The sequence below is a fragment of the Peribacillus sp. NPDC097197 genome, from assembly GCF_050278025.1.
Classification (GTDB): domain Bacteria; phylum Bacillota; class Bacilli; order Bacillales; family DSM-1321; genus Peribacillus.
Genome location: NZ_JBNNST010000009.1, coordinates 1 through 57,671, shown reverse-complemented (window position 1 = coordinate 57,671; position 57,671 = coordinate 1). Strand labels below are relative to the sequence as shown.

The window sequence follows — 57,671 nt, the reverse complement described above, 5'->3', positions numbered from 1 at the left end:
CATGTTTATTAAATCTCTTGTATAATGGCCGTAATATCCACATTTACTTTTTATAAAACAGTATAAGTAGAATCCCATAACTCCTAATTCAACTCTGGACATGCAATATATAAAGGTTTTTAATTCTATTTTAGTCGTATTGTCTACATCATAAAAATATCCATTTTCTATTTTTTCTTTTTGACATTCTTGATCATAATAGAATCCTTTAATAGGTAAGTTTATTTCTTGTTTGGTTGAAATTTCCTTGTATCCAGTTGGTAGTCCACCTCTATATTCAGAATAGCAAATAAATTCCAGGGTTGAGTAATCAATAGTATTTATATTTTTTTCAACAACGTATCTAATTGGAAAATCATTTACTTTTTTGATGTATCCTAATTTATCAAGTAGCCCGCCCTTTTTTGTTATATAGTTTATCCCTTTTTCGCCTCTACTATCTGGTGATGTATTTAAAATCATGTAAATTATTTTGTCATTAATGAAAAATTCGTTCCCCTCGTGATTTGAATAGAAAAAGTTGGCGTATCGATACAAATAAGAAATCAAATATAAATATGAAAAGGCAAATGCTATATGTTTAGCATTTGCCTTCTTTTCATGTGTGGTTACCTTGTCCGCATACCTATTTTTCGTTTTACTAATTTTATGTTTGAAGTCTTCAGATTCTATTAAGTCAGAAAAAAACTCATTAGGTATAAATATACTTTTGGAGTACTTATCATCACCTTGAATAAGCATTCTTTTTAGTTGATTCTCACTGTAATAAATTCCACTCTTTTTCTTCATATATATTTCCTCCTAAATATTCACTAATACTGTTATTAATTTCTGGTCTTATATTCTTTTAAAGCTAATGTAAGTTCCTCAGTTTTTTGGTATAGCCAAAAGGGGGCAAGTGTTTTGTCATTTAACGCATAACAGACAAAAGAAATACCCCTATCCATTTTTAAAAACTTGAACAAGGGTATCGAGTAACAAAAGAAGTATTCTTTTATATATATGCTTTTATTCATGTAGAAAAGCCTCCTTAACTTTTTATCATTCAACTCATGATACTTATACGATATTTTGCTTCTTTTTCCTTACTTAGATTGGTAAGTTCATTCTCGTACATTGATAGCATTGGAACAGATACTCCAACTTGGTTTGCTATCTGCCTTAACTTGTACTTTTTCCGTTTCCTTAATAGTTTCATCCGTTCTCTTGAGGTTAAGTTCATAATATCCATATTTCTACCTACTTTCATTTATTTAATAAAGAGGAAACTCTTCTAATTATTAAAGTCATAACTACTTAAATAGTTAACCCATTTTGACGGAAGTAAAAACAGCGCTGTTATTAATAGAACTCATTGCTAGTTTATTAATTATCAAGTTTGACGGAAAAGGTTAAAATGATCATGTGCGATTTACGAACTATATATAATAACTAAATATTCTAAATCTACTTTTAAAATATTCTAAATCTACTTTAATTGTATTTAATATAGTTCGTAAATCGTACATCATCACGAAAGAGTTTTTAGAGACGATTGCTTCTTATAGGATTCAAAAAAGAGGCTGGAGCAAAGAATCAGAGGTTTAAGTTTATGTGAGCTGCGGATAGGGAGAGTAAAAGAGGTAGAGAGAATTTTACACACTATTCTGTAAGTATTTTAATCTAACCCCTGTAAAGCTTTTAATATATATGATACATTACCAAGTATTTTTTTGAGAAAGCCACATTCTTTCTTAAGTTGTTTATTAACCAGACATAGTAAGTGAAAGGGATTGAAATTTTATTTTAATATAATGATAAGGATTATCAAACAGACTTCGTTTTATTTAAAACTACTTTATTTGGCACTTATTATAGAGCTTTATAATATATATTCCATTTTCATAATCAAAATTCCTTCTATTAATATAATTTTTTTTGAGTTAAAATAATTGTATAATATTGGAAGATAGGAGGGGTCGAAAGATAATGCCTAAAAGACTAACGCTAGAATCTGTAAAAGAAAAGCTAAAAAAAAAACCCTAATATTGTTATTGATAGTGCTGAGTACAGTAACAAAGAAACTTTACTGGAACTACGCTGTTTAAAAGGAGGCTGCAATCACAAATGGAAGAAGAAGGCTAAAATGTTAAATGCTAAGGTTATCTGCCCGAAATGTGAAAACTCCCGTTTACTGAGCATAAAAAAAATCAAATCATATGTAGAGGAAAAAGGTTTTAAATTTATAACGGCTACAAATGTAACTGATTCAAAAAAATGCAAGATTTCTATCGTTTGTCCAAATGGCCACGCACGTGAAACTAGTTGGTGTTCGTTTGCTTATCAAGACAGAAGATGTAACAAGGGCCTATGCAATGAAATAGGAAATAAGTTAAGAAAAGAATTGAAGGATGTAATATCAGAATTTGAACAAAATGGATATGTATTAGTCGAAGGCTTAGGAGACTATACTAATAATAAATCCCCTTTAACAATAAGATGTAAAAATAATCATTTGTGGCAAGTTTCATATAACCATTTTATGAAAGTACGTGAATGTCCTGATTGTAATGGGATTCAAAGACATTACAAATACAAAGAGGTAATAGAACTATTTGAAAACGAAGGATGTAGTTTACTTGAATTAGAGTATATCAATAGTAAAACTCCAATGAAATATCAATGTGTTTGTGGTAATGAGAATTGTAAAGTTCGATTAACGGATTTCTTAAGAGGAGTCAGATGTAAGAGATGTGCAAATAGAGAACCATACACAGTTGAAGCATTAATAAAGTTATTTGAAACACGAGGACATACTTTAATAGAAAGAGAATATAAGGGTGTTAAAGATCCTTATGAGTATATTTGTAAGTGTGGAAATAACAGTAAGATTACCATTTCAAATCTTCTCAATGGTAATCGGTGTATGAAGTGTTACCTAACAAGTAACAGAGGTGAGAACCATCCTAATTATAATCATGATTTAACTAAGGAGGAAAGGCAGACAAAAAGGAAATACCATGAGTATGAACACTGGAGATTAGACGTACTCAAACGAGATAACTATACTTGCCAATGTTGCGGCGATAATAGGGGAGGCAATCTTGTAGTACATCATTTAGATGGATATGATTGGTGTAAAGAGAAAAGGGTGAAAGTTGATAATGGAGTAACTCTTTGTGAAAGGTGTCATTTGGATTTTCATAAGGAATATAAATTTGGGGGTAATACAAAGGCTCAATACGATGAATGGCTACAATACAATAATAAAAGAATATAAATCAGCCTTAATATGTAAAAAAATGAAGAACCACGACCTGAAATACACAGTCGGTTTTTAAGGGTTATTATGAGGTGGTATTATCTATGAATGATAAGCGAGAGAAACTGCAAAAGATGATTGAACACTTAGAAGATAAAACATTACTGGAGGCCTGGAATTTTATTGAATTATTATTGACGAAAAATAGTGGATATACGCTAGAAGAGTTTAAAAAAATTAGTGAATCAAGAGAAAGTATAAGATTAGGTAATCATATCACCTTGGATGAGGCGCTGAAAAAAATAGAAAAAGAAGAAAATTAATAAGTAGTTACCATTTTATTCAAGAGGATAAGAGGCATTTTATGCACGAATGTTGAGTGTAGATTAAACACCGTAAAAGTAGAGTGAAAATTCATAATTTTAAATCTTGTATATGTGTCTAAAAAAATTTGAACGTACTATGGATTTTGAAATTATAAATGAATGAAATCCTAATTTTCTTGAGAAAAAGGCTGGAATATTAAGCCTGTTACAATCGAAGGGGGCGAGAATAAATGTTTATTGCATACACAGATGCTTCTGTAAAGGAAAACAGTGCATACTTAGCGTTTGTAATTGAATTTGAAGATCGGAGTATAATAAGTCGTAGAATCTTGATTAATGAATCTGATAATAATCTCGCCGAGGCTTTAGCTCTATTCGAATTAACAGCATTTCTCGAATACTATAATTTCAATAATGGAGTCATCCTCTTTGATTCAAGGGTAGTTAAACAAGCACTAAGTAATAAGGAAAGTAAGTATCACAAAAAAATATTATGGAAAGTTGTACATTCTTGGAGAAAGTTAGGAATCAAAACTCAACTTATTTCAAGGAAAGAAAACATAGCGCATAGTGTTAGCTACAAAGGTAAATATATATCCTCGCCTGGGATAACAACAATTGACCGACAAATTTTTAGTGGGATCGAAAGTTATCCAGACTATCACTTGTCACTCCCTGCTTATTTCTATCTTAAAAGAATAGACCAAAAAAGAACAAGTTTTAATGATGCAATAAGGCAACTTAACCGAAAAATATGGCTAGGTGAATTAATTAGTGAAACGAAAAAAAAGCGTGTGTACGCATATTATCATAAAAGGATAACAGTTTCTGAGGAATCTATCATTAAAATTAGTACAGTCAATTATGTGGAATTGAGACATCACTGGCAGGTAATCAGAAAAAAAAGACAATTAAAGAGGTATAGAAGAAGATTAAGAAAAGTAAAAATGGTTGCTAAGTAATTTTATGGAAATCCTTTACTTTCCATTATATATTTTATCATGGAGTGTCCTATACAGCTATTTGAATATATTGAAAATGGTGAAGATGCATAATTGCTATAACTATCTATAATACCAAAAATATCCTTTTATTATTAAGTAGATGAACGGGTTAATAGAGCTAACGGCTGAATAAAACCCCAATTTTATTCAGTTAAGCTTCAAAGATTTTAAGTGGGAACATATAAATGTAGTATAGGCTTCCGCTCCATATTTGAGCAGAAGCCTATTGTTGGGCTCTCATCAGAGGAATCTGGGTTTTCTTATCCATTGAGGTTTAAGGATGAATGTAACATAGGAATGTTACATTCACATACGCTTCAAATATAAATGAAATTTCATATAGGTTTCTTCATATTGAAGCGGAAGTATTGTGCGCCGTACTTTCAATATTAAAGTATCTTAAAAATCCCATTTAATATATTACTGGTCACTTTTCACATGCAATTCCATCAGTATCACGATCTAAATCAGAGTTTTTTTTAATCGCATTCTTATAAATCGTTGCGGAAATCTTTGTTCCTTTAGACAGCGCTTTGTACGTTACTTTTTTCGTTTTCTTGTTAACTACTTTATTCTTCGTACTTGAAGATTTCGCTACACCCTTAGAATACGTCTTGTTAAAGGTTGTGCAATTTTTATAAATGTCACTTTTCGCATCTGCTTGACTCGGTGTAAATGTGGCTATACCACCAACAATAAGGGTTGTAGCAGCTACTAAAGATATTATTTTTTTCAAACAAATCACTCCTTTGTATATAGATTATAACAAAATATCCATAAAAAGGAATTATTATTTCTGGCTTTTCGATATATACGCAAGAGTATTAAACCCCTGAACAAGTATATTTTTCGGCGGGGCACCTATTTGTGGTATGTCCTTAAAGGACTTGTCGCCACTATTTATTAGATACAAAGAGCTACCATTGTACTCTAGGAACATGTTTTAAGCATTCACTTATTGAAAAAAAGTAGAAATTCTTCTAAAATATAGTATAACCATTATTTAACAAAAAAGATCATTGGAAGGATCTCTATTATGTCATTGATTTATGAATCTAAAACACTTGTGAATGCCATGGAGATACGTGTTGAGCAATACAAGGACCTAAAAGAACAACTCACGGATTTAAAGAAAGAATTTAATGGCATCGTGAACCTAGATGACGAGTTCCAGGGCCAAGGTGCGTCTGCCATTAAGGGTTTTTACAAAGCTCAGGTGGATGTAGTAGAGGCCTGGATGGGATTGATTGACCGTCATATTGCCTTTTTTAACAGTATTCCAGGAGATATTATCGAGGCCGACCTTGATGAAAGTATTGTTACAGTTCCTTTTTTAGAAGAAGAGTTAGTAACGGCTAATCACAATGTTAAGGAAATGGTCCACGCTCAGAAATCGGACTTGAAAAAAATCTTAGAAGGGATTCATGATATCATCCAATTAGAGCCCTTTTCCGATGAAGGTTTTTTAGAAAATATGGAGAAGGCGGAAAAGAAAAGGACCAAAACGATTAATAAGGTTCATAAACTAGACCATAAATGGACGACTGAATATGCTGAATCTGAGGAGGATCTGGATGCAGTAGTGGCCCTCATGGAACAGTTGAAGGAATCTAGTACAAGGGGTGGGGAGACATCTCCTTTATATTTTAATTCATCCTCTTATAAAAATAGCGAAGTTTTTAAAAATTTTGAAGTGAGAAAAAAAGAGAATGAAGAATATCTGAAAGTAAAGAAAGAGGAAGCAGAAAAACGTCTGATGAAAGACTTGAAAGCACAGCTTGATTCCGTTACAGATCCAGATGAGTTTCTCAAAATCGCTAATAAGATTGGGTATGAAAACTTAGAACCTATCCATCAGCAATATGCTTTACAATTAGAAACAAATAGGCAAACGACAGAGATTGCAAAAGGAGTGGGAGTGGGCCTTTATGATGCAGGAAAAGATTTTGTAGTCGGAACGTGGGATTTTGTCACAAATCCTGAAGAGAGTCTTACAGGTATGGCTAATTCCATCATCCACCCTGTTCAAACCTATAAGTATATTTCTAAATCTATCAAAGACTCCTACGACCGAGATATGGTAAGTGGTAATGCTTATTCACGGGCTCACTGGGTATCCTATGCAATAGGAACAGTGGCCACTTCATTGGTAGGAACTAAAGGCGCAGGAGCTGTCACTAAAACTGGGGTAGCAACCACTAAAACGGCAGCGGTGAAAGGTACTGTAAAGTCGAAAGAATTATCTAGTTCTATTGCTAATCTTTTGCCATACAATCCTAGAAACCAATTAGAATTGGCAGGAGGCGTCCCTTATAATGCGGTTAATAGTGCTGGGTTAAAAGAACAGCTAATCTCAATGGCGAGAGTAGAAACTGAAATTAATGGTAAGGGTACGGGTAAATATCAAGTTGGAGCATATAAAGATATTAAAGGAGTAGAAGGATTAGATGCCCATCATGCTGGCCAGAAGGCAGTAATGAAGAAATTAGTGGATAATTATGATCCAAATACTGCTCCCGCAATAAATGTTCCAAAGGTCGGTCATACAATAAAAGGCCCTAATGGTATAGTTTCGAGAAGTACCAAAGGAATAGAGAATCCTAGACAGCTATTGGCAAGGGATATTATGGAACTAAGAAGAGTCTATGGTGACATACCAAATTCTGAATTAAAAAATCTTATTGAATTAAACAAAAAAATGTATCCAGAAATGAGGAAATAAAATGAATGAGACTTTTGTTAAATCACTTTATGAGTCAATAGTTAAAGAGAACCTTCAACTATACAAAAACTTGTATGAAACAACAAATGTTACTCCTAAAACAGATGATTATTGGAAAAAAGCTATTGGTTTTTACGATAGTTTAACAGACGAAAATAAAGATACATTAATGAAAATAATTGAACAAACCATGATGGATACTATTTCAAACATGCTAGGAGTAATTGATGGAAGTTCAACTTTAAAAGATTGTTCGTTCGAACCTAAATTACTGCTTGATTCTATTGATACAGAAGGAGAACTACAAGATTCGTTTTTAGAATTCATAGAAGAAAGAGATAGCAACAGCTAATTGTACTTTTTATTACAGTGTTTTTCAGATAGAACACAATTTAAATTGATGAATTCTATTACCTTGATTGGCTAAATGCCTTTCAAGTTTTTTTTACTTTAATTATAGGATGTTAAAGGTATGGGTTGATTTGCTATAAAACGTTTTTTTCATTTTTTTTCCACCTTTATGTATAGTATTAGGTCTTTACCTAGGTTCAAATGATGTTGTAGAAGTAAAAACAAAGTTTAAGACGTAGTAAAACGTACGGCGCTGAATAAAGGTTACAAAAGCGGCGTAACTCGTTCTTCTTTCGATAAAAATAAAAATGGAAATAATCCGCTCAACCTATACAAAAAAAGCCCTACTCAAATGAGAGGGCAATCGATTCATTGTTTAATCTTCAAAAAGTTCATCCATTAAGTTATCAATTTCTTTTCTTAACTTTTCTGTGCCTTCTTTAGAGATACTAATGTTATCTCCATCGATAATCAGCATATCCCCGACCTTGGCTCCTTTTGGAAGTGAACTTTTCGGGATATCCTTCATGTCCCCACCATCGATTTCCACGACGGCAATCTTTCCTTCAAAACGATCAATGATACCATCTACCATCTATTTCACCGTCTTTACAGTAAGTTTCGTACCCGTTGAGGTGTAGATGATGTTACCTGATTTGTCCGTACGATAGATTTTGGCTTTTACTGAATTTAATCGCTTTACTACAGTAGAAGTGGGGTGACCGTATCCATTTTTCCCTACACTGATTACAGCGTATTTAGGTTTGGCCTTTTTTATAAGTGCTGAACTTGTTGATGTTTTTGCACCGTGATGTCCTACTTTAAGAACATCAACACTAGGTATTAGTTTTTTAGCTAGCATATCTTTTTCGGATTTTTCTTCAGCGTCACCAGTGAATAAGAACGTCTTTTTATTGTGTTTAAGTAAAAGTACGGCACTCCAGTTATTTAAGTCTGACTTAGCGTAGTCCTTAACTGGTGCGATGAACTTTAATGAAGTGTTCTTTGCCTTTGTTGTAATTTCCACGCCCGTCTTTGCCTTTTTAATTGTTAGTTTTTTCTTCTTAACGGCTGTCAGAAAGTCTTTGTATGCTTGTGTAGTATGGGAAACTTTAGGTGCATAAACAGATTTTACTTTCATTGTGTTTATTACATAAGCTAATCCACCGACATGGTCAGCGTCAGGATGTGTGGACACTACTGCATTAAGAGTTTTAACTTTTTGTTTCTTTAAGTAGGCTACAACTTCATCGCCTTTACCTTTACCGCCAGCATCAATCAAAATATTTTCATTTGGTGTCTGAATCAAAATAGCATCACCTTGACCAACATTAATGTAGTGAACCTTAACACTAGAAGATGCTTCCGTTGTTGTAACCCCAGTTAGTAATGACAGGAATAGAACAACAACTAGTACAATATTCAATTTTTTCATAATTTCGCCCCCTAATAGTTACTGTATCACGATTCTCAAACTATTTGGGACTAAGGTTGTATATATTTTTGAATATATCTAGCTCTCTAATTCCACCTACGTCAGTTTTCTTCAAAAGGGCTAGGATATCCGATATCTTTAAAACCAAACTCCTCCAACAAATCATTTAAACAATAGCTCCGTGTTTCATTTATTTTGGCAAACGCCCTTTTATTGATGTTAGTGTAATCGGTAATCTCCTGTAAGAATATTGATTCTACATGTTCCATGTAAATAGTAAATTTAATTGTACTCACGCCTCCATCGGCACATCTCTTGAATTGACTTTCTAATAGATTAGCCGTCCTAGCTTTGAATAGGTACTCTTGTGTGAAACCATCTTTAAATGTTATATGAGCAATGAAATATTTCATTAAATTCCTCCCTTGAATTAAAGAGTTCTAGATATGAGTAATTAGTCCTTGTTACATTATTGTGAAAAGCCGAGGTATTGATTCACAATTTTGTAATAGAGTAGATGTATTCTTTGGGAGCCGGATACGGGGCGGTATATCTTTTTGTCTCTTCACTTGTAATATTTGTAAAGTTATACATTCCAAAAAGTGTATATAAGTAGTATTATTATCCTATTCGCATAATATAAAGGGGAATTGAAAATATGGGTAATATATTGAAAATTATGATTGTACCAATTATGTTATTATCATTTTTCTCTTATAATTCACTATCGGTCGAGGCAAATGCAAAAAAGACAGCATTTGTGAATGTTTCAAAAGGTAGTAGTCTGAATGTAAGAAGCGGCGCAAATAGTAAGTCGAAAAAAGTTGGATCATTAAAAGATGGATTAAAATTGGTTGTTTACTCAAAAACAAAAAATGGTTGGTCAGAAATAAGATATAAAAAGAAGAAAGGCTATGTATCAACGAAATATCTTATGTTTGCTAACTCTTATCTAAAAGATATATCAAAAGTATACTGGTATGAAACTAAAGGAAAGAAATCTAAAGAGGTATATATAGGGAAAAGTTATTATGGCGAGGATATATGGGAATCGGACTATGAGACATATGCAGTTCACGAAGATAAAAATGGATTATATATAGGGATTCCAGACTTTTATTATATTGTAGATATCGAGTATCCAGTAAAGGTAGGCCGAAAATGGCGTAAGGGTGAGCAGGGGGAAATAAAAGCTCAAATTTCAGCTGTAAATAAAACAGTGATAACACCTGCAGGTACATTTAAAAATTGCATTGAAGTGAAACATAATGGAAGAGATACTTATTATTACGCTCAAAATATAGGGTTAGTTAAATCATTGTTGAATGGAAAGCTATCTTCTCAACTTATTAGTCTGGAGTAAAATAAATAGGATAGTTTAGTGACCCAAGACAAATCTAAAGATTTGTTTCTTAACATCATTGATAGATACGTAGAAAAATGATGAAAAGTATCTATGCTTATGAATTTTCTTTAAGCTAAAAATAGTTTAACACTTGTATGAATAGTACATAGTTTTCTATAAAAATAGGAATAGAAACTATGTACTATTTCAAATAAAATAGAATGAGTGGATGGGAAAATGGAAGATTTTATATTAGTAGAAGATGTTACAGAAGTGAAAGACAACATAAGACAATTTAATAATGATATCAGCTCAGATGATGAATTAAGAAGACGTTTTCTGTCACGTTATCGACAATGGTATTATATTGCTGAGTTAGATATGTTCGCTCCTAGTAAATTTATCGGTTACAAGAACATGAATGCTTATAGATATAATAATAAGGATGGTAATGGCGCTGATGGGAGAGTAACCGAGGCGGTTTTAAAACAATGGTTTGAAAAAGTCGAGATACCAGAACTATTAGATAAATTACATTATCGTATGAGAAGATATGGAAACATAAAAAAGACCTCAGAAATACACATTTTGAAGAGTGAGCTTCCGTTCATCGAAAATTCGATTAAAAGAGAGCTGAAAAAAACAAGGGAAAAGGTTCCTGCAATCAGGATTTTGCCCATGTCAGAGAGTGACCCAGAGTTTACAGGAAAGCAAATTGAGGACGTACAGAATTGGTTTTTAAATGAATTACCTTTTAGAGGGTATAACTTCAAAAAAGGGATGAAGGCAGAGCCTGGAACTCTAGTTTTATTTCAATTTAAAGGACATATTATAGCCTCGGCTATTCTTGATGAAAAGTTGTTGTATAAACGTGAAATGAAAGGGGAGTATAAAGGCGCTTATATTTTTGATCCTACATCCATAGCTATTTTCGATCCTATAACTTCTTTAGAAATGCAAAGTATTTGGAAGAATTTTAAAGGATTTAATCAATCTCTACAAGAACTAGATGGAAGTTATTACAAGAATCTGTATGAAATTTTATTAAGGAAAAATTCAAGGTCCGTATATGATAATGACAATTTAGATGAGGAAACATTTCAAAAAGAAGTAGAGATGATATCAATCGATTATATTGAGAAAGTCGATGATAAACCAAGAGAAAAGCTAAATCATATTTATTTTCTTTCACAAAAACTCAAAAGGAATCCTCTTTATTCAAAAAGAGCGATTGAATCAGCTAAATATAGATGTGAATTAGACTCAATACATGAACTTTTTATTTCTTCTAGAACAGGAAAAAATTATGTAGAGGCACATCATTTAATTCCTATGGAATATCAAGATTTGTTCAAAAAAAGTATTGATGTTGAAGCGAATATTATATCGTTTTGTCCTTTGTGTCACAAAAAGATACATCATGCAATATTTGAAGAAATAAAGCCGATGCTTGAAAAGATGTACTTAAGTAGAATGGACAGGTTGAATCAAAGTGGAATTGATATAAAATTGCAAGAGCTATTTTCTTACTATAGCTAAAGACTTATGAAGGTTTATTTTAGGTTTTGAAAAGAGTTAGGTTATTATCTAATACTTAAATAAAGGGGAATAGTGATGCAAAGTAAAAACCAAGATGTGTTAAAAGGTGAATATTCTAACGATATGTTATGGATTCCTGATTTAGAGCCTGTTAAACGTTCTAGAGAATTTAATGCATCTAATCCAGCTGTTAGAAGCAGAGTTGTTTATGAGTATATTTTCAATTCAAAAACACATAGATGGATAGACGAGAATATCATTGGCCTGAACTCTACTGAGAGTCGCGGTTATCAAACGATGGGGATTTTACATTACATTGGACTTAAGGATAAGCACAAAGGAATATTTAAAGGGTACTCGATGAATGACGCCATTGGAGTATTACAAAAACAGCATAGCAATTTCGCGATGGTTATAGATTGTCTTGAGAGTCTTAATATAGAAGGTAAATCCATGAAGGATCTAAATGAATTTGATCAAAAGTTGTTTCAACAAGGATTACATAATAAGAAATATATTATTGGTAATAAAACGATATATTATATTATAACTGTTAAAATAGAGCCTGATGTTGTATCTCCTAATTTCTTATCTAAGTACCTAGTTTATTTACTAGAAGATGATAAAGTACTAAAACATGTTGATATTCAGAGTGGGGTAACGAAGCAATTATTAACGCTAGCAAAGAAAGAGGGCATCAAACTTTTACATCAACAAAATCCAATGGTGAAAATTGAAGATGTAACGATGATTCATTATAAACAAGGAAGAATTAATACAAATGATTGGCAAAAGGATTCTGTAGAAGTTATTACAGATTTGTTCGAAGAATTTCAAGAATCATTGAATAGCTCAATCTTAAAAACATCAATTAATGACATTGATTCTGAACACTCTGAAGAAGATGATTATTATAATGATGGTGCAACAATCTACTATTATGGTAGGCGGTATGAGCGAAATCCAAAGAACAGGGCGAAAACAATCGAGATTCATGGTTTTAATTGTGCAGGATGCGGCTTCAATTTTGAAAAAAGGTATGGCGAGCGGGGGAAAGACTTCATTGAGGTTCACCATATTAAACCACTGAGCACGATTCAAGAAGAAGTGGCTATAAATCCTGCGACTGATCTAGTGCCTGTTTGTTCTAACTGTCACCGAATGATACATAGAAAAAAAGATGAAGTGTTGACTATTGAAGAATTGAAGGAACTTATTAAAAAGCTAGAGAAATATTAGAACCAACTGTTTGGGTTTTAAATTACTTCAAAAATACGAACAAAAGGAGGATAGCGGAATATGACAAAGAACCTTAAAATCTCTGAAGATACTCAGATACATATGAATACTATTTATAGGAGAAATGGGAAAGGACAAAAAGCAAATATGAAGCGAAGATTTAGTCATGTTTTTAAGGGAATGTTGATTAGTTCTATTTTGATAGGTTCAGTTTTTACAAGCGGGATATATGCCCTTGCTAATTCGAATCAGGAAGTTATTCAACCGACATCAGCTGCTACTTCAGAAAAAGTAACCTATACCAATATCAAAACAGTTATTGAAGGTAAAACTAAATCTTTTAAGCAATCATCTATATACAGCGATGGGAAAGTATTAGTACCAATGTCTGATGTATTTAAAGAATTTGGAGCTAAAATTAAGACGGATAAGAAAGCAAAAACGATGACGGCGACTAAGGGGAAAACGGTTATTACAGTAACAGAAGGTAGCAAGGCGGCTAAGATTAATAGTAAGAGTTATAAAATGGCGGTTAAGGCTACTTCTATAAATGGTACGATGATGGTATCCACTTCTTTGATATCTAAGTTAACACCAGTTAAGTCTACGTATAACAAAACCAAGAAGACGGTAACTATCGTAAAAGTGAAACAAAAAGTGGTAAAGGGGATTTTGGTCAAGCATGGTAACCATACGTATGAGAGTAAAAATCAAAAAGAGTATGATATGGTTATGAGTGCAGTAAAATCTGCGTTGGATAAAGACTTCAATAAACAGTATCTCGGTGGGAGTAAAGAATCATCAATGTTTTATAACGAATATATACAAGGTGCAAGATGGGACGGAGACAGGTCAAACAGGTCGTCTAGAAATATAGATTTAAAGCAGGCTGAGGGGGATATTGGAGAGTTAGTTGAAAATAATGTAAGTGTTAAGGAAATAGAAAAGGCTTATAAGACTATGTCAGTAGCTCTTGATTTATCGTCCAATAAAAAAGACCCAGGTACTGGAGCACCACGCTCTGCTTATGATAACCTTTTTAGAGGGTTATCGGATTGTGATGCTTCAGCTCAGGTTATTATTGCAGTATTTGACCAAATGGGTTACGACACTACTATTGTTGGTGGAAACAATCACGCAGACCCATACATCAAAATTGGTGGGGATTGGTATGTAACTTCTGCTGGTTCATTTTTTAAAGTATTGAATTTCAACCTTAACAAATCAGGAACTTATGTTCTTGCAGCACCTACTTCAGGTAAGTTTTAAGTATCTAACACAAGAGAGTCCTCATTTGGACTCTTTTTTTGTCTAAATTAAATTCCGAGACTACATAAAAACTAACCCATAGGGATAGCAATAACCAGATATAAAATTATGTTAGTAGAGTAATTTAAATATTCAATAGACAGGTGGCTAATGATAAAAAGTATAGTATCAAAAACGAATGTTTATGATACATGTCACCGCTAGTCGAAATACTATTAATAAGTAAGTTGATACTTGTAACAAAACCCGTATCAAAAACAAAGAATCAATATTTACTATAATTATCCTTTTTGATACAATGTTGGTAACAAATGTTAAGTGGTGGTATCAGTGAAAATTGGATATGCAAGGGTAAGTACTCTTGACCAATCATTAGATTTACAATTAGATGCACTTGAGAAAGCGGGCTGTGAGAAAATATATCAAGAGAAAATGAGCGGAATGAAGGATAATCGACCACAGCTTAAAGAGTTGTTAGATTATGCTAGAGAAGGAGACATACTAGTAGTTTACAAGCTAGATCGTCTTGGCCGCTCAACTAAAAAGTTAATTGAGTGGTCTGAAGAGCTACAAGAGAATGGAATAGAGTTAGTCAGCATTAGAGATAGTATAGATACTACCACAGCAGTTGGTAAGGCAATGTTTAAAATGCTAGCAGTCTTAGCTGAAATGGAGCGGGATCTAATTTCAGAACGGACTAAGGCAGGTTTAGAAAGTGCAAGGGCCAGGGGGAGAAAAGGTGGTAGACCGAAAAAGGATAATAAACAAGTTCAGAAGGCGTTAAAGTTGTATGGATCTAGACAATACACCATTAAGGAAATTGAAGAAATGACATCTGTTTCAAAAGCAACATTATATAGAAAGATTAAAGTGAGAGAAAGAAAAATGGATTAGGCAAGCAGTATTGGTTTTGATAGGTGCGTTTAATTAGAGATGAGCTTACATCTTAACGGTTACTCTCAAATCTAAAAGGTAGTTTAGTGATTTTTAGTATTTTTCAATAAAATATTAGTAATTACACTTTTTTTGTAATATTTTACTTTTTATTCTTGTATTATGTATATAAAAAAGGAAAATCAAGAATGAAACTACTATAGGAAAAGAGGAAGAAAGATGGACAATTTAGAAGTTTTTAAGGAAGAAACGTTAAATGAAGTTAGACTAGCTATAGATGAAATTGTAGATATCTATCGAGACCATCAATACTTTTGGGGGAATGCGGCAGGATGGGCTCCAGAAGAAGCAGAAAAGATACTGACTCGTTCCCGATTAGATTGGTTGCATGCGTTATCAGAATCCTTATTCACATGGACTGAAGTCTACCGAACCTCTACAGACAGTGAGGGAAAACTAATACTCGCTTGGACGAACCTAGGAGCTGTATTAGAAGGTGGTATTAAGTTGTTTTTATCAGTTCATGTAAAACATTATCAAAATAGCCAACACCATTATCTGGATTCAAATGGTAAGTTAATAGAACCAGATGTCCTAACACTAGAAAAATTGAAAGTATTTTTACAAAAAGAAAAAATCTTTGCACCGAAATGGTACCCTTTTATTTTAATGGTACAACAACGGCGAAATGCGATTCACGCCTATAAGCACCGAGATATTGGAAATTGGACTGAATTTTATGAAAGCATAAAAAAGTTATCCGTATTTACTCAAGAGATTAAGAATCAACTTCCTTATCCAGAATGATAATTTCATTTAATTGGGGATGTATTTTAAAATAAGGAAGTGTTTTAGTTTTATGAATTTATTTAATTTTGAAGTTAAAGAACAAGTTTTTCATCCTAATTTTTCCAACTTATTGAAAGACAAGGATCTACAAGATGTAATTAATCAGTGGAGTTTTGGTTTTATAGACCGTGATAATAAATTTATAAAAGAATTTCAGACAACTTTTAACTCCTCTTTTTGGGAGTTGTATTTGCATGCTTGTTTTACTAATCTTGGCTATAAACTGGACTATACACATCATGCACCTGACTTCCTTTTAACCACACGAAAAGGGAAAAATAAGATATTAGTTGAAGCAGTCGCTACTAAAAATCCAAAAGATAGTGCACCAGAGCATGAGCTCAAACAAAAAATTAACCAAATATTTAAATTAGGAAGAAACCTAGATGGGGTTCATGATGAAATAGTTCAATTAGCATCTGAACGCATTAGTCAAAGTATCCAGAGTAAACATGAAATGTATCAAAAAAAGTATTCAAAGTTAGAACATGTAAAAGAAAAACCTTTTATTTTGGCCGTCGGGGCTTTCGAACAGCCTTTCTTCTTTCTTCAAGGAATAGGAGCGATTCAAAAAGTTTGTTACGGACTTACTAATGCTGAATATAAGGGTGGGCAACCGCATATGAAATATAACGACCACATGTTCAAGAAGAAAACAGGTGCTCCAATTTCTATTGGCCTTTTTAATAATGATAAGTATAAGGAAATTAGTGGGATTCTATTTAGCTCAGTTGCTAGTATAGGAAAAGTAAGAGCTCTATCGTTAAAAAAAAGTAAGGATATTTATTTTCATACCTCCAGCTATAATGATTATGATACAAAAGGGGATACAAAGGTAATAGTTCATACTAAATATCGAGAGTCTCTTTTGGACGGCTTAAGTCTCTATCTAAACCCTTTTGCGGAACACCCTATTGATCCTGATGATTTTGATAATCCAGATATAACCATTTATCGAGATAAAAATCATGCTACATTAAAGCATGGAACTTTATTCACGAGAATGGTGATTAATCAGAAAACTCAAGAAAATGATATTGCTGAGTTATAAATAGTATTTTCAAAGAAAGAGCGTGTCAGAGATACTCTTTGCTTCTCGCACTGTATGATAACCGTAACTAATTGTTCCCTTAGTCTACTCGGTTTTAGTCTATTATAGTATGAATTTGAGTTACGAGTCCTAGCGTAAGGGCTCCTTTTTTTGTTTTATATTGGAAGTTGGATGAAATCGGCCGTTTATTACTGTTTGAACTTGTTACAATCTATCTGAATAATTATATTATCTGCCAAATTTGTTTATTATTTGGATGTAAACCATGCAATCTGCTGCCCTGATAGGAGTGTTATTAATGGACTTGAAAATTATTATTGAACAAGAATTGTGGGAAGCTATAGAGAAAAATTACGAACATGAAAGTTACTCTAGTGCTATTTTAGATGCGATGCATTTATTAACAGATACCATTAGAAATAAAACTGGTTTAGAAGGTGATGGCTCAGGTTTAATAGGACAAGCTTTTGGGGGTGAAAATCCTAAGTTACAACTAAATAAATTACAAACAGAGTCAGAAAAGAATATCCAAAAAGGAACGCAGGAATTACTTAGAGGTTTGTATACTGCCATTAGAAATCCAAGAAGTCATGATAAGTATAACGACACTAAAGAAGAAGCGGATTCTATAATATGTTTTATTGGTTATATTTTGAAAATTATTGATAAGTCTAAAGTGAATTTTGAAGAATCAACATTCTTAAAAAGGGTATTCGAAAAATATTATGTTAAAACTGAAGAATACTCTGAATTATTAGTAAATGAAATTCCGAAACGTCAGAGAACAAATTTAGCTATAACAGTTATTTTGAAACGAAAGGAAGGAGATTTTGAAAATTTATACTATTTTTTAAAGGCTCTTTTTGATCAGTTAGAAGATAATAATATATCACAAGTATTTAAAGTTATTAGCGAAGAATTAAAATATACAAGTTCTGAGGAAGACATACGTACAATTTTAAATACAGTTCCAGCTAAATATTGGAGCAAACTAGATAAGGCAGTAAAGCTTAGAGTGGAAAATATATTGTTGGAGAATGTAAAGTCTGGTAAATATGATCTTTTAAATGAAAATTGTTTAAATGGTGCTCTAGGAACTTGGATTGAGACAGAACACTTGATGAATTTTGAAGATGTTAGTAACTGGAATTTAGAAGTTGTTAATAAGATAAAATACGGTGATGAAGAGGATAAAGCTTATATAGAAGAATTCTTTTGGAATAAAATTTGTGAAATAAATAGCCATGAAATAGATTATTGGTTAGAGGATTACATTAAGAGCGAATTAAAAAATAAAGATAGTGAAATAGTAAGAAAATTAGAAGCTATATTAAAATTTAATGGAAATCATTCCTGGTGGAAAATTTTCGAGGAGGAATTAAAAGATTTCCCTGAGATGTATTATGACGACGACTTGCCATTCTGAAAATGACAAGTACCTATTTAATATGTAAGAGGGGCTCTATTTTTAACCGCAAGTAGAGAGAGCACTATTTCCCAGTAATGACGTGCGCTTTATTTGGAGAGACATGATGATAGCTTATTTTCGCTGGATCAGATAACCTCGGTGAAATCTGACTTGATATCTCATCATCTTGCCCATAGAGGATTCATTAAAGTGAGAAAGTGCATTGAAAGATACTATCAAATAAAATAATCCTGTTATTATAGCCAATCTTGTTAAAAGCTATTATAAGTAATATATGACAATAAAAAGGCGTTCCATTTAGAAACGCCTTTTTATTAATTACTAATAGGGAATTTTATCTACAATCTTAGGAACCTCACATAATTGCTCACATAATTGCTCACATAATTGTGAGCATTTTCATTTAGCCTCAAACTCTATATAAAACCCCCTCAATACTCTCCAACACTCTTCTTACTAATCCGCTCCACAATCTCCATTAAATCATCTGGCCTATGGAATTCAATCGGTGAAACGCCTTTATCGAACTGAATCGTGTCGGCTTCTATCATTAATACATACTTCCCATTAATCTTGCCTAAATGAATGCTTTCCCCGAAATCGGCTAGAAGTCCTTTAACGGAGGTACTGCCAAGCTTCATGCGCAGTTCGGCTTCTGGTGTATGTTCTACAATTTGGGCAGTTGCTTCGACGACCTGGTGGGTTTCTAAGCGTTCCTGGATTTCTCGTTTTTCACTTGATTCCCAGATTTCGAGGTCTTGCTCGAATTTCTGCAGTTCGTCGCTGTTTTCTTCGAATTGTGCTGATACATGTTCATGGACCATATGGATGACCTGGTTTTTCATGATTTCTGGCATGGATTCCCCATATTCTACGAACTTAAGGAAATCTTCGAAGTAGCGGGCATGTGAAGCCTGATGGATTTTCAGTTCACCTTCTTCGACAATCCCTTCTTCGGGCATGAAGGGGTACTGAATCGATTTCATATTTTTTGTGGTAATGGCCATTTCCACATGTCGAATTAATGTTCGTTCGTCGGAAATGGAAGCGACTTTTGGCTCGAAATCACATTTCAATAGAAAGATGAAAGGTTCATCAAGATATTGCGTCAACTTAGCCGAAGCAATAAGGAAAACCCCGCCACGTACAGCACTTGTATCTATATAAGATTGGGCAAAAAGTTCATTTTCCTTTTGAAACTCTTCTTTTGATCGTGCATATCGGACTCGATTGAATGCATTGTAATTTGGGTTTGAGTCGAGCGCATGACCTTCTTCTACTATAAATGAACCGATTTTCGTCGGAATTTGTTCAGTTTTAGGATGACGGTCCACTTTTCGTTTGGAGATTTTCATCAATTCACCATCTAGAAAATCCTTTAAAGGACTATCTTCATATTCCTGGGTATCAAGTGTTTGAAAGTGTTTAAAACGTTTGTCCGCCTGATCGCCTTTTCCTTCGACTTGTATTAAATAAAAAGACAGATAGGTAATCGCAAAATCCATGAAAGTCACCTACTCCATTATATATATTTCCTCTTTTAAGACTTAATAAGTATAGAGATGCCAGTCTCATCCGTCAATATTAATCTAGTCACCTTGAACATGGTATTAGGACATTATGCTCCGAAGGTGAGCCCTGTAATGAAGTAAATTTATATACATATTACTAGTGAAAGTTACCTTATAATTAAGAAATATCAAATGTCTAATATTTTGTGAGTATATTAATAGTGTATATAAATCTTGTAAGCTTTAATGAAAATAAGGATAGTATTCTTTAAAAATTATACTATTACAATAATAAAACCATTGACGGGTAAAAGGGTAATGCGTATAATTTGAAAGTCTGATAATTCAGGATTTGTTGAGTTTTGTCGAAATTTATCTTAACTAAACAATATTTTTAGCCATTCTATTATTTACTTATTGAATGTTTTTTATTTTTTATGGAGGAGAAAAGATGAACATTTTTAGAAAGAAGTCCATCGAGGACTTATTGAACACAGGTTCCAATAACAATGGTTTGAAGAGGGAGCTAGGTGCTTGGGATTTAACGATGCTAGGTATAGGCGCCATTATTGGGACAGGCATTTTTGTATTGACGGGTACTGGAGCGGTCCACGCCGGGCCTGCACTATCCCTTTCATTTGTCATTGCAGGTCTAGCTTGTTTATTTGCCGCTCTTTCATATGCTGAATTTGCATCCTCCGTTCCAGTTTCGGGTTCGACTTACACTTATGCTTACGCAACACTTGGTGAATTCGCTGCTTGGATTATCGGGTGGGACCTAATTCTTGAATATCTCTTGGCAGTTAGCGCGGTATCCGCCGGTTGGTCTGGTTATTTCCAATCGTTCTTACATGGAATCGGGATTAACTTACCAGAAGGGATTACTGCAGCACCTGGTTCTATTGAAGGCACCACAACGTATATGAACCTTCCGGCATTTTTAATCGTCATAGCAATCACGTTATTAATTTCCCGAGGTACCAAAGAAACCAAACGAGTGAATAACATCATGGTCATCATTAAATTGATTGTTGTAGCATTGTTCATCATTTCATCTATTTTCTATGTGAAGCCAGAGAATTGGCAACCATTTATGCCATTTGGAATAAGTGGTGTGTTTTCAACTGCCGCATTGATGTTCTTTGCGTTTATCGGATTCGATGCAGTAGCTTCCGCAGCTGAAGAAACGAAAAATCCCGGAAAAAACTTACCCCGAGGAATCATTGGTTCATTGATCATCTGTGTTGCTTTATATATGGTTGTTAGTTTAATCATGACTGGTGTGGTACCGTATGCACAATTCGGAACTGCGTTGGATCATCCAATTTCTTTGGTTTTACAAGTTGTAGGACAAAATTGGATTGCAGGATTCATTGATGTTGGAGCCTTTATTGGAATGACGACGGTCATCCTGGTTATGTTATTTGGACAATCCCGTATCATGTTTGCGATGTCTCGTGACGGTTTAATGCCGAAGCCATTATCTAAACTGCACAAGAAATATAAAACACCCTATGCCGTTACTTGGATGTTCGGAATCATTGCCGCGTTGCTTGGTGCATTTATTCCATTGAGTGATTTAGCTGAGTTGGTCAATATAGGAACACTAACGGCGTTTACTATGATATCCGCTGCAGTCATCGTATTACGAAAAATCAAACCAGATTTGAAACGTGCTTTTTATTGCCCATGGGTGCCTCTCGTACCAGGATTAGCAATCGTTTTCTGTGTGTTTCTGATGTTCCAATTAGGGAGCCATACATGGATTCGTTTCTTGATTTGGATGGTCCTCGGTATTATCGTGTACTTTGTATATTCACGAAAACACTCCAATCTGAATCAATAAATCGTAAAAACACTCTTACGGAGTGTTTTTTTTTTAGGGCAATACCAAAAATAGTCCTAAAGTAATGTGAAAATATGTTCAAAAATGAGGAAATTTTCATCAAAATAGCTTAATATTAACATAGAATATGACTTACTATCATAAATCGAAAGCAGATATCCGGAGGCAAGTCTTAATGAAAATCATATGGAAAAATAACCTTACCAATGATATTGATTATATGAAGTATAAGGATCAAGTTGGTATACAAATTAAAAACCATTCAGGTGTGTTAACCCAAATAGACATGATTCATTTAACTACAAAGGATCTCTGTGTTATTCGTTCATTACAGGACAATGTGAAGGAACATATTATTAAAATTGTAGACAATTTCTACAGAAACTTAGAAAAGGAACCCTCTTTAATGCAGGTGATTAATAAGCACAGTTCTGTTGATCGGTTGAAGACGACGTTACACCATCATATGTTTGAAATGTTTAGTGGTTGTATCGATGATGAATATATTAAACAGCGTTATATCATTGCACATGTCCATGTAAGGATTGGCTTGCAGCCAAAATGGTATCTGAGTGCATTTCAGGATTTGCTTCAGTCAATCATTCTCCAAGTGATGACTCATATCAAGGACATAGAACTATACCAGGACACGATTTTGGCTGTCACAAAAATCATGAATTTAGAACAACAAATCGTTCTAGAAGCATATGATCTTGAAAATGAGAGAATTCGCCAACAAATCCAGGGTGATAAGGAAATGATTAAACAACAAGTCAATCGGAATGCAGAAGAATTGTCTGCCATCAGTCAACAGACTAGTTCCGCCACTCAATTAATGGCGGATAAAGTAATGGATATCCAAGTTGTTACCCAAAAGGGATCCGATACCGCCATCAGGACAGAAGAGCAATCCAAAGAAGGGGTTGAACTTTTAAAGGGGCTCGAAAAAAGGATGGTTAAAACCCAAGAGCAAATAATTATTATCTCAAAGGATATGGAGCAGCTATCCAATACATCCAAGGAAATTGAAAGAATTGTATCAATCATTACTTCAATCGCAGAACAGACGAATCTTTTAGCTTTGAATGCAGCAATTGAGGCAGCTAGAGCAGGTGAACATGGTAAAGGCTTTGCGGTGGTGGCTGGTGAGGTTAGAAAGCTATCGGAAAACACGAAAAAGTCCGTTACTGAAGTGGCAAAATTGGTAAACGGAATAGGGGACTTTACAAATGTGATGAATACATCCATTGCTGTCGTGAGTGATGAAATTATTCAAGGTACGCAACAAGGAAAGGAAACTGGATTATTTTTTACTGATATTGCGGAGGCCATGCTGTCTGTCAAAGAGCAAAACATTAAAGTCGCCAAAGAAATGAACGAGCTTAACGAAATATTCGATGGAATCAGTAAAGCGTTCGATCAAGTGGCGGTATCCTCTGAGGAATTAACAACAATGACAATGAATTTATAAGATCATGATAGAAAAGATACGGAATCTGCTAGATTCATTCCTTTTTGACCAATAGCGTGTAAAAGGGAGGGAGTGAATCATGAAATGTATACCCCTCTAAAACGCTTTTTTAGAAAAGTATTCTTAATTCCTTCTTTTTTTGGGAATGAGTGAGTATAGGTGCTACCTAGTAAGGGGACTAAATTAAGAATAGAAAAGTCTCAAACATTAACTTGTAATAATTTCAGATTAATGTTATATTAATAAAGCGATGAGCTAATTTGTGTAAGCCGTAGAACATGCTTTTAGCTAAACGTCGGGATGTGGCCTGACGGTTTTGCGCCACAAACGCATCAAGACGCCTGCTGCGTGCAGGCGTCTTTTTCTATGCACTTTTCTATTTAATGGACTCTTTTTTAGCAGCTTGTACGTCTTCTTTGAAATCGGCTTGTATATCATCGGTGATCCCTTTTGTGGCATCCTTGAACTCACGAAGCGAAGTGCCGACAGCACGTCCAATTTGAGGAAGTTTACTTGGGCCAAAGACCATTAAAGCTAATAGAAGGATTATAATTAAACCAGGTATTCCAATATTTGAAAACATAGATAGTCACCCCTAAAAATATTGATATCTAATATTATAGACTTCACACCGTCAATTGCAAAGGTTAATTACTATTAATTGTAAGCCTTGTTTGCTTATAATCTAAACATATTGCCTCCATATTATTCTCTGCTTGCAAGCTAAATTGTTTGATTGTTCGATTCCCTCATCATAACTTTACCTTCCTACCATATTTTGTGTTACCATTAAATTACATGATGGATAAAAATATTGGATTGGAGGTGTTTATGTGTCCAGTACACTTATTTTTACCCCGCTCAGTCATGTGGGCTGGGGGTCATTGAAACAACTTATTCCTCAAGTGAAGAGGTATGACATCTCCAGTATTCTGATCATCACGGACCCGGTGCTTATAAAAATAGGGGTGACGAATAAGATTACTCTCCCATTGGAAGAAGCAGGGTATCAAGTTCAATTATATACAGAAGTGATTCCTGAACCCCCTTTAGAATCAGGAGAAAAACTGGTTAGCTATATAAAGGAGCATCCATTCGATCTTATCATTGGTCTAGGTGGTGGCAGTGCTCTGGATTTAGCGAAACTGGCTGCGGTTCTTGCTGTTCATGAAGGATCTGTGGCAGATTACCTGAACCTAACGGGAACACGGAAGATTACTGCAAAAGGGATTCCCAAAATATTAATCCCAACCACAGCGGGAACGGGTTCTGAAGTAACCAATATTGCCGTGCTTTCTCTTGGAAACACCAAGGATGTTGTGACCCATGACTTTTTATTGGCGGACGCTGCCATAGTGGATCCAGAACTGACCGTATCCGTGCCACCACATATAACAGCTGCAACAGGTATCGATGCCCTAACTCATGCAGTAGAAGCTTATGTTTCCGTCAATAGCAGCCCTACGACTGAAGCCTTATCATTACACGCTGTCAGGCTCATTAGCAAATCTCTTCGTACTGCCGTTCAGGATGGGCAAAATCAACAAGCAAGGACAGACATGAGCCAGGGAAGTTATATGGCCGGCCTTGCCTTTTTTAATGCTGGCGTAGCGGGAGTACATGCACTTGCCTATCCACTAGGTGGCCAATTTCACCTATCACATGGTGACTCCAATGCCGTCCTGCTTCCGTATGTTATGGGCTATATTAGAAAAAGTAGTACGAAAAAGATGGCTGACTTATTAAATGCCATGGGTGGAAGCTCAGTTTATTTATCCGAAGAAGAGGCATCCCTTAGATGTGTTGAAGAAATTAAAAGATTGGTGCAAGATATAGGGATCCCAACTACATTAGGTGATTTCGATATTCCTAAAAATGCAATAGACAAGCTGGTGGAAGATGGAGAAAAGCAAAAAAGGCTTTTAGCGAGAAGCCCCTTGCCACTTGGAAAAGAAGATATTCTAACCATCTATCAATCCGCCTTTAATGGCCGTATTACTGAACCTTTATAAAATTTATTGCATGAAATGTAGTGGATGGAAATTTTTGACCTTGCAACTTAAGATAACATTAGGTATTATAAATACATAAGCTGCGTTGTTCGTAATGATAATTAAGTTTTAACCTTTAAGCTGTAATAGGGAGTTTTATATCAAGGTTGGAATGTTATGCCTCGTCACTGACTTGGAAAACAGGAAAATTTTTGCAAACACCCACTTTGAGGAGTGGTGGTTTAAAACTTTCTTACTGAAATACGGCAATGGCGGCTTTATAACTTTTACAATTTGAGGCCAGTCCCTTATGGGGGCTGGTCTTTTGTATTTGTACCATTTAATTGGGCGAAGGTTAATAAACAGAGGCAATGTTATATAATAAAAGATCTTAGAGGCGTTATTATAGGGCAGTATTCAAAGAGTTAATTTCTATGTAAAATCTCATAAATGCTTTAAGTAACTCTTTTTTCCTACATAATTCAAAAGTGCTTTTATATAAAGCGATAGTTGGAGGTAAACTTGCGGATCGTTTTGGTTCAAAAGTCGTACTCGTCTCCTTTTTAATCCTGGGGTTCCAGACACTCACGATGTTGAGCTTTAAACCAAGCATGTTCATGCTTTATTTGCTCCTAGCCATAGCAGGGGGAACGACAACAGGTACACAAATCATTACGAATGCCTATGTATCACAGTATTACCCATATGAAATTGTCCCTTCAGGTCAACTTCTTGGCCTTTGCCATTCCTTGTATTATCGCAGCGATAGCGATTTATGGTTCATACAAGAAAAATTCAGCAATGCAGCACTAAGTTCAGTAAAGAAAGTAAGCTAACAGAGTATTGTATGATTAGTATCACTTTAGAGTAAAACGTAATGATAAAATATCCGGTCAGTGTTATGATTAACTCTATCATTTCATTTGGAGGATAAAACATGAACATAATCGTATTTGGGGCTTCAGGTAAAACAGGAAAATTGGTTGTGGAGCAAGCACTAAATTTACAGCACGAAGTAACAGCCTTTGTAAGGAACCCAACTAAGCTGCAATTGAATCATCCGAACTTGCATATCATTCAAGGGGATGCTCTAGAAGAAGAGACGGTACAAAAGGCCATATCGGGCAAAGATGTGGTCATATCATGCCTAGGCTCAAGCAGTGGGTTGGGAAAGACGACCGTTCTACATGAAATGACGCAGAATATTGTCAATGGAATGAAAGTCAACAATGTTTCAAGAATCATTTATATGGCGTCAGCGGGTATTGAAAAAGAAATCCCAGGATTAATTGGGAAGTTGACAATGAAGATGTTGGGGAATGTATTGGAAGATCATCGTAATGCAGTGGATGTTATTAAAGCAAACAATTTGACATGGACCGTGGCAAGACCGATGGGGTTATCTGATAATCCGCCTACTGGTTCGTATCGGGAAGAGCATCAAGGTGTACCAAAAGGAAGCCGTAGCATTTCCCGTGCAGATGTTGCCGATTTCATAACACGAGCACTCACGGATGATAAATATTTAAATCAATCTGTTGCTTTAGGAAACTAAAGGGGTTATTAGCCCTTTAGTTTTTTTAGTTTCTTGGTGCCCATAGGATGATGGATGCCCCGATTACACAAATGATAGCGCCAATCCAATCATATAAATCAGGTGTTTTCTTATCTATTCCCCATCCCCATAAAACCGATAATACGATAAAAACGCCACCATATGCTGCATATACACGTCCAAAAGTAGGGAATGTTTGAAATGTGGCAATTATGCCATATAAAATAAGTGCAATTCCTCCGGCCAATCCAAAATAAATGGATTTTCCTTCTCGTAGCCACATCCAGATAAGATATCCGCCACCAATCTCGGCCAGACCAGCCATAAGAAATATAAGGATGGTCACAATCATATGTATCCCTCACTTTCCTCATTGAATTCTATCATAACTTGTATAACGTTGGCAGACTTTGCTACCTATGTTTTAGGAGCATCAACTCCATCTCCTTTTCTTCGATCCATAGGTCATTCACTGAATTCTACCCAATTAATATTCAAATGAATTATTGGATTGCATTTCAAGTACAAAGGGTACTAGAACTAAAATGGAATCATAGTATCCTAGTTAAGGAGATGCAACCATGAAAACCAAATCATATGCTTATATGCTAGCCATATTGCATGCCAGCATTGTTGGCTTATCCTTTTTGTTTACAAAGATGGCAATCGCCGAATCGAACCCACTTGATACGTTGGCGTTCCGTTTCAGCATTTCTTTCGCCGTTATATTAGTTCTGGTCGCACTAAAAGTAATTAAGGTGAGCTATACAATTGAGTCAATCAAAAAACTGCTTCCATTATCATTAATGTTTCCCACCCTTTTCTTTGTCTTTCAAACTTTCGGACTTAAATATTCCCAATCCACGGATGCCGGAATCTTATCGGCTATCACCCCAATCATTACAGTCATCATTGCGGGATACTTTCTAAAGGAAAGAACCTCTCTTTATCAAAACATCTCTATTGTTTTATCGGTAGTAGGGGTCATTTTCATTTTCCTTATGAAAGGAAGTACGATGAATGCCTCTGATTTGCTCGGTATGGGATTAATCCTTCTATCTTGTTTAGCGACAGCAGGATATACGACGATGACACGGTCCTTGGCAAAGGAATATACGCCTGGTGAAATGTCCTTTTTCATGATGGGAACAGGTTTCATCCTTTTTAACCTGGCTGCAATCATATCTCATATGAGCAAGGGAACGATGCCGGAATTCATTTCACCATGGTCAAGTATGGAATTTGTCGGTTCTATCTTATATTTAGGAATCTTGGCTTCGTTGGTCACGTCGATGCTTTCGAACACGATATTATCAAAAATCAAGGCTTCTCAAATGAGTGTCTTTGCAAATCTATCGACAGTGGTGACCATTATTGCAGGAGCATTCTTTCTTAATGAAAAAATTACGATTTTCGATATAGTGGGTTCAGTTTTAATTATCCTGGGCGTGTTCGGTACCAACTATTTTGGGGAGAGGAAAGATCACCCTATTAAAATGAAACTTCATTTTGATGAGAAAGAGCATAGTGTAAAATAAAAAAATCAGCTTATCCTCAATAAAGGGATAAGCTGATTTTATTTCCACCATATTGTGTCAGGGAATTCCATTCCGCCAATGTGAACAGGCTCGCCGATTTTTGGGGTGGCTACTTGTACGGTTTTTTCCTTGGCAGCTTTTGTCACCCTTTCAATGGGTTCTGTCCAATCATGAAGAGATAAAGTGAAGCCTGCCCAATGAATGGGAATCATTAGTTTTCCTTTTACGTCGATAGTTGCTTGGACCGTTTCTTCAGGCATCATATGAATGGTAGACCATCGTTCATCATACTGTCCGCATTCCATTAATGTAAGATCGAAGGGACCGTATTTTTCGCCGATTTCTCTAAAATGTGTGCCGTACCCGCTATCACCGCTGAAAAAGACCTTATCTTCTTTTCCGTATATCACCCATGAACACCAAAGTGTAGAATTTCTATCATTTAAACTTCTCCCGGAAAAGTGTCTTGCTGGCGTACAAACTAAATGGAGTCCGTCGTAGAATACTTCATCCCACCAGTTGTGTTCCTGTATCTTTTCCTTCGATACACCCCACTTCACCAAATGGTCTCCTACCCCTAGGGGAACAATGAATTGACCGACCTTATCTTTTAATTTCTTTATGGAATAGTAATCTAAATGATCATAGTGGTCATGCGAGAGAATGACAGCATCAATCGGTGGAAGGTTTTCCAAATCGATTGGCAAGTCACCGCTAAATCTCTTGTTTCCAAACACCGGAAAAGGAGTAGGGGCTTTACCAAACATTGGATCCACCAATAAAGTTTTACCGTCCAACTCAAGCATGAAGGCTGAATGTCCATACCAGGTGATTTTATTGGCGTCTTTGTATGATCGGACCGTCGAATCAATCAAAATGGGAACGGCAGGTCGTCTGTTTGGATTTCCTTTCATATACTCCCGAAGTATGGAGCCAGTATGTTTAAGGCTCATCATCTGACTCGCAGGAATTTGATTGATGAATTGCCCATTCTTAAAATTTTCTTTCGTACTGAAGTTTTTGATTCTTTTCTTTGATGCACGTCTTCCTAGTGGAGGATAAAGACTTATAAAAAGTATCCCGGTTAATAGGATGGACATGAAAATTCTTAACGTTTTCAGCATATATGTTCCTCCTGAATATTTAGGGATTTATTCTGAACTAATCATAACATAAAAATTGGTAATCACTCACTGAAGTGGTTCTGAATGAAACGCGTGAGGGTCGCTGTTCAAGTGCAAATGTAAACAGCAATCCCCACTTATACTTTCTCTTTGATTGCAGGGAAAAGAGGGAGACATCCTGAATATAATTTATATAAGAATTATAGAAGCTGAAAAAAGGGTAGGAGGATAAAAACAGTGTTGATGTTTTTCAGAGTCTTTGTATGGGCCGTATTTATTGCATTATTAGTTTATGTGGTTTTATCCTGGAGGTATAAAGATAAAATCAGCATGAAAATAGAAGCCATTCGAAAAACATGGTATGTCATTTTCATATTGGGGGCTTTAATATACTGGAGTTTTTATCCGACGAGCATTTTTGATGAGTGGAAGAATTTCCTCATTGTCGCCGTTCTGTTTGTACTGATAGATATGTTCGTATTTTTGAGCATGTATATATCAAAAATTGGCGATAATGAGCTCTCCTATGCAACTAAAGCGGTTGCGGAAAGCGATAAGTTATTATCGGATAATCGGGAAAAGGTCAAAAATATGTTTTACCTTTTGAAAAAAGAAGGGATTCCGGAGTTTTATCAGACGAATGAGGAATACCTGGCCTACTTGCATATCATGCTTCAGGCTTATGCAGCCAAGGAAGGGATGAATGTCAAAATTATTCCTTTTAAAACGGAACAAGACAAGAACTTGATGTTAAAAGCTTACCCGACCTTGTCTGGAAGTACGATCCGTGCTACATTGGAAAGAGAAGATACGTATTACAATGATGAAGAGAAAATGGCGCTTCAGCCCGTTAATGTTTTGACATTTCCTTATATTTTAGAGATAAGATCGGAAAGCTTCGTGTCAGAAGTGGATTGTTTATTAATAGCATTATTGATCATGATGTTCGATATGGTCATAAAACAAAATTAAGGGGAGTTGGTTGAATGAGCATTTATGATAAAGCTGGAAGCAATGTTTCCGTCGCTGTAATTAAACCCCAGGTCAAAATTCCCGATGTGGCTTTAAGTCCACATACAAAAAAGGTGATGAAACAAAATGAACGTGTTATCCTGAACCATAAAGAAAAGACAACACGTTTGAACAAATTGAGGGATGTCCTCTAGAAAGAAGGAGGCTTGGGATTGATGATATTTTAAGGGCACCTGCATATACTATTTTATAATGATAAATAGGAAGGGTCCTTTAGATATGAACAAGAAACCTGTGAGAGTAGACATCCCAGCCCCTTCAGCATCGCCATCCGAAAACAGGATACATAAAAAAAATGCTGAATTGTTGAATGTTTTGCGTAAGTTGAAAACGAAACGTTGGTTTTTTATACGGTAATTCAAAAAAGTGTGGATGATTACAATCATCCACACTTTTTTGAATTACGAATCAAGTAGGATAATATTCAATATGTTTTTTGCCTTCTTTAGCAAGATACATAGAATGGTCCGCTTTTTTCAGTAACGTAACCATGTCGTCCCCATGGACCGGGTAAACGCTTATCCCCATACTTGCAGAAATCAAATGTTCTTTCCCACCGACTTGAATAGGCATGGAAGATAATTGTTTTAAAAGGAGTTCGGCTGTCTGTTTTGTGCTTTTTATTCTATCCTCAGTGCGTAATAAAATAACAAATTCATCCCCACCAATTCGAGCGACATAACTATTGTCAGGTGAAGATTTCAAAAGACACTCCGCGGTCCTTTTAATGACACTATCTCCAAAATCATGACCAAAAGTATCATTGAAATATTTAAAATTGTCGAGATCGATATAAAGGAGGGACATTTCGTTATAAATTTCATCCTTATTATATTCAAAATAGTTATAAATGTAGTTACGGTTATAGAGACCAGTCAAAGAATCCCTGATTATTCCATTCTCGATGTTGACCGTTTGACTGATCAGCGATGCCAAGGAGCTAAGTAGCACTACATCATACTCTTTAAATTCATAAGGTTTAATATCGAATGCACATAATGTTCCGATGATTTTATCCTCATTTTTAATAGGAGCACCCATGTAGCATCCATTTTTAATCCTATCCAATATGGGGTGATTACATGTCAGGGTACTATTTTTTATATCGTTAATAACTACGGGTTCCATTTTATTCTCGACAACCAGGTTACAAAGAACTTCATTAAAGGGTATGGTATCGCCGGTCTTGATTAGATTTGCTTTCCGATTGAAGGACTTGACGATAAAACTTTGGGATTGTTCGAAAACCGTGAGCACGAATGTATTGACTTTAATCGTATGAGCTAGTAATTCTAAGACTTCATTAGCGATGGAATCAAAATTCTTGTAGTAATTAATGTCGTGGTGAATCATTTTCTGAATCCCCTTTCCATAAGTCAGGTTGTTTGATGGGTTCTATATGGGTGATTTATCATGGGTTGAATCTATTTATATAAATGACGGTATGTTCGTCGCGTTAGCTCATTGCTAATTCGAGGTTACTATCACGAAAAATGGATACAGTTTTGCTTGAAATTTGTTAGTATTAGTTTAAACCATCATTATAAATGTAGAAGTTACATAGCTTATTGTAGACAGAGTCACCATTTACTGTACATGTAATGGAAGTAATACCATTAATCTATCATACATGTCATATTTTATCACTATTTGCATCATAGCACTTCCTTTGTGCTTTCTCACAGTTCCGATAAAATGGCTTATCGTGCTGATTTTTAAAAAAATTTTGGAAAGGATAATAAATAAGAAGATTCAAAAGGGGATTATCATGGGAAAATTAGAAAATATACACCCACTTTCAATTGAACAGACAAAGCAAAAATTACTCCAAGATATCGACCGCTATGGTGAAAATAAAGATGTAATGCCGACCTTTGAAACATACCTTTCAGATCGGATGTCTTATATCGAACAGATTTGGATGAATGTTTGGTTAAATAAAGCGTCCAATGACGTTCCGAGAAAAGAAAAGAAAGTATTTTTAAAAGGCAGGGGATTCGTTACAGAAGGGACAGATCATAAGCATATCAACCATTTGTTTCGAAATGAGTTAAGGACGTATCACCCTTTTGATACAATATCCTGGCTGGAGGAGACCTTTTCCGAAAACGATCAAGATTGGGAACAGAGATATGTGAACGCAAGGGAAGTCTTCTTTAAAAGGCAAGAGGAACAAAAGCTAGCACATAAGCGATGGCTGGTACAGGAAAAGCTTGAAAATGAAGCGTACACTTTTTTAGAAAATAACTCTCTGCTAGTTTATTTACATGTCCGTTATTATATATCAGGCAAAATTGCCACTGATCTTCTTAATAAGCCGAAATTTCAGTCTGTAGAACCGTATCTACTTGAAGAACGGTTGATTGAGGAGGGATCATTCGAATCTACCGATTACCTTATGGTGACTGATTTCTTCGATGAACTGACGGGGGATATTCATTCTACTTTTGATTGGGGTAAAAGTCGTTACGAGTATGAAAATTATTTCTATCGTTATGAACGGTTGGTATTAGACTTTATCTTTGAATATATACCTAAAAAGGTTCTTGAGAACTTGACTACAGAAGTGTTGAACGATTATTCAGAAACCTTAGGGGATATCGTCACCCCGGAGATCCTTAAAGAGTTACTTCAAGAGGATTTGACAGATTTGTCACAGGCTTGTTTCGACGAACTTCAAGAAGAATACCTATCTGACTTACTGAAGCTTGCCCAGATTCCCTTTGATGAATCTGTTCATCAAGAGATTTTTGAAAGGGACGAGGCAACCAGGGAACGAAAAAAAGCAGAAGCGCTGGCAGAAGCTGCTCGAAAGAAGGAAGAAGAGAAAAGAATCCTTGACGACATTTTTGGAAAGGCCTATACACCATCATTAGGACTAAAGGTCAAATACATTTTACACATTGGAGACACGAATACAGGAAAGACACACCAGGCCCTGGAGAAAATGAAAAAGGCCGAGAGCGGATTGTATCTTGCACCACTTAGGCTTCTTGCTCTGGAAGTGTTTGATAAGCTGAATGCAGACGGTGTGCTTTGCTCATTAAAAACGGGAGAAGAAGAAAAGCTGGTAAATGGGGCACAGCATATCTCTTGTACGGTTGAGATGTTTCATGAGAAGGACTACTATGATGTAATTGTCATTGATGAAGCTCAAATGATAGCGGACAAGGACCGTGGATTTTCTTGGTATAGAGCGATTACGAAAGCAAATGCAAAAGAAGTACACATTATAGGAAGTAGAAATATTCAAAAGATGTTGCTGAATTTACTTGATGAAACGGATTTGGAGATTTATGAATATAGTCGGGAAATACCGTTAGAAATAGAACCGAAAGAATTCGAATTGAAAAATACCAAGAAAGGGGACGCCCTTATTTGCTTTTCAAGAAGGCAAGTACTCGAAACGGCCTCACGTGTGCAAGCTAGTGGGCATAGGGTCAGCATGATTTATGGGAGTATGCCACCAGAAAACAGAAAAAGGCAAATTGAGCTTTTTAATCGGGGGGAGACATCCGTCGTTGTTTCAACTGACGCAATTGGGATGGGATTGAATTTACCGATTCGCCGCATCGTTTTTCTTGAAAATGAGAAATTTGACGGGACGAGAAGAAGAAGGCTGACTTCTCAAGAAGTAAAACAGATAGCAGGGCGTGCTGGAAGAAAAGGGATTTATGATACGGGTAAAGTAGCATTTACGGGCGACATAAAAATCATGAGGAAATTACTTGAACAGGTAGATGAGCCGGTTCAAACCTTTACGATTGCCCCGACCTCTGCGGTATTTGAACGGTTTCAGAAGTACTACAGGAATTTAGGGACATTCTTTGAGTTATGGGAAAAGTTCACTCCGCCAAATGGAACAAAAAAAGCATCACTTTCGGAAGAGCGGGAGCTTTATGAACTGATCCGTGAGACTGAAATCGAAGCTCGTTTTTCATTAATGGACCTATATGGTTTCCTGCATTTACCTTTTTCGGCAAAAGAACCTCGCCTTATTCGCCAATGGCTAGAAACCATAGAAGCAATTGCTGAGAGTAGCGAACTTCCCGATCCCTTTATAAGGACTAGGAACTTAGAGGAGTTGGAACTATCTTATAAAGCAATAGGTCTTCATCTTTTGTTTCTATATAGGATGGGTAAGAGAACCGAGGCTGTCTATTGGGAACGGGTGCGGGAAGAAATCAGTAATGGCGTTCATGATCAGTTGAAAGATGAAATAATCAATTATCAGAAAAAGTGTAAGCGCTGTGGAAAACAGCTTCCAGATACCTCGCGTTTTCAAATATGTGACGCTTGTTATCATAATGGCCATAGAAAAAATCGAAAATATTAAGGAAATAATAAAGAAAAACCCCGGATATGGTACACCTTTACATGGTGGCAGATATACGGGGTTTTTGAGTTGAATTCATTTTTTTCGATTGGACTTTGCAATCAAGGCAGCTTGATGCTTCATTCGATTATCCGCTTTTTTGTCATGAACAACCAAAATGGCATGAATTAGGCCTGGAACGTAGAAAAATAAGGTGAGAATCAAGTTAAGCAAGGCTTGAATTGGTTTACCGGCCAATAAGACGGCTAGAGGAGGAAAAAGAATGGCGATTAAATATAGAATATTGATCACTCTCCAAAATTAAAAGTAGATACCCCTAATATAACACTTAACCTATTTCGGTGCTATGAATGGGGTTGGGAATTTTCTATAGAGGTCCCACTGTCGCGTAAAGCCTTCGAATGAAAGTTCTTGATATGATTAGGGAATTGCCTGGGAAATGGGAAACCAAGATATTTGACCCATTAGAAAAAGATATGGACAACATATCCATAGGATAGGGATATATGAAACAGAGCCACTTGCGTTACTAGTTATTTCAATGAAGTGAGCAATCAGCCTCCATTCACTTTATTACGTATCTGTTCAAGGATTAATTCCAACTCTTCAACAGGAAGCTCTGCAAGGGAACTTTTAATTTTTTCTTCAACCCGTTTTCGGTCAAGCTCGCGGTATTGATCCCACCATTCCCTCAAACCATCCGTATTTTCCAATAAGTACTCGATGTCAATTTCTTCTTGCTCGTCGTCGGATAAATACCTCATGACGGCTCCTAATAATCGATTGAGTCGAGTTACCTCGTTTTCTTTCTCTTTCTTATCTATAGTTGATACTTTTTTCCCCTTATCGTTCTCACCGGAAACTTTTTGATTTGCCATGCACATTACCCTCCGGTTTTAAGACTAGTATTCCTAAAATAGCCAAGTTTAATAACTTTGAGGATGGAGGGATGCAAAGTATGAGAATTCAAGTGAAATGCCAACCAATAATTTTAGCATGAACCTCGGTAGAATATATTATTTGATCTTTCAACTCAAAGTATAGTTTAAATAAATTAACATCAATCATTAGGAAGAAAAAAACAAAATTATAAAGGGATAGAGCACCCTATCCCTTTATATGAAGTTATGCTGCAAGTTTCCTGCATTCTTCTGCACACGTTAAGCAAGCCTGGGCACATTTCTGACAATGTTCATGATCATGCTTTTTACATTCATTCCCGCAACTTTCACAAATCTTAGCACAGGTAGCTGCCAATTCAGAAACGAATGGTGTATTTCTTCCTAATGCTTGTTCCAAGTATGAACACATATCCGCGCATTCTCGATCCAAGCGGATGCACTCGGCCATCATCTTTACGTTCTCTTCTTTTAAGCAAGCATCAAAACAATGGTTGCATGCAGTCATGCATTCGTGCAAAGTTTGAATGACTGACTGATAATTTTCGTGTGACATAAGTAAGTTCCTCCTTAATGGTTATCTCATATTGTCTACATCTATTTCCTTAATAACAATTTTCAAAACATGAATAGCCAAACAGATAAAGTACAGACATAGTCGAACATAGCAAAAAATCCAGGTTGAGAAGAACAGGGCAAGCAAAATCTTTTAACGGAATGAATAGGGAAGCTAGTGCATAAATTTAAAGAAAAGGAGGTTGCTTGCATGTATATTAAATTAAGCGTGGCTAGTGTTTCCGGAGCTGTCGTCTATTTGATTTATAATTTAAACAAGACGCTTCGAAAAGGAATGGGTACGCTTGAGGAAACCAATAAAACCCTAGAAGAGGTAAGAAAGGCGGTTCATGGGTTAACAGATGAATCCAAACAATTAATCCATACCGCGAACCAAATTACCGTTGATGTAAAAGGGAAAATGAGTAATGTAGATCCGTTATTGGAATCGGCCCAAGATGTTGGCGAAATGATTCATAACGTCACCAGTACCATCAAAGAAGGAAGCAGGACCGATTCAGAAATTCCTTCAAATCCGACTGCTCCAAATAACCAGCCAGAGGGAGTACACATCAAAATCAAATAAAAGATTTCATATTAGGACCATGCACCCCGAGAATTACTAACATATACATCTAAACTACGGCAATATGCATGTAATGAATTTTTTGAGTTTAAGGGGGATTTTTTCATGGTTATGGAATATAGCGTCGCAGCAATCGCATTGGCTTTCATTTGGTTGGTTGTTTTCTTGATTGGTACATTACAAAAAGTGATGGTGACGTTAGGGGAGGCAAATAAAACATTGATTGATGTGAGAGGAGCGATACAGGACCTTTCATCCGAATCAAAACAACTTATTCATACAGCGAACGATATCACTGTGGATGTGAAAGGGAAGATCAAAACAGTGGAACCATTATTCGACTCGGCCCAAGACGTCGGGGAAGCCATTCATTCAGTGACGGATACGGTTAAAAAAGCTACAAATACCTATAATACAAAGCTTTCACCCAAAAAAAGCAATCCTACTAAACCCAAAAGTAATATTAGATAGCACAAAATCTTCTTCTTATTCTTTCTACATACATCTCATTTACCTCATAGAACAAAAAAGACACTTCCAAATTGGGTAGTGTCTTTCCTTTATTAATCTCATTATTTAATTGTCCAATCTTCTTCTATGGATTTAATTGAATGAATAACCCGTATTAGAATCTGAGACAAGAAAGTTTATTTGTAGCCACTCGATTAAGTGGATTAATTATTTCTCGCTTTTACTACTCGAATCGTTACCATTGGCTTTGGAATCATTGCCATGTTTGACGCCCTTACTTACGTACGGCTTGGCACTCTTTTTCTTATTGGCTCCCGTTTTCCAACGATTCCAACCCTTCTTGCCCGTACCTGTTCCTGTTCCCTTACCTGTTCCACTCTTAGCTTTAGCCTTGCTCATGAAATCACTCCATTAATAGTCTATGCTTAGTTTAAACCACATTGCTTGATTAATACCCAAGTATGTTGAAATATACATCAAATAGCGACATAAGTACAGGAAAAGGGACAAATATTTTTCAAAATCCTTATAGATCAGTTTCTGGAAATAGGTTACGTGTACAAGCATTAAGCAAGATGGTTGGGATTTTGAATGACCAAATTGTCCAAACAATCCATTATTAATAAACGTTTTGTTTGGATTTCGTCAACCAGAGGCTTATCCCGATTTTTTTACAGATGGTTAAGTAATGCATTAATGTAATTAAAACAGCACCTGTATTCATACCCAAGATAACGCCTTCCATATTAAGGACAGCTTGAGATCCAAGAATATACATTAGGGTAAAGGAAACAATATGAGCCCACACGGTATGGATGAATGCATCTTTGACGAGACCTAATCCAATGAGGTAGGCTTGCATCGGTATGATGAAAAAGTGGAAAAGGAAATAAGGACAAAGCATTTTCAAATAAAGAGAAGCTGTTGTGGAAGAAAAGAAGAGTGCTGTCAGAGGTTCCGCAAATAAATAGATAATGAGTACGGCTGGGACTCCATACATAACCGTAAACCACATTGATTTTTGTAACAGGACTCTAAGCTTTTCTTTATCCTGATTTTTGTGAGCTTCCGATACAGTCGGAATAAGCATGATCATTAGAGAATGAGCAATAAATGCCGGAAAGAAACCTATAGTCATCGCGACACCCGTTAACATCCCAAAGTGCTCGGTTGCAAGAACGGCACCAAACCCTGCTGAAAGAAGCGCAGCATGAATAAGAAAGGGTTGAATGGCATTAGTGATTGCATGAAAGATTCTAAGTCCCATAGTTGGGAGGGATACCTCCAAAAGCTTTTGTCGGGCATGTTTACCTGTGGTCCTTAAATTCGTACCACGGCCCATGATCCGAACTTGAAGGATCAGTATGCTGATCAAGTATAAGAATACAAGAAATTCACTTCCTACCAATACGAAAAAGGCCATTAGCAAAGACTTTTCCTGGTTAAATTGAAACAAGTTAAAGATGACGAGCAACAGGCCGAACTGAAAAATCTTCTTTAAAAAGTTTGAGATTGCAATTTTGCTCATTTGTTGTACACCCATAAAATAACCTCTTGCAATCGAGGAAAATGCGACGATAGGTATCAAACCGATCAGCATCCATTTTATATATGGGTGAAACCCGTCCATTATTGAAGAAAATGAAAGGATAAAAGGAAGGATGATACACATGATCAGCACGACCACAGTTGCCAATTTGAAGGCATGAAGCAGTAAATTATAATGTAATGCAGGTTTGTTTTCAGCGACAAACTTGGCAATCGAAACATGCAATTCAAAACTGGCAATTACATATATCAGAAAGAATACAGGCAAAATGGACATGTAAAGCCCCATGCCTTCCTCTTGTAGTTCCCTGGCGAGAATCATGTTTACAAAAAACTCGATACATTCACCAAAAAACGCTGCGACTATCAAGATGAGCGTTCCTTTATAAAAAGATTGCATGCTGTCACACTCCTCAAAAGGTGTTTGTATAAATATATGAGACAGGCACCGGAATATTCATATTGAAGGATGACATGACATGGCATGCTATCCATACAGTTCAAAATGACAGCATGTAGCCATGGTGATGATAAAGTGTGTAAAAGTAACTATGTTATGTCCTTTGTAATCTAACTAATATTTTGCTATCCTGTATTCAGAGGAGATGTTAAAAATGAAATTTTCAGCGATTGACCATTCGAACCTAGACGAATTATGTATTGCATTTGAAAGCTGTTTGACCCAAAATCATATTTCATTCAAATATGTTGACATGACTGAAGAAAATGGAATTATCTCGTTCATATTCTGTAACAATCCCGAGTATGCCCGATCTGTTGAATTGGACGGAAAACAGTTTATCGGTTTAGAAACGGATTACATAGCAAATGAAATATTGGTGCCTATTTTACCTAGATTAAAAGAATTCTCACAAGAATGAACTCCTCTAAATTGAGGAGTTTTTATTTTGATCCGTTTTCTTATATAAGCAATCAGGCAAGAAAATTTTAATTACTCTAGTTCAAAAGAAGGGTAAAGTTAATGCTTATTGAATATATGTAATAGGATGGCTATTACCTGCTCTTTCATTAACTCCATGTTATACATCTCATTTTTTTTATATCTTAATAGTAAATCTTGAGCGGTTACGTATTTCAATGGGGAGGTATTCATGCAAAAAAATATAGATGGTAAGCAAAACGAAACAAAAAGACCAAATAGCCAGTCGAGTGGTAACATGCCAACTCTTCCCTGGTCAAACAAAATAAATAACTTTTTGGTGCTTTGCATCTATGAATCAAACAACCAATATAATGATTTTCATAAAATGTATCACATTCATAAGGCTAAAGGCCGGACAGGTTTTCAAACATTTAAAGAAGGTTTTAGTACATCTTTTGTTATTTGGGAAGAGGCATACAAAAAAAATGAAGAGTTGTTTTTTAAACTAAGGATTACAGCACGAAATGAAACCGTTTCACAAATAGCACAGAATGTTGTGTTTTACCTTATAAGCAGATATGAAAAGATGTCTTCAAAAAGCGAGGCTGTTTTTAATGATAAACAATTAATTGAAGATTCCATTTATCAAATGGAAAACAAATTAAAAACAGATACCTTTTTGGCTAAGGAGACTGTTTGGGTCAATTTTTATAGTTGGTTTAGGAATCAGATAAAAGATTGGATTATTGAGGAAATTGTCGATTTGTTAGGCAATAATCATTTGGCAAGACTGGATAATGATGAACTGAATAAATTATTCTATCAACAACTTACGAATAAATTCGCTAAGGACGCCGATTTTGTATTGAAATTAATTGATATCGTAAATGGCTATGTACAAGAATGGGTTAAATTAATCATCATTCATTTCAATCTGGAATCTTGTTCTGTAAAAAAAATAGAAGAGCTTCTTTGTATTAAGAAAGATGGTTTTCGAACACCCGATTTATTATTAACAAATATCAGGGATTTTTCTTCAAGCTTTACTATCCAAGACCATTTACTGGTAATGAATAGTGCTCCGTACCAATCTGTCAGAGACGCCATTTATAAAAAGAACTTTCAAAAAATCGGAAATGCTCCATGGCCATCAACACCTATTCTACGTGGAAACACAGAAGGATTTATACAAATTATCCCTATATTCAACCACTCTCTAAATGTGGAACAGAGTATAGCCGACGAAGCATGGAACAGAGTACAATCATTGTCGGATGCGGATGTGGATGTATTCGATGCCCTTTGCAGCCTGTTTTTATCCAAGGCGAGAAACAATGAAGAAATTATAGAAATTCACCTGAGTGATTTACTATCCATAAGAGGCTTAAAACCTAAACTTGGTGGAGATGGGCGAAGAGGGGGATATGAAGCGAAACAACGAGAACAAGTTTTGAAATCGCTTACAAATATTCAAAGCATATGGATTAATATCCAAAAAGCGATCGTCTACGAAAAAGGTAAACCAGTTCATACAAGGTTGCAAGGACGGACATTTATTTTTATCGACCGTAAGGGGGAAGAATACTCCATTTCGGAGGAAACATGTAAGAAAAAGATTACCTTTACAATTGATCGGGTTTTCGCGAAGTTCTTGAATGGATCTGGCAGGCAGGTTGCACTTCTTTCAATTAAAGCCCTGCAATATAACCCTTATAAACAACTGTGGGAGAAACGACTTACTAGATATTTAAGCTGGCGTTGGAGGACACAAGCAAGAAAAGGAACCTTTTTACAGCCAAATAAAACAAGTACGCTCTTGGAATCTATTGGGGAAGAGTTGAATATTCGAACTCCATCGCGTACAAGAGAACGTTTTGAAAAGGCTTTTGATAAGTTACTTGATGATGGAGTAATTGCATCATGGCATTATGAAAAGTGGGACGAGTCTATTGCGGATTTTAAAGGATGGGCGAATATTTGGTTGAATTCCATGATTTTAATAGAACCTCCGGAGATTATTATGGAACAATATCGTTCAATTGAGAAAAAAAAGACTATTGATGATTCGGAACAAAAACATTCTAACCAAAAGAATGTACAAATTGGTAAGCAAATAAGAAACACTAGAAAAATGCTCAATCTTACACTATATCAATTGGCAGAAGAACTAGAAATTTCTGCTCCTTACGTTAGTAATATTGAGAGGGGAATTAAAGTCCCATCAAAAAAAATTCGCATGAAAATGCTTAAATGGTTGGAAAAACATGAAACGGTTCATCATACATAGTGGTTAAAACGCCGAATTCCGCTCATTAAATTCCATTGAGCCAAAGAGTCCAATTCCTACACTACACTCTAATAAAAGGGAAGGAATTGGACTATAGCCCCCGAAGTAAGCAGGAGGGATTTGGCCCTAATGCAACTACTGTTTTCGGAGGGGTGAATGTTTCATATTGTCATATGTATTTAAACATATCGCTTCATTATTTATATTTGTATCCCTTATCATATCGTTACAACTAAACAATTATTTACTTATTGGTATATGGCTAATTACGTCTATTTTTATTTTTATAACCTTCGATAAATCCATGAAATCGTTTATTATCACAAGTATTCTATTTATTTGGAGTTGGATTTTCCGCTTATTTATATGCAATTACTCATTGGACGGTACAGTTTGAAACAAAGGAATTACGCATACTTTTCAGTAGAGTATCATTAATTCTAATTTTGGTCCCCTTATTCATTTTATCTTTCTTTTCCAAGTCTCCATTTATAGCATATTTGAAAAAACCACAATGGAATGAACTGATTTACTTTCCATTTATATGGTCCGGTTTTCACCGAACGAGTGTTAAGTTTTTTCTATTCATAGCATTAATCGTTAATACTATTGTCTTTACACCTTTCATTATTCAAAATGGTTGGTTCGCCATCAAAGAAATGTGGCTACTCACCATCATATTTTCAATAACAAATGCTGTATTAGAAGAACTTATTTGGAGAGGTAATCTGCTGAATCGGTTCTCAGAACTATTAGGTGAAAAATGGGCGGTCGTACTAACAAGTTTGGGTTTTGGATTGCAACATTATTCACTTGGAATTCCATGGGTTACTTGCATTGCCTTTTCAATTGGAGGAATGTTTTATGGAGGGATTACTATCAAAGGCAGAAGTGTGATTCCTTCGATTCTTTGGCACTTTATTTTTAATATTCTTATGGTTTTAAGTGGTTTCCTATTGAACTAAGAAAAGGTACGAATTCAAGTATCACCAAGGAACAGTAGAAAAAATTTAATAGAGTTTATATAGGAAATCCTTAAACGGGGTTTCCTTTTTTATTTCAAACTAAAAAGTTAAGCGTTTATCTTGTTCAGATGTCGGGGCTATCCCCACGCATAGTCGGGGTTATATAGAACGTAATTTTTTTAGTGTCTCCTTGTATCCCTTGCTGCATCAAGGTTAAATGAAAGGTTTTACATGAATTAACCTCCTAATGTTTATATGAATTTAGCGATAGTTAATTTTCTTATCTTTTTTTCTCTACATGTAAGATGAAAACAGAGAAATGATTTATACATTACGAGGTTGGGGGAGAATGTATGACAAATGAAAATCAAATAGATCTTTCAAATCAATCGCTTGATCCTTTATTTAATCCTAGGTCTGTAGCCATACTAGGTGCATCTGCGAATAAATATAAGATTGGTAATCTACAAGTGAAGACACTTTTGGATGGGGAATTTATCGGAGAGATTTATCCAATCAATCGCAAAGCGAAGGAGATTGAAGGATTAAAATGTTACCCTTCCTTATTGGATGTACCAAACGATATTGACTTGGCCATATTTTGTTTAAATGCCGAACAAGTACAGCAAGGGTTAGAAGAATGTGCAAAAAAGAATGTTAAAGCGGCCATCATTTTTTCTGCGGGCTTTTCTGAAACTGGACAGGAAGGCATTGAAAAGCAGAAGGTGCTCACAGAGATTGCCAAAAAGAATGGTATTCGAATAGTCGGTCCCAACTGCGTTGGGTTAGTTAATTTGTCTAATGGATTAATCGGGACGTTTTCACCTGCGATATTATCAGTTCCGTTGGATGGTCAACAAGGTGTGGGGTATGTCTCGCAAAGTGGGGCATTTGGTGTATTAACATACATGGCTGCTGCACAGAATGAACTAAGTTTTAACTACTTTGTGAGTGTCGGAAATGAAATGGAAACCGAGTTTGCAGATATCGTAGAATATATGATCCATGATCCAAAAATAAGCGTAATAAGTGGTTACTTGGAAGGATCTAAAAATCCAGAAAAGCTAAGAATTTTGGCTAAAGACGCACTGGACAAAAATAAACCAATTATTGTCATGAAAACAGGCAGAAGTATAGCAGGAAGTAGAGCTGCTGCTTCTCACACTGGTTCACTCGCTGGTTCGGATCATGTTTATGATGCATTCTTTACGCAATCCGGTATTGTCAGAGCTGATGATTATGAAGATATCATCTCTTTTTCAAAGTTATTTCTTTCCAATAAGTTGCCTAAAGGAAGAAATACAGTAATCATCACAAGTTCTGGAGGAAGAGGCATTAATGAAGCAGACCGTTGTGAAGCAAATGGTCTTACCATCATTCCTCTAAGTGAAAAAACAAAGGAAAAAATCATGCTTAATATTCCTACTTATGCAAGCGCTTCCAACCCAGTTGATTTAACAGCTGCTGCCTCTGTATCCAATCCAGAATTATTTATCGCTCCATTAAGGGCTCTTATTGAAGATCCTGAAGTAGATAATATTATTTTCACTGAGTTTCCTAATTATTGGGATGCTGATCATCCTTTGTTAAAAGAGTTTATAGGTCTTTGTAAAGCTTCCGACAAATTCATATTCATTACCTCTTTCCCACTGGTAGGCATGTCCATTCCTCAAGGCACAGCAGAGCTTGTTAAAAATGGAATTCCTGTTGTACCGGGTAATTTAAATCCAATCAGAGGATTTGCTAAATTAGTCGAATACAGTGAATATTATCGAAAAAATAAGGAGTTACATGCATTTGAACAACTTGAAATTCCTAAGTTGATAGAGAAGCAAGATATAGAAAAACTATTGCCTGCTGGCAAGACACTGAGTGAATCAGAAGCAAGCGCTATATTGGATCATTATCAAATTCCAACTACAAAGAGATCTTTAGCTACAACAGCTGAAGAAGCATCAAATTTTGCAACAAAAATGGGGTACCCAGTCGTTTTAAAAGTGGATTCCCCTGATATTCCACATAAAACAGAAGCAGATGCCATTCGATTGAATGTGAAAGACGAACAAGAAGTCGTAAAAGCTTTCACTGAAATAACCCGTAATGCACTGAAGTATAAACCAGACGCTATAATCAATGGAATTTCCGTACAGGAAATGCTCCCCGAAGGTGTGGAAGTAATTATAGGGGCTAATAATGATCCGGTTTTTGGACCTGTTATCATGTTTGGTCTGGGAGGGATATTTGTAGAGGTCTTCAAAGATGTGTCACTTAGGGTTGCGCCAATTTCGAGAAAAGATGCTCATGAAATGATTGAAGAGATCAAGGGAAAAGCCATCCTTAAAGGAACGCGGGGAAAAGATCCGGTTCATATCGAATCCATTATTGATGTGTTACTAAAGGTTTCAGCCTTGGTCACTGATTATAAAGATTCCATCAAAGAGCTGGATATAAATCCTCTAATTGTTTATCGAGATGGAATTAAAGCAGCGGATGCGATGCTTGTTATCGGTAACGAATCTGAAGTGAAAACAACGATTAGGGGGTAGCAAACTATGGAGTTGGATTATTTAAAGGGTTTAACTGGAAATCAATTTGTATTTGAAGTCGAAAAAAGGCATATACGGCAATTTGCAGAAGCAATCGGTGATTTTAATCTTTTATATATCGATGAAGAGTATGCTGCAAAAACAATATATGGAGGCATTATTGCTCCTCCCACTTTCCCTATAGCAATAGGGCAAGATAGTGGAGAAAACTTGGATCTAAAGCTCGATCAAAGAAGAATGCTGCATGGTGAGCAGGAATTCATCTATGAACGCCCAATTCGTCCGGGGGATACACTATATTGCCAGATGAAGGTCTCTGATGTGTATGAACGTGAAGGAAAAAAAGGGCCTATGCAGTTCGTGGTTCTCGATACGGAAATCAGAGATGAAACGGGTAAATTGGTTGTGATAAGCCGTACGAATATTATCTATAGGCCCTTAAAAGCTAAATCATCTACAGTTTAAGTAGGGAATAATTGCTTATAAATAGTCGATTGGAGCAAAAGGAAGACTTCCAATGAGAGGAGTAAAGGGAAATGTTGAATTATGAAGGCTTACAAGAAGGACAAAGACTCAAGTCACTTACCAAGCCAAGTGTAACAAAAGTTCAATTAGTCAAATATGCAGGTGCTTCAGGGGACTTCAATCCGCTCCATACAGATGATGACTTTGCCAAAAAAGTAGGAATGCAAGGGGTGATTGCTCACGGAATGCTGGTCATGGGCTTTCTAGGGGAATATGTAATGAAATTGGCTGGGGATACCGCTATGCCAACGAACTTTAAAATGAGATTCGGTGCTATCACTGTACCCGGAGACCAAATTACCTGTTCAGCATTTGTGAAAAATGTGTATGAAAAAGAGGGAAAACGCTTTGTCAAACTGGATCTTATTGCAGAAAAAGAACCAGAGCATGTTGTAGGATCAGGGCAAGTCGTCTTGCAATTTCAATAGGGGGTTGCTTTAGAAATCAAAAGGGAGGCTTTTTTATGGGAAGTATAAAAGATCGCTACGCCATTGTCGGAGTTGGGGAGAGTGAACGATCCAAGAATTCTGGAACAACGCCCCTTCATTTGGCATTGGATGCAGCACGGGCAGCATTGAATGATGCTGGTCTTCAAGCGAAAGATATTGATGGTTTCATGAGTTATTCCGAACATGATTCTTGCACTTCACATCAGTTAGCCACGTATTTAGGCGTTCGTCCGAAATATGTAAACGATATTATGGGTGGAGGAAGCAGCACGGAGATGTTAATTGCTGATGCTGTTGGTCTAATTGAAACAGGGCAATTAAATACGGTATTAATCTACCGCTCTATGAATGGGAGATCTGGCGTCCGAATGGGCGGGGGAGGTTGGGATGTGAATCTGCTCCAATCGGCCATTGAAGGTGGGAGCTTTATCATTCCTTACGGAGCGGGTAGCCCATCACAGTGGTTCGGACTTTTTGCGACTCGCCATATGCATGAAACCGGGTTGACCCAGGAGCATCTTGGACATGTCTGCACGAGCTTTTATGAGCATGCCCAAAGAAATCCAAAAGCATATTTTTACGGGAAACCGTTAACGATGGAAGAATATAAAAATACACCATATTTAAGTTATCCGTTTAATAAGCACGACTTCTGCATGGAATCAGATGAAGCAAATGCAATCATCGTCACTTCAGCAGAGCGAGCTGAAAATGGTAAATCTAAACCAGTCTACATCATGGGCTTATCTGCAAGGCAATGTGTGTCACATGCCCATTATTGGAACAATTTAGATGAAGTCGCTTCTGACTATGTTGCACCTGAAGTATATAAAATGGCAGGGGTTAAACCCGAAGATATTCAGGTTGCGTCCATTTATGACTGTTATAGCTGGGTGGTGCTACGTCAATTAGAGGCTTATGGATTCGCGCCACGAGGCGAAGTAGGGGATTTTGTAGCCGAAGGAAACTTACGGATGGGTGGGAAATTACCATCGAATACTGCTGGAGGAATGTTATCAGAAGGCTATACACATGGGATGAATAACGTATTGGAAATTGTTCGACAAGTCCGACATGAATATAAAGGGACAGATCGCCAGGTGGAAAATTGTGAAATAGGTATATGTACTGGCTGGGCTGGTCCTGATATCGCAGGAGCTATGATTCTTAGAAACTAGGAGGGAAAAAGATGGAATATCAAAAACCAATTCCGGTAAAAACCCAAGATAATACCCCATATTGGGATGGGGCAGATCGTCATGAACTGATTCTACAAAAGTGTAATAGCTGTCAGGAATATTCGCATCCTCCTGGACCAAGTTGTGCAAAATGCGGAAGTACGGAACTAAGTTGGGAAAGTCAAGGTAGTGACATAAACGGGAAAGTTTATTCGTATATCATTTCCTATCGTCCATTTCTGCCAGGATTCCAAGATGATTTACCACTCATCATTGCAATTGTCGAATTAGATAAATTGCCTGATGTCAAATTAATCGGGAATATTCAGCAGTGTCCTACCGATGATGTTCATATCGGAATGCAGGTCAAGATGACTTGGGAGAAAATGACGGAAGAACGTTCTTTGCCACAATGGATTCAAGTATAGATCATCAATTTAGACTGGTAAAAAAGGGGGAAAGAAACAATGGACTTTTCGTTTTCAGCAAAGGAAGAAGAATTCCGACATGAATTAAGAATGTGGCTTGAACAAAATTTACCTGAAGGTTGGTTAAATGGATCTAGCCAGGTTTCTAAGGATGAAGGTGAATATGCCGCTTTTTTAAGAGATTGGCAAAGGAAGTTATACGAAGGGGGCTGGGCGGGAATTGCTTGGCCGAAAAAGTATGGTGGCCGGGAAGCTACGTTGATGGAGGAAATTGTTTATCATCAGGAAATGGTTCGTGTTAAAGCACCTCCTTTGGTGAATTATGTTGGACTACATATGGTTGCACCAACACTTATGCAAATAGGTACGGAAGAACAAAAAACAAAGTATATTCAAAAAATCCTCACAGGTGAAGAAGTGTGGTGCCAAGGGTATTCCGAGCCTAACGCTGGATCAGATTTATCCGCCATCCAAACGAGTGCAGTAAAAGATGGAGACCGTTGGATCATTAATGGTCAAAAGGTATGGACAAGCTTTGGGCATCTAGCTGATCGATGCTTTTTACTAGCTAGAACAAATCGTTTTGATAAGAAACATAAAGGGATAACGGTGTTCCTCTTGGATATGAAACAACCAGGAGTGGAAACGCGACCTATCATTCAAATGGATGGGCAGCATGATTTTAATGAAGTGTATTTAAATGACGCGATTGCATATGATGCTGAAATTGTTGGAGAAGTGGATGAAGGATGGAAGGTTTCAATTGCGCTCCTTATGCATGAGAGAACGGGTATAGGAGCACAGGTTTTCACATTGGAACAGCAATTCAATGACCTCGTATCATTGACAAAAGAATGGAAAGAGGATGACAAGCCGTTAATGGCCGATCCACTTGTTAGAAAAACGATGATAGATTTATATACTCGTTCCCGTGGTTCTCTTTTAAATTATTATCGGAATTTAACGAAAACAATAAAAAATGGTTATCCAGGAGCCGAGGGTTCCATGGATAAGTTATTGGTAAGTGAACTTACCAAGGACTTGCTTTCTCAGTCCATTTCCTTACAAGGTCATCAAGGCCTTCTATGGAAAGAAGATGCCATTTCAGGTCAGTCATATTGGCAAGATAATTATCTCTATTCATTCGGCCAGACAATTGGCGGTGGGACGAGTGAAATACAAAAGAATACAATTGCTGAAAGAATTCTAGGCTTACCGAAGGATATGGGACGCTAAGTCTAAATAGGGGTGAGGAAAAATGGATTTTTCTTTAAGTCAAGAACAAGAGATGTTTCGGGGATATGTCCGAAAGTATTTAGATGATGCAGGTCAAACAAAGGCAGCTCGTGATTTTATCAAGGGTGATACAGAATCATTACTAGCCCTGCAAAGAGGAATGGCCGAATTAGGCTGTACTAGTATTAATATATCAGAAGAATATGAAGGAATGGGATTAGGACCTTTGGATTTAATACCTGTTCTTGAAGAATCCGGTCGTTCATTAGTACCAGGACTTTATTTAGAAACGAGTGCATTGGCTGTTCCCTTATTAGAAAAGTTCGGTACGGAAGAACAAAAAGAAAACTATCTACCCAATATAGCGAATGGGACTCAATCATTTTCTCTTGCATGGTTAGAGAGGGGCGGAAGTTATGGTCCTTCTGGAATTAATCTATCTGGAAAAGTAGAAAATGACCAAGTGATATTAAATGGGGTAAAATCGCTTGTTCCAGATGCCGAGTTAGCCGATCATTTTATCGTAACGGTCCGCACAGATATAGGAAAAGGTACAGAAGGGATTTCGTTAGTTATTGTCAATCGTACCGATCCCAATCTGACTATTCAAAACCAAAAAAACATGGATGAGACGCGCAGCTTAGGAAAGCTTACATTTAGTAACGTTAAAATTCCAAGAAATCAAATCCTCGGAACTCTTCACAAAGGCTGGGATGTTCTCCAAGAGGGTTTACTTTCCTTCAATGCTTCACTTTCAGCTGTAATAGTGGGAGCTATGGAGAAAGTAGTGGAGATGGCTACCGAGTACGCAAAAATTCGTGAACAGTTTGGCCAACCCATTGGAAGATTCCAGGCTATCAAACACAGAATAGTAGATATGAAAACGGATTTGGAAACAGCAAGATCTTTGGCATATTATGCGAATTGGGCATTGGAAAGTCATGCATCCGATCGTGTTCAGGCCATTGCTTGCGCAAGAATCTTTGCTACGGATGCCTTTACCCGTATCTCCGCTGATAATATTCAAATTCATGGAGGAATTGGTTTTACAGAAGAAATGGATTGCCAGCTATTTGTAAAGCGGGCCCGATTCTATGAGAATTATTTAGGCCGTACAGATCAGTTTTATAAACAAGCCGCAACAGCATTAGGATGGTATGACGAAAGTGCGGTAATCATGCCTGTTTGAAATATATACTCATTTTGAAAGGCGGAGTTGAACTTTGAAAATAGCAAATGAAATTAGGGATTTTCAAAATATGATCAACGGGAATTTAATTCAATCTTCTTCCGGAAGACAAATAGAAAGTATCAATCCATCTACGGGAAAGGTTTGGGCCACTATTCCTAACAGTACAGTCGAAGATGCCAAATCGGCAGTAAGGACAGCGAGGAGTGCTTTTGAGGGCTGGTCTACCCTACCAGCTATGGAGCGGGCAAACTATTTGAGGAAAATTGGTGATCTGATTGTCCAACATGGCGAAGAACTATCGGAGTTAGAGACTAGAGATAATGGGTGGGTCATTAGGGAAACGAGTTACGGACTCATTCCGAGTTTAGCAAGTTACTGGTACGATGCAGCAGGAGCGACAGCTGTAGGAAGTAAGGGAGATACCGTACAGTTGGGCTCATCGAGTGTTGGATATACATTACGGGAACCTTATGGGGTAGTTGTAGGAATACTTCCATGGAACTCACCTCTTTTTACTTTTACTGTTAAAGCAGCTTATGCCCTTGCTGCGGGGAATACCGTCATAATCAAACCATCTGAACTGGCCTCTGTCGCGTCATTAAGGTACGGTGAATTAATTAATGAGGTTCTTCCGCCTGGTACTCTGAATGTTGTTTCAGGGGATGGAGTGGAAGTAGGAAATACATTGGTCAGTCATCCTAACGTGAATAGAGTCAGCCTAACTGGATCTGGGGCAACGGCCAGGGCAATTGCCCATTCAACGGCTAAAAATCCAAAGCCCATGACGTTTGAACTTGGTGGGAAATCAGCAAACATCGTCTTTGAAGATGCTGATCTTGAAAAAGCTGCACAAGGGGTTACACTCAATGGGATTTTCACTGGGAATGCAGGCCAAATATGTGTAGGTGGATCCAGGATCCTTATTCAAAGATCGATTATTGAAAAGATGGTTACCAAAATGAAAGAAGTGATCACCGAGTATATCCAACTAGGAGATCCGATGCATCCTGAAAGCGCAATGGGGCCAATTGCTAATGCCACACAATATGAAAAAGTGTGCTCGTATATAGAATTAGGTAAAAAAGAAGGTAGAGAAATTATCATCGGCGGTCGCCATGGAGGAAAGGACCTATTGCCAAATCAGCCACATTTAGCGGAAGGTTACTGGGTTGAGCCTACATTAATCAGGGTGGATAGTAACTCCTTTCGAATTTGCCAGGAGGAAATATTCGGTCCGGTGGCGACCGTCATCCCTTTTGATACGGAAGATGAAGCGATTGCTATGGCTAATGATACTGAATTTGGTTTAGGAGCAGGCGTTTGGACGACGAACTTGAACCGGGCACACCGAATGATTCGGAAATTAGAGTCCGGAAATGTCTGGGTCAACACATACCGGACAGTAGGTCCTGAGTTGCCTTTCGGTGGACAAAAAAGTAGTGGATACGGTGTGGATTCTATTATGGAATTCACCCGTGAGAAAACTTGTTATATTGATATCGGTTAATCTTCGAAGGTAAATTGAAGTAGTTGGAGAAAGGCGGTTATGTATGGAGCAAGGAACTAAAGGCGTATTCTATGGTTGGTATGTTGTATTATGTGGGTTCTTTATAATGTTTGCCGCTTACTCTATAATAAATTCTTTACACAGCCTATTTATGGTTTCTGTTACTGAAGATTTAGGAATAAGCAGAACCACTTTTTCAATTGCTCTTTCCATAGCTGGTCTTGGCGTGGCAGTAGCTTCTCCATTTATGGGAAAGCTACTGGCTAAGGGAAATATGAGATTGATCATGTCCATTTGTGTAGTGGTGGCGGGCTTGGGATTCATGTCATACTCATTAGCCAATTCGGCTCTATACTTTTGTATTGTTGGGTTTATGATAGGTATCTGTGTCGCGGGTTTTTCGAATATACCCATTTCCATTATGGTAACGAACTGGTTTTATGAGAAAAAGGGAAAGGCCATGGGTTTTGCCTTTGCTGGATCAGGAATAGGCGCTGCTGTGCTTAGTCCTGTACTAACTACCATCATCACAAACTACGGATGGAGAACGGCTTATGTTATAGCGGGAATACTTCTCATTGTCTTAACATTGCCGTTTGTTTTACTATTTGCCAAGAAAAGTCCTTCCGAAAAAGGACTAGCCCCACTTGGTGCTGATAAAATGGAGGCAACTGAGAATATAGAGACAGCGAAGAGCGGCTTAATGATGGGCGAAGCCAAGAAGACAGTAATGTTTTGGATTTTTGTACTAGGAATCGTTTGTTTTGCATTGGTAGCAGGGGGTGTACAGATGCATATTCCCGCTTATTTAATAGATATTGGTCATCCCGCCATCTTTGCCGGTACGATTTTTGGCCTGCTTTCCCTCGCAAACACAGTGGGGAAATTGATTTTAGGTACTGTATTGGATAAGTTCGGTACCGCTGGAGGAGCTATCTATGTAGGGATATGTATGACTATTGCTATGTTATCCCTCCTGTTGGCAAAAGGCCCTGCTTTCGCGTACTTATTTGCGATTGCTTTTGGATTCAGTGTCGTTATCTCGACATTAGGACCTCCATTCATGACAAACGATATTTTTGGTAACAAGGATTTCGGAGCAATTTTTGGAGTCGTACAAGTCTTCTTTGTTGCAGCAGGTTCCTTAGGTGTCATTGTTTCCGGCTTAATCTATGATCTCACTGAAAGCTACCGTGTTGCATGGATTTTCTTTCTTGGTTTATTTATCTTCAGTATGATTTGCGTGCTAGTTGCTAACAGCATGAAAGGGAAAACAAAAGATAAATTTACAATGGAGTCAAATAAAGAAATCATATCATAAGGGGTAGTTTTGAGCTTTTTCATCACTATAAAACTGAATAATCAGTAAAATTAGGCTGAGGGGTGATTTAGCCCAAATTGAACAAAAAGTGAGGAGGTAGAAACGTTTAACAACATTTCCACCTCCTCACTTTTCCATTATTTTACTCAAAAAGGACTTAGACGGCCCCATTCGGTTTTATCATGTGCTTCATGCTTTTTTTAAAATCTTCCATCCCATAAGGCCACTCTATAAACGTTATAGGGATTTTCGTTGTTTATACATATATAGTTACTCTAAGAGAGTTTACCATTTTTATGCATCAACAAAATGGGGTTGAGAGTTGAGGGAAATAATGAACAGGCAATAAAGTAATAAAATATAAATGATTAAGAAACACTCAAACTCACTTGGAAATCTTAAGGCTCCTCAAAGAAAATCACAATGATAAATATCTGTTCCTCATTTATGTAAAAAGTTAAGCACCAATCTATCTATCTGGACTTCCTTCTAAATAATTCGATTTTCCCCCTATATCTTGGTTGTGACTAAAAGTGCGATACACATGCCAACATGCATTACCTAAGCAAGTTTTTATTATTACATACATTTGAAATATAACAGGTAATAAATAGTAAGCTTACACCTAGGCTTATTAAGGAAAGAGATCTTCATAAAAAAACACTTCTATAATACATGGATAGTTAACTATCATTTTTAACCCATTTTTATTAAACGCTTTTTGGTAAAAGTGTTTTAATAGTTTTAATATTCTGTTAATTGTGAGATACTTATAATTAACACTACCCCATTCAGAGAATCTATGAATATTTTTTTAGAACTCATAAATTTTTCCACAACACAAAACTTCCATTACAAGATTCTTCTCTTTTAACTTTCCAAATTAGTATTATGGCTTCTTTTGCATGTGATTGTCCGATTAATGATTATGGTTTCTGACTTTGATGGGGTAGATAACCAAGTATGTCCTTAAGTTGTGAATAGGAGGCGATTAATGGGCTAATAACACGAACGACATGAGTTCATCATCAGGTAATCTTTGAAAAGATAAGCCTACATATAAAGTAGGCCATTTTAGGAGGAGAATTTATTTGAAACTTAGAAATAAGATTACAGTAATAACGACCACATTATTGCTTGCAATGTCTTCAACAGCCGCTTTTGCTGTGGAGCCAGGGCTGGATAAAATGCCAGACCCAGTGGACCCACAGTCATGGGTGAATCCGGAGGATATGATGTGGAATGATTATAATCCAATTCCGGGTATTGACTGGAATAACACCGATATTAAACCGGAAACAGAACTTAAAGGGGCCTTGATTTTGGTCGACTTTCCGGATCAGGATTTTATCTTGACAAAACCTAAGGGCTCAGAACTTGTCGGTAACCCACAAGTGGCTGCTGTTCCTCGTGAAGAACTAGGGGAGTGGTGGAAAAATTTCTTGAATGTTCCTAGCAAACTCAACAACTACCAGACAATAGATAGCTTTTGGAAAGAAAACTCTAATGGAAAATGGGGCGTAACCCTTGAATCATTTGGTCCATACCGTTTGGATAAAAATGAATTTCAATATGGGCTAGAAAGCAGTCATAACTCTAATACACTCCCAAGTAACTATACAAGCGGAAACCTTTTTCAGGATGGCATAAATGCCGCTGCCGCCGATATAGCCGCTTTGGGAGAAGAATATGACTTTGCATTCATCGTTCATGCCGGCTATGATGAGTCAACTGTATGGCAGGAACTCGGCGAAATGATGTTCCTGAATCCAGAATCGGTGCCTGATGCATTTGGTCCACCGGATTTACCTGGATTTGAAAACATGCCAAACTGGGCAAAAACTCGTTATGTACCATGGACTTCTTATTATGCAGCTAAAACGATATGGTCGGCTGCATCTAGTGCAACGATTAATGGGAAAAGGATTCGTGTTTCTACTCAAGGTGAAAGTGATGGAATGGGCACATTTGCTCACGAATTTGGTCATATCCGGGGCCTTGGCGACAACTATAATAATGCAGCTCTTGACCCTAGAACCTATTCGGGTTATTGGGAAACAATGAGCCGTGGATCATTTAATGGTCCCGGTGGAACACATACTCGCTGGATGATTCCTTCTACTCTTGGTGCTTCTTTACCAGCAGCGCATATGCTTCGTAATAAGATGAAGCAGGGATTTATTGAAGAAGATGAAGTCTTGCAGATAAACCGTGATGAATTAAAAGAATCTGGACCAGTATTTGCAGATATTATCGCGCGTCAAGCACCAATTGGCAGTGAATTTGGCCGGACCGGACTCTACGGTATCAACATCAGCATGAAAGATTTAACACCTACAGATTACCTTGCCGGTGACTGGCGTAATGATATTCTAAACAATAGATTGTACGATAACTATACCCTTGAAGTTGTAGACCGATTTGGCACGGATTCCTTTGCAGCAGACTCCGGTGTATTGATAGCCAAGACAAAAAATGCGGAGACTGCTCCGAATATTTGGGTAGTTGATTCACATCCTGAGGATATCAATCTGAAAGATTTTACAAGACCTGACGGCACAACAGCAATGGTTGGCAAAGGGGACCCCCGTCAAACTCTTGATGCTTTATTTAAAGCTGGGAGTGGGGCAAGTTTAGTTGCAGGAAAGTTCGATGGTTCAATTGATAAAGATACTATTGTCAGTGAGTATAACGATCCATACAACAAACTTCATTTCTATATTTTAGGGAATCATAAAGACAATGATGGCGTAGTTCGTTATCAAGTTGCCATCCGTAACACGGATGGTGCAGGTGCCTATAAACGCGGGGTAAATGTAAGCGCTGGAACTATAAAGCCTGCCGTCCAGGACAAAGTGGCAGTATATAATTTTAAAGTCACTAACACCGGCGAGGCAAAGGATCTTATTCGTGTCAACGCCTCTGCAGGTAATGATTGGACAGTTCAACTTGATAAAAACGTAGTGGCTGTGGAGCCTGGAGCAACCGTCAATGTACCGGTATACGTGAAAATTCCGAAGGGCAAGACTGCCCCGGCCACCCTTGCCTTTACGGCTACTTCAGAGACAGATCCTAATCAAAGTATTACCGATACGAATCTTTTGGCAAGCAATCTTAGCGCAACCGGTCTAAGTTCTATTATTGATAGCTTTGCCAAAGAGGGAGCCTTTAAAGCAGGTGCAGCGCAAGCTTTGAAACTTCATTTAGCGGGCGTTGACCAATTTGAAAAATCAGGATCTGCGGATAAGGTTGTCAAACAAATGATTGGTTTTAAAGTGCTGTTGGATCATCAAAAAAATACGAATGTGATCTCCGCGAAAGCGTATAACAGTTTGAAAGCGAATGCCGATGCAATGATTGAGGTCTGGCAGTAGGTTAGATTACATGTCAGGATATGCCTTCTGTGCCGGGGGCGGCCCGGCATAGGGGGTAACAAACTCAAAAACTTTTAAAACGTGAAGGTGGCAAATTATTGAAGAGAAAAGCCGGTTAGTGTACAAACCCATGTTAAAAAAGGGGAGGTCGTTACTTATAAAACAAGTGACGGAATCCTGATTACCCATCGGATTGTTAAGGGGCGGGGACGCAATACATAACAAAGGGCGATCACAACAATGCACCGGATTCCCCAATATATGGTGGGCATCTATACAGGGGTTACAATTCCCTATATCGGTTATATCGGTCACTTTGTCAATTCACGTGAGACTAGCGCTTTACTCCTTATTCTACCGGGGGTGTTGTTATTCTGCAATGCAGGTTTTACCATTTGGCAGACCCTAAGGGGAATTGGAAGTAAAGAAGAAAGCGAAGGAACAATATCATTTAGCCTATTTATCCAGTTCGAATCGGTTATAAAACTACAACTTAATAGCCGTTCAAAAATAAAATCCCTGAAAAAGGGGGAAAAAGCTTAAGGAGGAGTAAATATGGAATTGAAAAAGAAGTTAGGTATGGGAATTATGGCGGGAATAATGGGGGTATCTTTAATTGGGGG

At 36.6% G+C, this 57,671-nt stretch carries 55 protein-coding genes and 1 other RNA gene (1 of these 56 running past the window's edge); 39 read left to right on the top strand and 17 right to left on the bottom strand.

Annotated features, from left to right (window positions below; translation table 11 throughout):
* The 3 genes in view from ACQKL6_RS13370 to ACQKL6_RS13360 are tightly spaced (at most 35 nt apart) and all read right to left on the bottom strand, a layout consistent with a single transcriptional unit that may run on beyond the window.
* Positions 1-789, bottom strand: the 5' portion of a protein-coding gene (locus ACQKL6_RS13370; RefSeq protein ID WP_427651261.1) for a hypothetical protein. 297 nt of this gene lie to the left of the window's left edge; 789 of the gene's 1,086 nt are visible here — the first part of the coding sequence; its start codon is at positions 787-789; its stop codon lies beyond the left edge, outside the window.
* Between the two features lie 35 nt (positions 790-824).
* Positions 825-1,016, bottom strand: a complete 192-nt coding sequence (locus ACQKL6_RS13365) for a hypothetical protein (RefSeq protein WP_427651260.1) — start codon at positions 1,014-1,016, stop codon at positions 825-827.
* A 29-nt stretch (positions 1,017-1,045) separates the two neighbouring features.
* Positions 1,046-1,222: a helix-turn-helix domain-containing protein gene (locus ACQKL6_RS13360; RefSeq protein ID WP_427651259.1), complete on the bottom strand. Its 177-nt coding sequence runs from the start codon at positions 1,220-1,222 to the stop codon at positions 1,046-1,048.
* A gap of 903 nt (positions 1,223-2,125) precedes the next feature.
* On the opposite strand from ACQKL6_RS13360, the gene ACQKL6_RS13355 reads away from it, so the two are divergent.
* The 3 genes from ACQKL6_RS13355 (at position 2,126) to ACQKL6_RS13345 (ending at position 4,529) form a co-directional block, all read left to right on the top strand.
* Positions 2,126-3,259 (top strand): HNH endonuclease, encoded by a 1,134-nt coding sequence (locus ACQKL6_RS13355; RefSeq protein WP_427651258.1) that lies wholly within the window; start codon positions 2,126-2,128, stop codon positions 3,257-3,259.
* 86 nt (positions 3,260-3,345) lie between these two features.
* Complete coding sequence (locus tag ACQKL6_RS13350) at positions 3,346-3,564, top strand: hypothetical protein (RefSeq protein WP_427651257.1); 219 nt, start codon at positions 3,346-3,348, stop codon at positions 3,562-3,564.
* Positions 3,565-3,797: 233 nt separating this feature from the next.
* The gene (locus ACQKL6_RS13345; RefSeq protein ID WP_427651256.1) at positions 3,798-4,529 is read left to right on the top strand and encodes a hypothetical protein; all 732 of its coding nucleotides are present in this window, start codon (positions 3,798-3,800) and stop codon (positions 4,527-4,529) included.
* A gap of 469 nt (positions 4,530-4,998) precedes the next feature.
* Here ACQKL6_RS13345 and ACQKL6_RS13340 read toward each other — a convergent pair whose 3' ends face one another.
* Entirely contained in the window at positions 4,999-5,316 is a 318-nt protein-coding gene (locus tag ACQKL6_RS13340) for an excalibur calcium-binding domain-containing protein (RefSeq protein ID WP_427651255.1), read from the bottom strand.
* Between the two features lie 291 nt (positions 5,317-5,607).
* Between ACQKL6_RS13340 and ACQKL6_RS13335 the strand changes: the two genes are divergently transcribed.
* A complete protein-coding gene (locus tag ACQKL6_RS13335; RefSeq protein ID WP_427651254.1) occupies positions 5,608-7,293 on the top strand; it encodes a ribonuclease YeeF family protein in 1,686 nt (561 codons plus the stop codon).
* A 1-nt stretch (position 7,294) separates the two neighbouring features.
* A complete protein-coding gene (locus ACQKL6_RS13330; protein ID WP_427651253.1) occupies positions 7,295-7,645 on the top strand; it encodes a transposase in 351 nt (116 codons plus the stop codon).
* Between the two features lie 375 nt (positions 7,646-8,020).
* Here ACQKL6_RS13330 and ACQKL6_RS13325 read toward each other — a convergent pair whose 3' ends face one another.
* The 3 genes from ACQKL6_RS13325 to ACQKL6_RS13315 all read right to left on the bottom strand — a co-directional run bounded on the left by ACQKL6_RS13325 (position 8,021) and on the right by ACQKL6_RS13315 (position 9,492).
* The gene (locus ACQKL6_RS13325; RefSeq protein WP_427651252.1) at positions 8,021-8,239 is read right to left on the bottom strand and encodes a DUF3006 domain-containing protein; all 219 of its coding nucleotides are present in this window, start codon (positions 8,237-8,239) and stop codon (positions 8,021-8,023) included.
* The gene (locus ACQKL6_RS13320) at positions 8,240-9,079 is read right to left on the bottom strand and encodes a ComEC/Rec2 family competence protein (RefSeq protein WP_427651251.1); all 840 of its coding nucleotides are present in this window, start codon (positions 9,077-9,079) and stop codon (positions 8,240-8,242) included.
* 101 nt (positions 9,080-9,180) lie between these two features.
* The gene (locus ACQKL6_RS13315; RefSeq protein WP_427651250.1) at positions 9,181-9,492 is read right to left on the bottom strand and encodes a hypothetical protein; all 312 of its coding nucleotides are present in this window, start codon (positions 9,490-9,492) and stop codon (positions 9,181-9,183) included.
* A 245-nt stretch (positions 9,493-9,737) separates the two neighbouring features.
* Here ACQKL6_RS13315 and ACQKL6_RS13310 point away from each other — a divergent pair, with 245 nt between their 5' ends.
* The 8 genes from ACQKL6_RS13310 to ACQKL6_RS13275 all read left to right on the top strand — a co-directional run bounded on the left by ACQKL6_RS13310 (position 9,738) and on the right by ACQKL6_RS13275 (position 18,691).
* Positions 9,738-10,442, top strand: coding sequence for an SH3 domain-containing protein (locus tag ACQKL6_RS13310; RefSeq protein WP_427651249.1), 705 nt, complete (start codon positions 9,738-9,740; stop codon positions 10,440-10,442).
* Positions 10,443-10,649: 207 nt separating this feature from the next.
* Complete coding sequence (locus tag ACQKL6_RS13305) at positions 10,650-11,963, top strand: HNH endonuclease (protein ID WP_427651248.1); 1,314 nt, start codon at positions 10,650-10,652, stop codon at positions 11,961-11,963.
* 75 nt (positions 11,964-12,038) lie between these two features.
* Positions 12,039-13,202 (top strand): HNH endonuclease, encoded by a 1,164-nt coding sequence (locus tag ACQKL6_RS13300; RefSeq protein ID WP_427651247.1) that lies wholly within the window; start codon positions 12,039-12,041, stop codon positions 13,200-13,202.
* A gap of 60 nt (positions 13,203-13,262) precedes the next feature.
* On the top strand, positions 13,263-14,471 hold the full coding sequence (locus ACQKL6_RS13295) for a copper amine oxidase N-terminal domain-containing protein (RefSeq protein WP_427651246.1): 1,209 nt from the start codon (positions 13,263-13,265) through the stop codon (positions 14,469-14,471).
* Positions 14,472-14,801: 330 nt separating this feature from the next.
* Positions 14,802-15,365, top strand: a complete 564-nt coding sequence (locus ACQKL6_RS13290) for a recombinase family protein (RefSeq protein WP_427651245.1) — start codon at positions 14,802-14,804, stop codon at positions 15,363-15,365.
* 219 nt (positions 15,366-15,584) lie between these two features.
* Complete coding sequence (locus ACQKL6_RS13285; RefSeq protein WP_427651244.1) at positions 15,585-16,172, top strand: hypothetical protein; 588 nt, start codon at positions 15,585-15,587, stop codon at positions 16,170-16,172.
* Between the two features lie 52 nt (positions 16,173-16,224).
* A complete protein-coding gene (locus ACQKL6_RS13280; RefSeq protein ID WP_427651243.1) occupies positions 16,225-17,265 on the top strand; it encodes a hypothetical protein in 1,041 nt (346 codons plus the stop codon).
* Positions 17,266-17,563: 298 nt separating this feature from the next.
* On the top strand, positions 17,564-18,691 hold the full coding sequence (locus tag ACQKL6_RS13275; protein WP_427651242.1) for a TIGR02391 family protein: 1,128 nt from the start codon (positions 17,564-17,566) through the stop codon (positions 18,689-18,691).
* Positions 18,692-19,125: 434 nt separating this feature from the next.
* On the opposite strand, the gene ACQKL6_RS13270 is transcribed toward ACQKL6_RS13275, so the two are convergent.
* Entirely contained in the window at positions 19,126-20,199 is a 1,074-nt protein-coding gene (locus tag ACQKL6_RS13270) for a DUF3900 domain-containing protein (RefSeq protein WP_403080131.1), read from the bottom strand.
* 457 nt (positions 20,200-20,656) lie between these two features.
* Here ACQKL6_RS13270 and ACQKL6_RS13265 point away from each other — a divergent pair, with 457 nt between their 5' ends.
* Positions 20,657-22,051 (top strand): amino acid permease, encoded by a 1,395-nt coding sequence (locus ACQKL6_RS13265; protein ID WP_402989426.1) that lies wholly within the window; start codon positions 20,657-20,659, stop codon positions 22,049-22,051.
* 175 nt (positions 22,052-22,226) lie between these two features.
* Positions 22,227-23,522, top strand: coding sequence for a protoglobin domain-containing protein (locus ACQKL6_RS13260; protein ID WP_427651241.1), 1,296 nt, complete (start codon positions 22,227-22,229; stop codon positions 23,520-23,522).
* 376 nt (positions 23,523-23,898) lie between these two features.
* On the opposite strand, the gene tatA is transcribed toward ACQKL6_RS13260, so the two are convergent.
* Positions 23,899-24,105: a twin-arginine translocase TatA/TatE family subunit gene (tatA, locus tag ACQKL6_RS13255; protein ID WP_402872789.1), complete on the bottom strand. Its 207-nt coding sequence runs from the start codon at positions 24,103-24,105 to the stop codon at positions 23,899-23,901.
* 250 nt (positions 24,106-24,355) lie between these two features.
* Here tatA and ACQKL6_RS13250 point away from each other — a divergent pair, with 250 nt between their 5' ends.
* From ACQKL6_RS13250 to ACQKL6_RS13235, 4 genes are all read left to right on the top strand, one after another.
* Positions 24,356-25,534 carry an iron-containing alcohol dehydrogenase gene (locus tag ACQKL6_RS13250; protein WP_427651240.1) on the top strand — a complete coding sequence of 393 codons (1,179 nt, stop codon included), beginning with the start codon at positions 24,356-24,358 and terminating at the stop codon, positions 25,532-25,534.
* A 74-nt stretch (positions 25,535-25,608) separates the two neighbouring features.
* Positions 25,609-25,796, top strand: a non-coding RNA gene (gene ssrS / locus ACQKL6_RS13245) — 6S RNA.
* A gap of 205 nt (positions 25,797-26,001) precedes the next feature.
* Positions 26,002-26,349, top strand: coding sequence for a hypothetical protein (locus ACQKL6_RS13240; RefSeq protein WP_427651239.1), 348 nt, complete (start codon positions 26,002-26,004; stop codon positions 26,347-26,349).
* A gap of 101 nt (positions 26,350-26,450) precedes the next feature.
* The gene (locus ACQKL6_RS13235) at positions 26,451-27,068 is read left to right on the top strand and encodes an NAD(P)-dependent oxidoreductase (RefSeq protein ID WP_402872796.1); all 618 of its coding nucleotides are present in this window, start codon (positions 26,451-26,453) and stop codon (positions 27,066-27,068) included.
* A 25-nt stretch (positions 27,069-27,093) separates the two neighbouring features.
* On the opposite strand, the gene ACQKL6_RS13230 is transcribed toward ACQKL6_RS13235, so the two are convergent.
* Complete coding sequence (locus ACQKL6_RS13230; RefSeq protein WP_402872798.1) at positions 27,094-27,420, bottom strand: YnfA family protein; 327 nt, start codon at positions 27,418-27,420, stop codon at positions 27,094-27,096.
* A gap of 229 nt (positions 27,421-27,649) precedes the next feature.
* Here ACQKL6_RS13230 and ACQKL6_RS13225 point away from each other — a divergent pair, with 229 nt between their 5' ends.
* Positions 27,650-28,606 (top strand): DMT family transporter, encoded by a 957-nt coding sequence (locus ACQKL6_RS13225; protein ID WP_427651238.1) that lies wholly within the window; start codon positions 27,650-27,652, stop codon positions 28,604-28,606.
* A 38-nt stretch (positions 28,607-28,644) separates the two neighbouring features.
* Here the strand turns inward: ACQKL6_RS13225 and ACQKL6_RS13220 are convergent, their stop codons facing one another.
* Entirely contained in the window at positions 28,645-29,730 is a 1,086-nt protein-coding gene (locus ACQKL6_RS13220) for an MBL fold metallo-hydrolase (RefSeq protein ID WP_402872804.1), read from the bottom strand.
* Between the two features lie 243 nt (positions 29,731-29,973).
* On the opposite strand from ACQKL6_RS13220, the gene ACQKL6_RS13215 reads away from it, so the two are divergent.
* Both ACQKL6_RS13215 and ACQKL6_RS13210 read left to right on the top strand, forming a co-directional pair.
* Positions 29,974-30,702 carry a type II toxin-antitoxin system SpoIISA family toxin gene (locus ACQKL6_RS13215; RefSeq protein ID WP_402873209.1) on the top strand — a complete coding sequence of 243 codons (729 nt, stop codon included), beginning with the start codon at positions 29,974-29,976 and terminating at the stop codon, positions 30,700-30,702.
* Positions 30,703-30,716: 14 nt separating this feature from the next.
* On the top strand, positions 30,717-30,896 hold the full coding sequence (locus ACQKL6_RS13210) for a hypothetical protein (protein WP_402872807.1): 180 nt from the start codon (positions 30,717-30,719) through the stop codon (positions 30,894-30,896).
* 274 nt (positions 30,897-31,170) lie between these two features.
* On the opposite strand, the gene ACQKL6_RS13205 is transcribed toward ACQKL6_RS13210, so the two are convergent.
* A complete protein-coding gene (locus ACQKL6_RS13205) occupies positions 31,171-32,115 on the bottom strand; it encodes a sensor domain-containing diguanylate cyclase (RefSeq protein ID WP_427651237.1) in 945 nt (314 codons plus the stop codon).
* Between the two features lie 415 nt (positions 32,116-32,530).
* On the opposite strand from ACQKL6_RS13205, the gene ACQKL6_RS13200 reads away from it, so the two are divergent.
* On the top strand, positions 32,531-35,098 hold the full coding sequence (locus ACQKL6_RS13200; RefSeq protein WP_427651235.1) for a DEAD/DEAH box helicase: 2,568 nt from the start codon (positions 32,531-32,533) through the stop codon (positions 35,096-35,098).
* Positions 35,099-35,173: 75 nt separating this feature from the next.
* Here ACQKL6_RS13200 and ACQKL6_RS13195 read toward each other — a convergent pair whose 3' ends face one another.
* The 3 genes from ACQKL6_RS13195 to ACQKL6_RS13185 form a co-directional block, all read right to left on the bottom strand.
* Positions 35,174-35,380 carry a YqaE/Pmp3 family membrane protein gene (locus ACQKL6_RS13195; protein ID WP_402873212.1) on the bottom strand — a complete coding sequence of 69 codons (207 nt, stop codon included), beginning with the start codon at positions 35,378-35,380 and terminating at the stop codon, positions 35,174-35,176.
* Positions 35,381-35,652: 272 nt separating this feature from the next.
* Positions 35,653-35,976 (bottom strand): hypothetical protein, encoded by a 324-nt coding sequence (locus tag ACQKL6_RS13190; RefSeq protein ID WP_402959509.1) that lies wholly within the window; start codon positions 35,974-35,976, stop codon positions 35,653-35,655.
* Between the two features lie 247 nt (positions 35,977-36,223).
* Positions 36,224-36,553, bottom strand: coding sequence for a four-helix bundle copper-binding protein (locus tag ACQKL6_RS13185; RefSeq protein WP_402959511.1), 330 nt, complete (start codon positions 36,551-36,553; stop codon positions 36,224-36,226).
* Positions 36,554-36,763: 210 nt separating this feature from the next.
* Between ACQKL6_RS13185 and ACQKL6_RS13180 the strand changes: the two genes are divergently transcribed.
* Together ACQKL6_RS13180 and ACQKL6_RS13175 are read left to right on the top strand one after the other, a co-directional pair.
* Entirely contained in the window at positions 36,764-37,138 is a 375-nt protein-coding gene (locus tag ACQKL6_RS13180) for a DUF948 domain-containing protein (protein WP_402872818.1), read from the top strand.
* Between the two features lie 105 nt (positions 37,139-37,243).
* Positions 37,244-37,609, top strand: a complete 366-nt coding sequence (locus ACQKL6_RS13175) for a DUF948 domain-containing protein (protein WP_402872821.1) — start codon at positions 37,244-37,246, stop codon at positions 37,607-37,609.
* 207 nt (positions 37,610-37,816) lie between these two features.
* On the opposite strand, the gene ACQKL6_RS13170 is transcribed toward ACQKL6_RS13175, so the two are convergent.
* Positions 37,817-38,008, bottom strand: coding sequence for a DUF3934 family protein (locus ACQKL6_RS13170; RefSeq protein WP_402872824.1), 192 nt, complete (start codon positions 38,006-38,008; stop codon positions 37,817-37,819).
* A 220-nt stretch (positions 38,009-38,228) separates the two neighbouring features.
* A complete protein-coding gene (locus ACQKL6_RS13165; RefSeq protein WP_402992037.1) occupies positions 38,229-39,557 on the bottom strand; it encodes a polysaccharide biosynthesis protein in 1,329 nt (442 codons plus the stop codon).
* Between the two features lie 214 nt (positions 39,558-39,771).
* Between ACQKL6_RS13165 and ACQKL6_RS13160 the strand changes: the two genes are divergently transcribed.
* The 14 genes from ACQKL6_RS13160 (at position 39,772) to ACQKL6_RS13095 (ending at position 57,591) form a co-directional block, all read left to right on the top strand.
* Positions 39,772-40,038, top strand: a complete 267-nt coding sequence (locus ACQKL6_RS13160; protein WP_402992035.1) for a hypothetical protein — start codon at positions 39,772-39,774, stop codon at positions 40,036-40,038.
* Positions 40,039-40,269: 231 nt separating this feature from the next.
* Positions 40,270-42,327: a helix-turn-helix domain-containing protein gene (locus tag ACQKL6_RS13155; RefSeq protein WP_427591340.1), complete on the top strand. Its 2,058-nt coding sequence runs from the start codon at positions 40,270-40,272 to the stop codon at positions 42,325-42,327.
* Between the two features lie 659 nt (positions 42,328-42,986).
* Positions 42,987-43,292 carry a CPBP family intramembrane glutamic endopeptidase gene (locus ACQKL6_RS13150; protein ID WP_427651299.1) on the top strand — a complete coding sequence of 102 codons (306 nt, stop codon included), beginning with the start codon at positions 42,987-42,989 and terminating at the stop codon, positions 43,290-43,292.
* A 353-nt stretch (positions 43,293-43,645) separates the two neighbouring features.
* Positions 43,646-45,838: an acetate--CoA ligase family protein gene (locus ACQKL6_RS13145; RefSeq protein ID WP_427651234.1), complete on the top strand. Its 2,193-nt coding sequence runs from the start codon at positions 43,646-43,648 to the stop codon at positions 45,836-45,838.
* A 6-nt stretch (positions 45,839-45,844) separates the two neighbouring features.
* The gene (locus tag ACQKL6_RS13140; protein ID WP_402959522.1) at positions 45,845-46,303 is read left to right on the top strand and encodes a MaoC family dehydratase N-terminal domain-containing protein; all 459 of its coding nucleotides are present in this window, start codon (positions 45,845-45,847) and stop codon (positions 46,301-46,303) included.
* Between the two features lie 71 nt (positions 46,304-46,374).
* Complete coding sequence (locus tag ACQKL6_RS13135) at positions 46,375-46,791, top strand: MaoC/PaaZ C-terminal domain-containing protein (RefSeq protein WP_402872843.1); 417 nt, start codon at positions 46,375-46,377, stop codon at positions 46,789-46,791.
* Positions 46,792-46,826: 35 nt separating this feature from the next.
* Positions 46,827-47,990 (top strand): thiolase C-terminal domain-containing protein, encoded by a 1,164-nt coding sequence (locus ACQKL6_RS13130; protein ID WP_402872846.1) that lies wholly within the window; start codon positions 46,827-46,829, stop codon positions 47,988-47,990.
* Positions 47,991-48,001: 11 nt separating this feature from the next.
* Positions 48,002-48,418, top strand: a complete 417-nt coding sequence (locus tag ACQKL6_RS13125; protein WP_402959526.1) for a Zn-ribbon domain-containing OB-fold protein — start codon at positions 48,002-48,004, stop codon at positions 48,416-48,418.
* A gap of 39 nt (positions 48,419-48,457) precedes the next feature.
* Positions 48,458-49,654, top strand: a complete 1,197-nt coding sequence (locus tag ACQKL6_RS13120) for an acyl-CoA dehydrogenase family protein (RefSeq protein ID WP_427591336.1) — start codon at positions 48,458-48,460, stop codon at positions 49,652-49,654.
* A gap of 22 nt (positions 49,655-49,676) precedes the next feature.
* A complete protein-coding gene (locus ACQKL6_RS13115) occupies positions 49,677-50,843 on the top strand; it encodes an acyl-CoA dehydrogenase family protein (protein WP_427591335.1) in 1,167 nt (388 codons plus the stop codon).
* Positions 50,844-50,877: 34 nt separating this feature from the next.
* Positions 50,878-52,353, top strand: a complete 1,476-nt coding sequence (locus tag ACQKL6_RS13110; RefSeq protein WP_427591334.1) for an aldehyde dehydrogenase family protein — start codon at positions 50,878-50,880, stop codon at positions 52,351-52,353.
* Between the two features lie 43 nt (positions 52,354-52,396).
* The gene (locus ACQKL6_RS13105; RefSeq protein WP_402992021.1) at positions 52,397-53,674 is read left to right on the top strand and encodes an MFS transporter; all 1,278 of its coding nucleotides are present in this window, start codon (positions 52,397-52,399) and stop codon (positions 53,672-53,674) included.
* Positions 53,675-54,765: 1,091 nt separating this feature from the next.
* A complete protein-coding gene (locus tag ACQKL6_RS13100; RefSeq protein ID WP_407407311.1) occupies positions 54,766-57,048 on the top strand; it encodes a M6 family metalloprotease domain-containing protein in 2,283 nt (760 codons plus the stop codon).
* Positions 57,049-57,288: 240 nt separating this feature from the next.
* Complete coding sequence (locus tag ACQKL6_RS13095; protein WP_407407309.1) at positions 57,289-57,591, top strand: hypothetical protein; 303 nt, start codon at positions 57,289-57,291, stop codon at positions 57,589-57,591.
* Positions 57,592-57,671 lie beyond the last annotated feature (80 nt).

What these genes read in the sequence shown, in the direction of transcription:
- ACQKL6_RS13365 (WP_427651260.1), bottom strand. Translation starts at nt 1,016, where the DNA reads ATGAATAAAAGCATATATATAAAAGAATACTTCTTTTGTTACTCGATA.
- ACQKL6_RS13360 (WP_427651259.1), bottom strand. Translation starts at nt 1,222, where the DNA reads ATGAACTTAACCTCAAGAGAACGGATGAAACTATTAAGGAAACGGAAA.
- ACQKL6_RS13355 (WP_427651258.1), top strand. Translation starts at nt 2,126, where the DNA reads ATGTTAAATGCTAAGGTTATCTGCCCGAAATGTGAAAACTCCCGTTTA.
- ACQKL6_RS13350 (WP_427651257.1), top strand. Translation starts at nt 3,346, where the DNA reads ATGAATGATAAGCGAGAGAAACTGCAAAAGATGATTGAACACTTAGAA.
- ACQKL6_RS13345 (WP_427651256.1), top strand. Translation starts at nt 3,798, where the DNA reads ATGTTTATTGCATACACAGATGCTTCTGTAAAGGAAAACAGTGCATAC.
- ACQKL6_RS13335 (WP_427651254.1), top strand. Translation starts at nt 5,608, where the DNA reads ATGTCATTGATTTATGAATCTAAAACACTTGTGAATGCCATGGAGATA.
- ACQKL6_RS13330 (WP_427651253.1), top strand. Translation starts at nt 7,295, where the DNA reads ATGAATGAGACTTTTGTTAAATCACTTTATGAGTCAATAGTTAAAGAG.
- ACQKL6_RS13325 (WP_427651252.1), bottom strand. Translation starts at nt 8,239, where the DNA reads ATGGTAGATGGTATCATTGATCGTTTTGAAGGAAAGATTGCCGTCGTG.
- ACQKL6_RS13320 (WP_427651251.1), bottom strand. Translation starts at nt 9,079, where the DNA reads ATGAAAAAATTGAATATTGTACTAGTTGTTGTTCTATTCCTGTCATTA.
- ACQKL6_RS13315 (WP_427651250.1), bottom strand. Translation starts at nt 9,492, where the DNA reads ATGAAATATTTCATTGCTCATATAACATTTAAAGATGGTTTCACACAA.
- ACQKL6_RS13310 (WP_427651249.1), top strand. Translation starts at nt 9,738, where the DNA reads ATGGGTAATATATTGAAAATTATGATTGTACCAATTATGTTATTATCA.
- ACQKL6_RS13300 (WP_427651247.1), top strand. Translation starts at nt 12,039, where the DNA reads ATGCAAAGTAAAAACCAAGATGTGTTAAAAGGTGAATATTCTAACGAT.
- ACQKL6_RS13295 (WP_427651246.1), top strand. Translation starts at nt 13,263, where the DNA reads ATGACAAAGAACCTTAAAATCTCTGAAGATACTCAGATACATATGAAT.
- ACQKL6_RS13285 (WP_427651244.1), top strand. Translation starts at nt 15,585, where the DNA reads ATGGACAATTTAGAAGTTTTTAAGGAAGAAACGTTAAATGAAGTTAGA.
- ACQKL6_RS13280 (WP_427651243.1), top strand. Translation starts at nt 16,225, where the DNA reads ATGAATTTATTTAATTTTGAAGTTAAAGAACAAGTTTTTCATCCTAAT.
- ACQKL6_RS13275 (WP_427651242.1), top strand. Translation starts at nt 17,564, where the DNA reads ATGGACTTGAAAATTATTATTGAACAAGAATTGTGGGAAGCTATAGAG.
- ACQKL6_RS13270 (WP_403080131.1), bottom strand. Translation starts at nt 20,199, where the DNA reads ATGGATTTTGCGATTACCTATCTGTCTTTTTATTTAATACAAGTCGAA.
- ACQKL6_RS13265 (WP_402989426.1), top strand. Translation starts at nt 20,657, where the DNA reads ATGAACATTTTTAGAAAGAAGTCCATCGAGGACTTATTGAACACAGGT.
- ACQKL6_RS13260 (WP_427651241.1), top strand. Translation starts at nt 22,227, where the DNA reads ATGAAAATCATATGGAAAAATAACCTTACCAATGATATTGATTATATG.
- tatA (WP_402872789.1), bottom strand. Translation starts at nt 24,105, where the DNA reads ATGTTTTCAAATATTGGAATACCTGGTTTAATTATAATCCTTCTATTA.
- ACQKL6_RS13235 (WP_402872796.1), top strand. Translation starts at nt 26,451, where the DNA reads ATGAACATAATCGTATTTGGGGCTTCAGGTAAAACAGGAAAATTGGTT.
- ACQKL6_RS13230 (WP_402872798.1), bottom strand. Translation starts at nt 27,420, where the DNA reads ATGATTGTGACCATCCTTATATTTCTTATGGCTGGTCTGGCCGAGATT.
- ACQKL6_RS13225 (WP_427651238.1), top strand. Translation starts at nt 27,650, where the DNA reads ATGAAAACCAAATCATATGCTTATATGCTAGCCATATTGCATGCCAGC.
- ACQKL6_RS13220 (WP_402872804.1), bottom strand. Translation starts at nt 29,730, where the DNA reads ATGCTGAAAACGTTAAGAATTTTCATGTCCATCCTATTAACCGGGATA.
- ACQKL6_RS13215 (WP_402873209.1), top strand. Translation starts at nt 29,974, where the DNA reads ATGTTTTTCAGAGTCTTTGTATGGGCCGTATTTATTGCATTATTAGTT.
- ACQKL6_RS13210 (WP_402872807.1), top strand. Translation starts at nt 30,717, where the DNA reads ATGAGCATTTATGATAAAGCTGGAAGCAATGTTTCCGTCGCTGTAATT.
- ACQKL6_RS13205 (WP_427651237.1), bottom strand. Translation starts at nt 32,115, where the DNA reads ATGATTCACCACGACATTAATTACTACAAGAATTTTGATTCCATCGCT.
- ACQKL6_RS13200 (WP_427651235.1), top strand. Translation starts at nt 32,531, where the DNA reads ATGGGAAAATTAGAAAATATACACCCACTTTCAATTGAACAGACAAAG.
- ACQKL6_RS13190 (WP_402959509.1), bottom strand. Translation starts at nt 35,976, where the DNA reads ATGGCAAATCAAAAAGTTTCCGGTGAGAACGATAAGGGGAAAAAAGTA.
- ACQKL6_RS13185 (WP_402959511.1), bottom strand. Translation starts at nt 36,553, where the DNA reads ATGTCACACGAAAATTATCAGTCAGTCATTCAAACTTTGCACGAATGC.
- ACQKL6_RS13180 (WP_402872818.1), top strand. Translation starts at nt 36,764, where the DNA reads ATGTATATTAAATTAAGCGTGGCTAGTGTTTCCGGAGCTGTCGTCTAT.
- ACQKL6_RS13175 (WP_402872821.1), top strand. Translation starts at nt 37,244, where the DNA reads ATGGTTATGGAATATAGCGTCGCAGCAATCGCATTGGCTTTCATTTGG.
- ACQKL6_RS13170 (WP_402872824.1), bottom strand. Translation starts at nt 38,008, where the DNA reads ATGAGCAAGGCTAAAGCTAAGAGTGGAACAGGTAAGGGAACAGGAACA.
- ACQKL6_RS13165 (WP_402992037.1), bottom strand. Translation starts at nt 39,557, where the DNA reads ATGCAATCTTTTTATAAAGGAACGCTCATCTTGATAGTCGCAGCGTTT.
- ACQKL6_RS13160 (WP_402992035.1), top strand. Translation starts at nt 39,772, where the DNA reads ATGAAATTTTCAGCGATTGACCATTCGAACCTAGACGAATTATGTATT.
- ACQKL6_RS13155 (WP_427591340.1), top strand. Translation starts at nt 40,270, where the DNA reads ATGCAAAAAAATATAGATGGTAAGCAAAACGAAACAAAAAGACCAAAT.
- ACQKL6_RS13150 (WP_427651299.1), top strand. Translation starts at nt 42,987, where the DNA reads ATGTGGCTACTCACCATCATATTTTCAATAACAAATGCTGTATTAGAA.
- ACQKL6_RS13145 (WP_427651234.1), top strand. Translation starts at nt 43,646, where the DNA reads ATGACAAATGAAAATCAAATAGATCTTTCAAATCAATCGCTTGATCCT.
- ACQKL6_RS13140 (WP_402959522.1), top strand. Translation starts at nt 45,845, where the DNA reads ATGGAGTTGGATTATTTAAAGGGTTTAACTGGAAATCAATTTGTATTT.
- ACQKL6_RS13135 (WP_402872843.1), top strand. Translation starts at nt 46,375, where the DNA reads ATGTTGAATTATGAAGGCTTACAAGAAGGACAAAGACTCAAGTCACTT.
- ACQKL6_RS13130 (WP_402872846.1), top strand. Translation starts at nt 46,827, where the DNA reads ATGGGAAGTATAAAAGATCGCTACGCCATTGTCGGAGTTGGGGAGAGT.
- ACQKL6_RS13125 (WP_402959526.1), top strand. Translation starts at nt 48,002, where the DNA reads ATGGAATATCAAAAACCAATTCCGGTAAAAACCCAAGATAATACCCCA.
- ACQKL6_RS13120 (WP_427591336.1), top strand. Translation starts at nt 48,458, where the DNA reads ATGGACTTTTCGTTTTCAGCAAAGGAAGAAGAATTCCGACATGAATTA.
- ACQKL6_RS13115 (WP_427591335.1), top strand. Translation starts at nt 49,677, where the DNA reads ATGGATTTTTCTTTAAGTCAAGAACAAGAGATGTTTCGGGGATATGTC.
- ACQKL6_RS13105 (WP_402992021.1), top strand. Translation starts at nt 52,397, where the DNA reads ATGGAGCAAGGAACTAAAGGCGTATTCTATGGTTGGTATGTTGTATTA.
- ACQKL6_RS13095 (WP_407407309.1), top strand. Translation starts at nt 57,289, where the DNA reads ATGCACCGGATTCCCCAATATATGGTGGGCATCTATACAGGGGTTACA.